Raw genomic sequence first — 57,332 nt, forward strand, 5'->3', positions numbered from 1 at the left:
CGCATGGCGAGCGCGGCGTGCACGCAGCAGTAGTCGAACTCGATACCCTGGCCGATCCGGTTCGGGCCACCACCCAGCACCATGATCTTCTTGTTGTTCGTGGGGTTCGCTTCGCACTCTTCCTCGTAGGTCGAGTACATGTAGGCGGTTTTCGTGGCGAACTCGGCGGCGCACGTGTCGACGCGCTTGTACACCGGCCGCACGTTCAGCTCGATACGACGCTGGCGCACGTCCGCCGGCTTCGCGCCAAGCAGCTTCGCCAGGCGGCGGTCCGAGAAACCGCTCTGCTTCAGATACTTGAGCTCTTCCTTCGACAGGCTTGCCAGCGTACGGCCGGCCAAGGCCTTTTCCTTCAGGATGATCTGTTCGATCTGCGCGAGGAACCACGGGTCGATCGAGGTCTCTTCGAAAATCTCTTCGGCCGTCATGCCGATACGGAACGCGTCGCCCACGTACCAGATGCGGTCCGGACCGGCTTCACCGATCTCGCGGATGATCTCGTCGCGGTTGTCGGTCTTTTCGTCCAGACCGTCCACGCCCACTTCGAGACCGCGCAGCGCCTTCTGGAACGACTCCTGGAAAGTACGGCCGATGGCCATCACTTCGCCGACCGACTTCATCTGCGTGGTCAGGCGCGAATCGGCTTCGCGGAATTTCTCGAAGGCGAAACGCGGGATCTTGGTGACGACGTAGTCGATCGTCGGTTCGAACGATGCCGGGGTCTGGCCGCCGGTGATTTCGTTCTTCAACTCGTCCAGCGTGTAACCGCAAGCGAGCTTGGCCGCGACCTTCGCGATCGGGAAACCGGTCGCCTTCGAAGCCAATGCCGACGAACGCGACACACGCGGGTTCATTTCGATCACGATCATCCGGCCATCTTTCGGATTGATCGAGAACTGCACGTTTGAACCGCCCGTGTCCACGCCGATCTCGCGCAGCACCGCGAGCGATGCGTTACGCAGGATCTGGTATTCCTTGTCGGTGAGCGTCTGCGCCGGCGCAACGGTGATCGAGTCGCCGGTGTGGATACCCATCGGATCCAGGTTTTCGATCGAGCAGACGATGATGCAGTTGTCCTTCTTGTCGCGGACCACTTCCATCTCGTACTCTTTCCAGCCGAGCAGCGATTCTTCGATCAGCAACTCGCGCGTAGGCGACAGATCGAGGCCGCGCTTGCAGATCTCTTCGAATTCGTCGCGGTTGTACGCGATGCCACCGCCCGAACCGCCCAGCGTGAACGACGGACGGATCACCACTGGATAACCGCCGCTGCCGGTTTGCGATGCGATGTCCGCTTGCACCGCCAGCGCTTCTTCCATCGAATGCGCGGTGCCCGACTTGGCCGAACCGAGGCCGATTTTGGTCATCGCGTCTTTGAATTTCTGACGGTCTTCCGCCTTGTCGATCGCTTCCGGCGACGCACCGATCAGCTCGACCTTGTACTTCTCCAGCACGCCATGCGCGTGGAGATCCAGCGCGCAGTTCAGCGCGGTCTGGCCGCCCATCGTCGGCAGGATCGCGTCCGGGCGCTCCTTGGCGATGATGCGTTCAACCACTTCCCACGTGATCGGCTCGATGTAGGTGACGTCGGCCGTGTTCGGGTCGGTCATGATCGTCGCCGGATTGCTGTTGACGAGAATGACCTTGTAGCCTTCCTCACGCAACGCCTTGCATGCCTGCGCGCCCGAGTAGTCGAACTCGCACGCCTGGCCGATGATGATCGGACCCGCGCCGATGATGAGGATGCTTTTAATGTCTGTCCGCTTGGGCATAACGCTCTCGCTAATGTATTCCTGAATTCTTTCCGTCGGCGCGCGCCGTTCAAACGTTGCGCGCGCTGTGTTGTGTGCGGCTCGCCTCGCTTCGCACGTGGCGCGCCAATCGCGTTGCGAGCCGCGCGCCGCCTGGGCGCTTCACAACCTGCTTATGCCGCTGCGGTCTTGCCGGCCTTCTGCGCGTCCATCAACCCAGTGAAGCGGTCGAACAGATACGCGATGTCGTGCGGACCCGGCGACGCTTCCGGGTGACCCTGGAAGCAGAACGCCGGCTTGTCGGTCAATGCAAAGCCTTGCAGCGTGCCGTCGAACAGCGAAATGTGCGTGACCTTGGCGTTGGCCGGCAACGTGTCGGCGTCGACCGCGAAACCGTGGTTCTGCGACGTGATGACCACGCGGCCGTCGTCCAGATCCTTCACCGGATGGTTCGCGCCGTGGTGGCCGGTCTTCATCTTCATGGTCTTTGCGCCGACAGCGAGGCCCATGATCTGGTGGCCGAGGCAAATACCAAAGGTCGGGATACCGCGTTCGATCAGCTCTTTGGTGGCGGCAATCGCGTAATCGCACGGCTCCGGGTCGCCCGGGCCGTTCGACAGAAAGATGCCGTCCGGGTTGAGCGCCAGTGCGTCAGCCGCGGAGGCTTGCGCCGGCAGCACGGTGACGTGGCAGCCGCGCTCGGCCAGCATGCGCAGAATGTTGTACTTCACGCCGTAATCGAACGCGACCACACGGTATTTCGGCGCGTTCTGCTTGCCGTAGCCGGTGCCCAGACGCCATTCGGTCTGGGTCCATTCGTAGGTTTCCTTGGTTGACACGACCTTCGCGAGGTCCATGCCCGACAAACCCGGGAAAGAGCGCGCGAGTTCGATTGCCTTCGCTTCGTCATCCGAACCGGCCAGAATGGCGCCGTTCTGCGCACCCTTGTCGCGCAGCACGCGCGTCAGCATACGGGTGTCGAGACCGGCGATGGCGACCACGCCTTCGTCCTTCAGGTATTGCGGGAGCGTGCGCTCCATGCGGAAGTTCGACGCGAGAACCGGCAGATCACGGATGATCAAGCCGGCGGCATGGACTTTCGTGGCTTCGACGTCTTCGGCATTCACGCCGACGTTACCGATATGCGGATACGTGAGGGTCACGATCTGGCGCGCGTAGCTCGGGTCGGTCAGGATTTCCTGATAGCCGGTGATAGCGGTGTTGAACACGACTTCGCCGATCGTATGCCCGGGGGCGCCGATCGAGTAACCACGAAAGACCGTGCCGTCGGCGAGTGCGAGCAAAGCGGGAGAAAATGACGGCAACACGGGAGACTCCTTGGGGAACACCCTGTTGCCGACCTGTCTATCCGACTGCGAGCCGCAGCGAAACGCATCGACAGGATGCGCGCGCAGACTCGCTCGCGTGCTGCTGGTGACGTCGCAAGGGGCGCGATGGGTCCATTGTGTGGACGGATCGGCTGGGGTGCGGGGCGTCAAAAGCGCGCGGCGGATGAACGGTATGGGAGAGGTAGGCGCTAGGGTGCGGGTTGATAAGCTCAAACCTTGGAATTATAGCGCGAAATTGCCCGTCCCTCCAAATCCGAGATGGGGCGTCAGCGTAGTCAGGCGCGGCCCGAATCCAGTCAAAGCCTTGTTGCGCATGGCTCGGACGCGATTTGGCACAATTTACGCCCACCCGAATCGGGATAGAGCCGGCGAATCCGATGGCCCTTTTTGCGAGCCATGCGCGACAAGCTTAAACCTGCTGTTCGGCTCGCACGTGCGCCGGCTGAGGCCGCGCTCGCCCCGGCAGTACGTACCAGATCGCACTCAAAACCTGAAGCGCCACCAGGATGCCCCACGCGGTCAGGTGCGCGGCCGCCGGATAGTGGCCGCCACTGGCCGGCCAGCGCGACAGCACCGCTCCGACACCGACCTGAAAGCCGAAAATCAGCAGAAAAATGATCAGCGTCAGGGTGGTATTCACCCGGCCGATCATCTGCGCCGGGAAATGGCGCGCCATGACCGCATAACTGAGAATTCCGGTCCCGCCGAAAATCCCGTACGCCGCCCACAGCAGGCTCGCCGGCAGCGGCGCGTTGAACATGATCAATAGCTGGGTAACGACGAACAGCGCCATACCGATACCGCAAAACGCATACAGCGAGACCCCGCGCCGCTCGAGGCTACGCGCCGCCGCGCCGAAGCCCACGCAGCCGGCCATCATTGCAAAGCCGAGAATCGACACCAGCGCGGCGGCCTCACGCGGCGCGAAGCCCTGCACGTCGCGCAACCAGGCGCCGACCCATAGCGATTGCATCGCGTAAAACACACCCTGCGTAAGGACCGAAAATGAGCCGATTTTCCAGAATGCCGCGCTCTTCAGAAGGTGCAGCGTCCCTTTGAACTGGGCCCCGATACTCGCTTGATGGTGAGTTTCACTGCTGTCCGGCGTGAGCGTCCACTGCGCCACCGCCACCAGTACCGTGAGCAGCCCCAAACCGATACAGACCGTGCGCCAACCGGCAAAACCCAGCACCCACGTGAGCGGCGAACCGACCATCACCCCGCCGAAACCGCCGATCGCCATCACCAAACCGTTCATCAACGGCAACCGTGCCGACGCGAAATGCTGCGCCAACGCCTTGAACGCGGCGCCAAGACACACCGACACACCCACGCCAATCAGCAGGCGTCCAACCATCATCATGCCGACGCTGTGCGCGGCGCCAAACACCCAGATTCCCAGCGCGGCAAACAGCAGGGTGACCGCCGTCACCCGACGCGCGCCGAAGTGGTCCAGCAATACGCCGGCCGGAATCTGTGCGCCCGCGAAGCCGAGGAAATACAGACTGGTCAGCAGACCCAGATCCGTGGCCGACAAGCCGAGATCGTGCGTGATGAAGGGGGCAAAACCGAGATTGACGCCGCGAAATACATAAGAAACGAAGTAACCGGCGGAAAACAGGAGAAATACGCGCAGCTGAGTCGACGACATAAGTTTTGAAATAAGCGGCCGGGTTTGGCCCAAGCACGAAAGATAAATGAAACGCGCGAACTTCGCCTCGACTGGTCTGCAGAATGAAAAACGCCGTCACCACAGGTGACGGCGTCGGAATAACACGGTGCGTGATCGGAGCGCAATTCACGCGTTGCCCCCGCAACGCATGTGGTCACTACCGTGGTGGCCGCTTTTGGTCTACTTACCCTTCTTCGCGTTGGCCGCGGTCTTTGGGCGGCTATCTGCCGCGGCCTTCGACGCCTTGCTGGACGTGGAAGCCGACACCTTCGTCACCTTGCCCTTGCTGGCGCTGGACGTTGTCGGCTTGCTGACTTTACCTACCGGCTCAGACACCTTCACCACGGCGGCGCGGCCACGACCCTTCTTCTTATCGTAGCGCGATTCGCTTCTCGTGTCTGCGACGCGGGTGCCGATCTTCTCGACTCCGCCGCCCTGCACGTCAGTCGCGATGCGCTCCGGACCTGGTTCGCTCGGCATGGCCTTACCGACCGGCACGTGCAGCACGATCACCTGACCACGCGAAACCTGATCGCGATGCGTGCGATTCCACGCCTTCAACTGGCCGATCGAGACGCCGTAACGCACGGCGATGGCGGCCATCGATTGGTTGCGGCGCACGCGAATCAACATCTTGCGGGTGTCGGGAACGTCGGGCTCCATGGCCAGCACCGCACTTTCGGCGACGTCGGCGCTGATGTCTTCGTCGTCGTCCGAACCGCGCGGCACCACGATCGTCGAGCCCGGCTTCAGGCGCATACCGGCCGGAATCTTGTTCACTTCCATCAGCGTGTCGGCGTCGACACCGATCTTTTGCGCGATCGCCGCCGGCGCGGCACGCTCGGTGACCGTGTAGGTGGTCCACGACGACAACGAACCGGAATAGGCCTTCAGATTGCGCTCAAACGCGCTCGCGTTGTCGAACGGCAGCAGAATCTGCGGCTGGGTGGCGCCGAGAATCACCGGCTTTCTGAATGACGGGTTCAACGAGCGGAATTCGTCTGGAGAGAGATTCGCGAGCTTCGCCGCCATGTCCACGTCGATGTCGTGCGAGGTCGTGACCGTGACGAAATACGGGTGGTTCGGGATCGACGGCAGCGTGAGCCCGTACATCTGCGGGTTCATGACGATGTTCTTCACCGCCTGAAGCTTGGGCACGTAGTTGCGCGTCTCGTTCGGCATGCGCAGGCTGAGGTAGTCGGTGGGCAGGCCCGCCGCTTCGTTGCGCGCGATCGCGCGCTGCACGTTGCCCTCACCCCAGTTGTACGCAGCGAGCGCCAGTTGCCAGTCGCCGAACATGTCATGCAGACGCGACAGATAATCGAGCGCGGCGCTGGTGGAGGCCAGCACGTCGCGGCGCTCGTCCTGCCACATATTCTGCTTGAGGTTGTAGGTGCGGCCCGTGCCCGGCATGAACTGCCACATGCCGGCCGCCTTCGCCACCGACAACGCCTGCGGGCTGTACGCGGATTCGATGAACGGCAACAAGGCAAGCTCGGTTGGCATGTGACGCGCCTCGAGCTCTTCGACGATGTGGTACAGATACTTCTGCGAGCGCTCGGTCATGCGCTGCACGTAGTCCGGGCGCTGCGCATACCAGTTGACCTGCATGTCGACGAGGTCGGTTTGCAGATCCGGCATTTGAAAACCACGGCGAATACGACTCCAAAGATCGGCGTCCGGGCTTGTCAGTTGATCGACTGAACCCTGGTCGACATTGATCGTTTCTTTGGCGGTGGCTGTCTTGCGAAGGGCGTCAGCAACGGCTTGCTGACTGGCGGGATTAGTTGCGGAGGTAAGGCTATTCGTTGTCGGTCCCTGACTCGCGCAAGCGGCGAGTGTCAGGACCAATAACGCACTAAAGATAAATCGCATGAACGTCTCGGCTTCCACAAGGGCTGGAATTTGCAGCCGATAGTACGAAACGGCAACGTTTACGTCAATCGGAAATTGACGAAAAAAATCAAGGAAATCTAAGGCTTGGCGAATTTTTCCGATTCTTCGCGTGAGGAATACCCTGATCGCGGCCGGGTCAACGGAAGCGGTTTTTCCATTCGCGCATCAGCGTAAATGCCGTTAAACGATCGGGCACTTTTTCATGCAACTGCTCTTGCAAGCTTGCTTGAACCGCTGGATTATCCACGCGCAAAAACGGATTCACGGCGCGTTCGTGGGCAATCGTGGTCGGCAAGGTCGGCACGTGACGCGCGCGCAAGTCGCTCGCCTTGTCACGCCAGGCTTGCAGCTCGGCGTTGCCCGGCTCGCAGGCGAGCGCAAAGCGGATGTTCGACAACGTGTACTCGTGGGCGCAATGCACTTCGGTCGAGCCAGGGAGCGCGGCCAGCGAATCCAGCGACGCCAGCATCTGCGTGGGCGTGCCTTCGAACAGGCGGCCGCAGCCGCACGCGAACAACGTATCGCCGCAAAACACGTGCGGCGTGCCGTGTGGGTCGGCTGGCTGAAAATAGGCGATATGACCGCTCGTATGGCCGGGCACGTCGAGTACATCGAACTCGAGTGCGGGCTCGGCAATCGTCACACGATCGCCGTTTCCGAGACGGTGCGTGAGGTGCTGGATCGCTTCACCGGCGGGGCCGTAGACGGGCACGGCCTGGCCGTTCAGCAGATCGGCCACCCCACCGACATGGTCTTGATGATGGTGCGTGAGTAAAATAGCGCTCAGCCGCCAACCCCGTTTCGCGAGATATGCGCGCACGGGGGCGGCCTCACCCGGATCGACGACCACCGCATAATGCCCGTCGGAAACGACCCAGATGTAATTGTCTTCAAACGCCGGGACCGGTACGTACTCGAGCGCATTCATAGGCGACGCATTCCCTGATATGACTGACCGAGCGATTATAGACTGGCCTGCCTGGACCGATTCGCCACCCGGCCGCTACGTACTCGAGTGGGAACAGACCCAGCTCGATCGCGTCGTGTCCGACGTGTTCGGCTACCATGCGCTGCAACTCGGCCTGCCGCAGCTAGACGCCTTGCGCGAGAACCGCATGCCGTGCCGCGGACTCGTGCTCGACGCGGCAAGCGGCGCGAGTGCGCCCTACACGTTGCCGCGCGGCTTGGGACGTGCCGGAAATGGCGCTGGAACCGGCGCAGGAAATGGTTTGAGAAGCGGCGCCGCGCAGGATCTGCCCGCGGGACTGGCGGCGCCGCTCGGGCGCAGCGCGGTCTGGTGCGATCTGCTCGACCTGCCGTTCGAAGCACAAAGCGTCGATCTGATCGTGATGCCGCACACGCTGGAATTCACGAGCGACCCTCACCGGCTGCTGCGCGAAGCCGAACGTGTGCTGATGCCCGAAGGCCAACTGATCATTCTCGGCTTCAATTCGCTGTCGCTGTGGGGCGCGCGCCAATCGGTCGGCAAGATGACCGGCCGGCCGTTCGTGCCCGCGGCAGTCGATCTGATCGCCTTCACGCGCCTGAAAGACTGGATCAAGCTGCTGGGCTTCGACCTTGAACGCGGGCGCTTCGGCTGCTATCGTCCGCCGCTCGCCAGCGATCAATGGCTGTCCCGCTATGGATTCATGGAAGCCGCCGGCGACCGCTGGTGGCCAATTTTTGGCGCCACCTACATGATCAAGGCGATCAAGCGCGTGCGCGGCATGCGCCTCGTCGGCCCGCTGAAAGTGAAGAAACCGGTCCTTGCCGCGGGCCTCGCGCCCGCCACCCCGAACACACGCAACCACACTCAATGACTTCCGACATCATCGATATTTATACCGACGGCGCCTGCAAGGGCAACCCCGGCCCCGGCGGCTGGGGCGCACTGCTGCGCTTTGGCGACCAGGAAAAGGAACTGTTCGGCGGTGAACCCAACACCACCAACAACCGCATGGAACTGATGGGGGTGATCGCCGCGCTCGAGGCGCTCAAGCGTCCCTGCAAAGCCGTCGTGCATACCGACTCGCAGTATGTGCAGAAAGGCATCAGCGAATGGATTCACGGCTGGAAGAAAAAAGGCTGGATCACCGCTGCAAAGCAACCGGTGAAGAACGCCGATCTGTGGAAGCGGCTCGACGCACTCGTCGCACAGCACGAGATCGAATGGCGCTGGGTGCGCGGTCACAACGGCCATCCGGAAAACGAGCGCGCGGATCAACTGGCTAATCGCGGCGTCGCGTCGCTCGCGCAAGTGTGAGGCGCGCCGTCATGCCCGCGGCGACACCGGCGCGCGCGCCCTTCTTCTTTTGCTGATTTTTTAGAGCAGGCTAATCCGACATGCGTCAACTCATCCTCGACACCGAAACCACCGGCCTCAATGCACGAACCGGCGACCGGATTCTTGAACTCGGTTGCGTCGAAATGGTGAACCGCCGGCTCACTGGCAACAACCTGCATTTCTATATCAACCCGGAACGCGACAGCGATCCGGGCGCATTGGCCGTTCACGGGTTGACCACCGAGTTCCTGAGCGACAAGCCGAAATTCGCCGAGATTGCCGATCAGATTCGCGACTTCATTCAGGACGCGGATCTGATCATTCACAACGCGCCCTTCGACATCGGCTTTCTCGACGCCGAATTTGCGCTGCTCGGTTTGCCGCCGGTGAAAACCTACTGCGGCGAGATCATCGACACATTGGCGCGCGCCAAGCAGATGTTCCCGGGCAAACGCAATTCGCTCGACGCGCTGTGCGACCGCTTCGGCATCAGCAACGCGCACCGTACCCTGCACGGCGCACTGCTCGACTCGGAACTGCTCGCCGAGGTGTATCTGGCGATGACCCGTGGCCAGGAAAGCCTCGTCATCGATATGCTCGGCGATTCGCACGGCAGCGGCGACGCGCACGCCCCGCGCATCGCAATCGATTCGCTGAATCTGGTGGTGCTTGCGGCGAGCGACGACGAAATCGCCGAACATCAGGCAGTGCTCGACGGTCTCGACAAAGCGGTCAAAGGCACGAGCGTGTGGCGGCTTGATCCGTCACCGGCCGCGGATGAGCAAACCGCTTAAAAAACACTAGACGAGCAGAAAAATCCCTGACATAATTCGGCTCTCTTCGGGTGGTTAGCTCAGCGGTAGAGCACTGCCTTCACACGGCAGGGGTCACAGGTTCAATCCCTGTACCACCCACCAGATTCGCTGGGTTCCGAAGAACCGCAAAAGAAAGCCCTCGAACTTGAGTCGAGGGCTTTTTTGTTTTTGCCTCGGCTTTGTATGCTTGCATGCGCGCGGCAGATCGATCGCTCAGGTGTACGCACGTTTATACGCACCACGTACCCTCTCGCGCGCAAGCGCCCGCTTCGTTTCGAAGTCAACACCGAACTTTCGTACGATTGCGGCCGCCAAATACTGCTGATATAGTCAGTTTTCGGGCACACGCCCCGTCTACTTTTTCCACCTCTTTCGACTACAGGGAGGCGTCACATGTTCGCAGTGCATATCGCCGTCCCTGGGATGGCCTCACGGCCATTTTCGCGACCTTAACTCCGTCGCGTCGTCGCTCACGCGGTTCTGCCTGAACAGGCCGTCCGCAAAAATCCCAGACAGTCCGTAGTCCCATAGCCGGCGTCGTTACCGACATTTTCCGGCGCGCTCGACTGTCTCTTCCTTTCGCTTCTGACTGGAACCTCGGTCCGCTCCCGCGTCACCGAGTCGTGGCAAATGACCAGAAAAAAACTCGACCTTCGTGGACACGCCTTCAGGAATGTCCTCGGCTTTACCTTCCGTCACTGGGCCAAACAGCCTTGGCGCATTTGCGCGATTACCGCGCTGGTGCTGCTCTCGGCATTGGCCGACGTACTTACGCCGATGTTCGCCGGACGGCTCGTCGACGCAATCGCGTCCGGTTCTGCCGGCGACGCGCTCGCGTGGCGCGCGGCGATCACGGCCTTTTGCGTACTGAGCGCACTTGGGCTCGGCGCCGAACTGCTTCGCCAGGGCGTGTTCTTCAATCTCATCAGGCTGACGCTGAAGATGATGAGCGAAATCGCGTCGAACGCATTTCATCGCGTGCAACGCTTTTCAACCGACTGGCACGCCAACAGCTTCGCCGGATCCACGGTGCGCAAGATCACGCGCGGCATGTGGGCGCTCGATCTGCTCAACGACACGCTGCTGGTCGCGCTGTTGCCGTCGGTGGTCATGCTGGTCGGCTCAACGGTGCTGCTCGGCTGGCGCTGGCCGATGATGGGCGCGGTCGTGGGTGTCGGGTCCGTGCTGTATATCGCGGTCACCGTGATCGTGTCGCTCGGATTCGTCGCGCCCGCCGCGCGTCTCGCTAACGCATGGGACACCCGTATGGGCGGCGCCCTCGCCGACGCAGTCAGCTGCAACGGCGTGGTGAAAGCGTTCGGCGCCGAAGAGCGCGAAGAAGCCCTGCTCGACCGCGTGATCGTCAAGTGGCGTCACCGCACGCGCCGTACATGGATTCGCGGCACGATCAACGGCGGCTTGCAAGGCGGCATGCTGGTGGCGATCCAGGCCGCCATTCTCGGCGCCGCGCTGTTGTTGTGGATGCGCGGCGAAGCGAGTGTCGGCGACATCACGTTCGCGTTGACAATGTTCTTCATGTTGCAAGGCTATCTGCGCGACGTGGGCATGCACATCCGTAACCTGCAGCGCTCGGTCAACGACATGGAAGAACTGGTGCAACTGGAGAGCCAGCCGCTGGGCATCGAAGATCGGCCCGGCGCGGGTCCGATCGCGATCGGCAAAGGCGAAATCCGCTTCGAGCACGTCACCTTCCACTACGGTGCGAAAGCCACGCCGCTCTACGAGAATTTCTCGGTACGCATCGCGCCGGGGGAACGCGTTGGGCTGGTCGGGCACTCGGGCTCCGGGAAGACGACCTTCATCAAGCTGATCCAGCGGCTGTACGACATTTCGGAAGGCCGGATCACGATCGATGGCCAGGACATTGCCCGGGTGCGGCAGGCGTCGTTGCGCAGCCAGATCGCGATCGTTCAGCAGGAGCCGGTACTGTTTCACCGCTCGCTGGCGGAGAACATCGCCTATGCACGACCCGGCGCGAGCCGCGCCGAGATCGAACGAGCTGCGAGGCTCGCGAGCGCGCACGACTTTATCGCGACGCTGCCTCAAGGTTACGACACGCTGGTGGGTGAACGCGGCATCAAGCTCTCCGGCGGCGAACGTCAGCGCGTGGCGATCGCACGGGCGTTTCTTGCGGACGCGCCGATCCTGATTCTGGACGAAGCGACCTCGAGCCTCGACAGCGAAAGCGAAGTGCTGATCCAGCAAGCCATGGAGCGGCTGATGACGGGCCGCACTACGCTGGTGGTGGCGCACCGCCTTTCCACGGTGCGTGCGCTGGACAGGCTGCTGGTGCTGGACAAGGGCAAGGTGATCGAGGAAGGCAGCCACGATGCCTTGATCAGACTCGAAAACGGCCTTTACAGGCGGCTGTTTGAACGTCAGGCGCTGGAATTGATCAAGGGCCTGGGCGATTCAGAGGTCACGCGCAAGACCGATAACGCAAAGGCGAATCTGCCGGATGATTCGAGCTTGCTAGTCGAGAAGTAAATTGCCGGGAAGTATGCGGAGCGTCATGCGGAAGCCGCCGGTTACCGGCGTTTTCCGCTGGCGTGACGCACGCCTTCACAAAGCACCTCGTCGCGCGACTAAACCACGCCTGCGGGCAGCCCGATACCGCGCGCCATGCCGCTAGCCGCGAACACCATCAACACGAGCAGCACGGTCTGGATCACGCTGAAACGCGCATACGTACGCGCTTTCTTCAAATCGGGCGGAGCGCCATTTCTAATCGCGGCACGCCACCGTATCAAGCCGAGCATCGTCGGGACTTCGAGGATAAGGATCAGCACGAGCAGCGTCATCTTGACGTGAAAGAGCGGCTCATGAAGGTAGTAGTCGGCGCCCTTTTCAAAACCACCGAAGGCGCGCATCAGACCGGTGACAACCAGCACCAATGCAGAAAGACCCCACCGGGCATCGGAGCGAAATACGGAGCGCAAAGCAGCGGGCACGCTGGCTCGTCGTAATGACCAGGTGCGCCGGAGAATCGACGCGAGGGCAAAACCATAAGCGAGCAGATGAACGGCGGCAAGCAACCAGCGAACCAGCATGGTGACTCCTGGAAACGACGCAATACGATCGATGTATGTCTCACCCACCGCTGAAACGCCGGGTTGCATGCGGGTGACACGTCTTATTGTCAGCTACCCCGTACTTTACGACGCCTGCTTCGACCGTGGGGCGTGGCCTACGGTACGAAGCGACAGATTCAGACTTGCCGCAACGAGGTGTCGAGCGCGCGCGCGGCGACCCGGTCGCCCTCGGTCGTCAACGCGGTGCGGAATACGGTTTGCCGATTGTGGCCCGCCGCAGCCGGCGAATCCCACAGCAATTCGATTTTTGGACGCCGGCCAAAGGTGCTGCGAGCCAGCGCAGGCGCGCCGGCCTGTGCCACGGGGCCGGACGATTCACCGGCGACACCAAACGCCACGACAGGAGTGGGTGTCGGCGGTGTGTTCGCGCCGGGAACCGCCGCCCATCGCACGGATAATTCACGCGCGTCGTACTGCCCCACCTTGCGACGCTCGGCCCAAACGACCACCGTGCGCGTAGCCGGATCGAGCGCAACCGCATAGCGGCCGATCGCAAAGCGACGCGCGGCGATATTGGTTCGCCATAGCGCACGCGGCCGGCAAATCCACATCACCGCCGCGTACAGCGCCGGCGCTGCGACCAGCCAGCCGTTGGTGGCCGCCACCGCCTGCACCGCACGACGCCAACCGGCGCTCGTGGCAAACGCGCCGACCGACCAGGCCGCAAACAGGAATCCAAGGAAAGCAAACACACGCAGCGCCTGCCGCAGCCATTGCGGCAGCGGATGGAGCGGACGCTCGGCCACGGCGCGCGCGCCCGGCAGGAAGATCAGCAGGAACAGGAAGACGAGGTTGATGCACGCCCACGGCGAGGACACCATTGCCGACAGCGACGCGCCCAGGTCCATCTGCGACATCGAAAAAAGCCAGCGAGCAAGGAGCACGAGACCGATGGCGCGCAGCGCGAAAATCATTCCGGCGCCGGGCGCCGCGTTCGCACGCGTCTCTTTCGTTCTCGCCAAGGCATCCTCCTGTCGTCGGCGGCGCCGCAGCCAAATTTGCGGCACGGCCATTATAGGGATATTACGGAGACTGGCTCATTCTTGCCGGTCTCAAACCCGCACTTTCTAGCGCACACAGGCAAAAACGCGGCGCATATGCAACAACGCCCCGCGGGCAAGGTGCACGTGGGGCGTTGCTGGGCCACAGCCGGACCGGTAAATCGCTGGGGGCGCCTAGCTGGGGGCGCCTAGCTGGGGGCGCCTAGCTGGGGGCGCCTAGCCGGGCGCACCTGGCCGAAACCTCCCCGGCAAGCCGGCTTGACTGCGTTTACTACGATTACCGCGCGTTAGCTGGCGTTGACTTCGCGCAGCACCGTGCGATGCTTCCGACGCAGCAACTCTTCGTACGCGGCGACGTAGTTCTGCGCCATCACTTTCGACGAGAAGCGCGCTTCGAATGCGGCGCGCACCTTGGCGCGCGGCAGCGTGTGCAGACGCTTCAGCGCGGCGACCGCGCTGATTTCGTCTTCGACGACGAAACCCGACACGCCGTTTTCGATCACTTCCGGCACCGAACCGCGATTGAACGCGATCACCGGCGTGCCGCAAGCCATTGCTTCGATCATCACCAGACCGAAGGGCTCCGGCCAGTCGATCGGGAACACCAGTGCGTGCGCGTTGCCGAGGAATTCACGCTTTTCGGCTTCGCCGATTTCGCCGATGTATTCGACGTGCGGGAGCGCCATCAGCGGCTTGATCACTTCTTCGTAATAGGCACGGTCGGCCTTGTCGATCTTGGCGGCGACCTTGAGCTTCATGCCTGCCTGGCCGGCGATGCGGATCGCACGGTCAAGACCCTTCTCCGGCGAGACGCGGCCAAGGAATGCGAGGTAGCCGGGCTCCACGTCTTTGATCGGCGTGAGCACGTTTTCCGGCAGACCGTGATAAACGGTTTGCAGCCAGTTCGCTTGTTGCAGCGGGATGCGCTGGTTATCCGAAATCGACACCACCGGCACGTCGCTGAACGTGTTGAAAATCGGCTGCAGTTCCGGCAGGTCAAGACGGCCGTGCAGCGTGGTCAGGAACGGCACCGGCTGACGGGCGAACAGCGAGAACGGGTAGTAATCGATGTGAAAATGCAGCACGTCGAATTCGTCCGCACGGCGGCGCACTTCTTCGAGCAGCAACATGTGCGGCGCCATCACGTCGCGGATGGTCGGGTCGAGGCGCAACGCCTGCGGCCAGAAAGCTTCGAGTTTCGCCGAGGTTTGCGAATCGCCGCTTGCGAAAAGCGTGACGTCATGGCCCTGTTCCACCAGCGCTTCGGTCAGGTAGGACACTACGCGTTCCGTACCGCCGTAAAGCTTGGGAGGAACCGCCTCGTGCAAGGGAGCGATTTGAGCGATTCGCATAATGAAGAACTCCTCGTAAAAAATCAGGCAAAAGTGCTGCGTTTGGTAAAAGCGACTCGCTTGCTCGCCAGGGCAGTCTGGCCGGATATGCCGGCGCGGGCCTGATTCTTTCGAGAAATCCTGCGATGGATCGCTTGGGTAATGAGCCCAGATCAACAGTTCGCTGTCTGCGCATGTGCCGGTAAACAACGCATACAGGGCACGTACGTTGACAAACTGTTAGAAATTTCGGTGGGCCAACAGAGCATGCATTATCGGTGCCGGCCGCCTCGCTGCACCACAACATTTCAAAGTCTTTACGTTGTTACAAAGGCGAAACACTTTACAAACCCTTGTTTTATAAGACAGTTCTACAGTAGCAACTGGCTTGCGACGCTGACCCGACGGCGGCGGCGTTGAGCGCCTGTGTCAACTTTGCCGGTAGACATTGAAGGAATGCCGCACCGCAGTTGAATGCAATTTGTAATTATATCTCGAAATTTTCCGCAGCCTGTGTGAACCGCCGCTCCATTGGCGGGTCGAGCAACAGTAGGTCGCGGTCGTCTATCGCGAAATCAGTCGCGCCATCGCCCGGATACACAGGGCGCAATCGCTTTTGCATGTTTACAATGCGAAGCATCGGCTTCGCGGCAAACGCTTTGGCTGTGGCCCATGCCTTGCATGAACAACCTGAAACACACCGACCTCACGATCAATTGGAACATTTAACCATCGCCCAGCGTAATGCCCAGAACGCAAAGCTCGCGAGCTATGCGCACAGGCCGCTTGCGTTTCTTTTCCGCTTTATTCGCCGCCATCCGCTCGCGCACGCGATCGTCCTGTGCAGCGTGTTTGCGGCCGTGGGCTGTGCGCTCGCTTCGCAGTACGCGATCAAGCATCTGATCGACGTGCTCGGCGAAGGCCGCCATCACCCCGGTCCGCTGTGGGGCGCGTTTGCCATCCTGGTCGGCCTGATTGCCGCCGACAACCTGCTGTGGCGGGTCGGCGGCTGGGTTGCCGCGCACACCTTCGTGGCCGTGACCGGCGACTTGCGGCGCGACCTGTTCCAGTACCTGAGCGGCCACTCGCCGACCTACTACTCGGAAAAGCAGCCCGGTATGCTGGCGAGCCGCATCACGGCAACGTCGAACGCGGTCTACACCGCCGAAAACACCACCGCCTGGAACGTGTTGCCCCCGTGTATCGCGGTGCTCGGCGCGATCGTCATGATCATCGCGGTGAATCCGCTGATGGCGGGCGGCCTGATGCTGTGCTCGGCCATCCTGTCGGTCGTGCTTTACAAGCTGGCCGGGCGCGGCTCGGCGCGCCATCATCATTTCGCCACCAAGGCAGCGTCGGTGGACGGTGAGCTGGTCGACGTCATCAGCAACATGGGCCTCGTGCGCGCCTTCGGCATGACGTTTCGCGAGCAGCAGCGTTTCGGCGCGACCGTCAAGGCGGAAATGGAAGCCCGCCAGCAGAGCCTGCTTTATCTGGAAAAGCTGCGCCTGCTGCATGCGGTGATCACCGCCCTGCTCTCCGCCGGTTTGCTGGGCTGGGCGCTGTGGCTGTGGGATCAAGGCAAGGCGACCTCCGGCGACATCGTGCTGGTCAGCTCGCTCGGGTTCACGATCCTGCACGGCACGCGCGACCTGGCTGTGGCGCTGGTCGACGTGACCCAGCATGTCGCGCGGCTCGCGGAAGCCGTGCGCACCCTGCTCGAGCCGCATGGCATGCCGGACCGCGACGGCGCTACCGAACTCGTGCCGCAAGGCGGCCGGGTCGATTTCGAAAGCGTGACGTTTGCCTATCCGCGCCGCCGACCGATTCTCGATCACTTCGATCTGCATATCGAGCCGGGCCAGCGGGTTGGCCTGATCGGCAAGTCGGGCGCGGGCAAATCCACCGTGCTGGCGCTGCTGCAACGCTTCTACGAGACGCAGGGCGGCGCCATCAAGATCGACGGCCAGGACATCGCCACCATCACCCAGGATAGCCTGCGCCATGCAATCGCGCTGGTACCGCAGGATATCTCGCTGTTCCACCGCACGGTGTACGAAAACATCGCTTACGGCCGCCCTGACGCGAGCCGGGATGAAGTGATCGCCGCCGCGCGTGAAGCCCGTTGCAGCGATTTCATCGACGCCATGCCGGAGGGATTCGACACGATCGTCGGCGACCGCGGCGTCAAACTGTCCGGCGGACAACGCCAGCGCATCGCGATTGCGCGCGCGATTCTGAAGAATGCGCCGATCCTTCTGCTCGACGAAGCCACCTCGGCGCTAGACAGTGCATCGGAAGAGGCGATCCAGAAGGCGCTCGACCGGCTGATGGTGGGCCGCACGGTGATCGCGATTGCGCACCGGCTGTCGACGCTGAACAACTTCGACCGGATCATCGTGATGAGTCAGGGCAAGGTCATCGACGACGGCAGTCCGGAAGAGTTGCGTCTGCGACCCGGCCTGTATCGCGATCTGCTCTCGAAGCAGTATGGCAAGGGCGCGACGCTGCATGTCGGCGGCAAGAAGGTGGACGAGCAGCACGTGGTCTGACCAACGCACGGCCCGCTCCTCCGCCAGGCCGGTAACCCGCAAAAAAGCCGCTCGGAAGCGGCTTTTTTGTTTCCCCCTGCGAATGAACATCCGCGCTGATCCGGCCTGATCGCCACCTATCCGACGCTGGTCTCACGCACAGCCCGCTTACCCGACCCGGCCCGCACCTTCACGGTTCGCGGGCTCTTCGCACCCTGTGCCCTCTGAAGATCGCGCATGAAGTTATCGCGCCACACCGATACGTTGTTCTCGCGCAGTTGCGCCATCATGTCGCGATGACGCGCCTGGCGCTCCGCAAGCGGCATCGCCAGCGCGCTCGCGAGCGCCTCGGCCATGCCGTCGATATCGACCGGATTCACGATCAACGCGCCGCCCAGTTCCTGCGCCGCGCCGGCAAAACGTGACAGCACGAGCACGCCGGGATTCTCCGGGTCCTGCGCCGACACATATTCCTTCGCGACGAGATTCATGCCGTCACGCAGCGGCGTGACGTAGCCTACATGCGCCGTACGAAACAGCGCGGCCAGCACCGAGCGCTCGTACTGCTTATGGATGTACAGGATCGGCGTCCAGTCGAGTTCGGCAAAGCGGCCATTGATGCGCCCTGACTCCCCTTCGAGTTGCAGACGAATGTCCTGATACGCGTGCATGTCGGCGCGCGTGGGCGGTGCAATTTGCAGGAACGACACCTTATTGCGTTGTGCGGTGGAATGTTCGAGCAGCCGCTCGAACGCACGAAAGCGCTCGACCAGCCCCTTCGAATAATCCAGCCGGTCCACGCTCATGATCAGCTTGCGGGAATGCAGCGTGGCCTTCATCGTGCGCACCGGCTTGCCCCGCTCACCCGCTTTCGCCAGTTCGGCGATTTCGTCCGGATAGACGCCGATCGGGTAAGCGGCCGCACGCAGAGTCCGGCCAAACGCATGGACCGTCAGCGGACCGCTGGCCGATACGTCGACCGTGCCGTTCGCCTCGTTGACGATGTAGTCGCAGAACGCCCGCAAATCAGGCGCGGTCTGGAAACCGAGCAAATCGAACGAACAGAGCGCTTCGACCAGCTCGCGATGAGGCGGCACCGCCAGCAACACCTGCGAGGCCGGAAACGGGATATGCAAAAAGAAACCGATGCGATTTTTCACGCCGGCCGCCCGCAATGCCTGGGCGAATGGAATCAGGTGATAGTCGTGAACCCAGATCACGTCGTCTTCACGCAAGAGCGGCACGAGTTGCTGGGCGAGCCACGCATTGACGCGGCAATAACCGCCGAAGTCGTGGCGGTCGTATTGCAGCAGATCGGCGCGATAGTGGAACGCAGGCCACAGTGTGGCGTTCGAGAAGCCGCGGTAGTACTGGTCGTAGTCGCGGCGCATCAACGCGATGGTCGCGAACGTCACCGGCCCGCGCTCTTCCACCTTGATCTGCGGCTGGCCGGAGCTGAGCACGTCGCCGCTCCAGCCGAACCACATGCCGCCGGTTTCCTTCAATGCGTCGTAGACGCCGACTGCGAGGCCGCCCGCCGCCGGGCCACCCTCCGAGATCGGTGCGACCCGGTTCGATACGATGATCAGTCGGCTCATGAAGCGCGATTCCCGATGCAGTAAGTCATAGTCGTTGGGCGATGCGGTGTCACCATCACGCTCCGCGCGCGGCCGCGACAATCGATTCCAGCCAGTCGAGCAGCGCCGTGACCGACCCGGCGCGCGCATGCGCCATCGTGTCGCCCGCGCCCACCTTGATCGACAACCCACCGCGCTCGTTGACGACGGCAAAGCCTTTCTCGTCGGTCAGGTCGTCGCCGGCAAACACGGGGGTGCGGCCGACGAACGGCGGTTCATCCAGGAACGCGCGCATTGCGCGGCCTTTGTCGACATCCTTCGGCTTGATTTCGTAGACCATCTTGCCCGGCTGCAACACATACGCGCCAGGATAATCGGCCACCAGCCGCTCCGTCGCCTCGCGCGCCACCGCCTCGCGCTCAGGTGCGTTACGGTAATGCAGCGCCAGCGCCGCGCCTTTGATCTCGAGCAGCATGCCGGGGTGCTCGTTGACGACCTGGGCGAGCACCTGCTCCATGCGCAACAGCCGCTCGTCGTGAAAACCGATGCGCTGCGTGTCGCCGTTCGCGTCGCGCCGTTCGGCGCCATGCAAACCGGCAATCGGCAGGTCGGGCATGCCGAGAAAACTGTCGATACTGTCAATGCCGCGGCCCGACACGATCGCGACGGCGCCGTTCGTGAGATTGCGCAATTCGGTCAGCAAGCGGATCACGCGCGGTTGCACCAGCACGCCGTCCGGCGTGGGCGCGAGTTCGACGAGCGTGCCGTCGAAGTCGAAGAAAAATGCCGTCTCACCTGGAGACAGGACAGCCGGAAGTGCTTGCATCGGTTAATTTTGCCTTTCGGCCTTCTGCGGCCGGAAAAGTGTGCGCATCTTACCGCGCATCCGTCAATTTTTCGAGAAAGTAAGCTGGGACCTAAGCGTGGCCGGGCGGTACGGCCAATGCGGCTCACGATTGCGTTCAAAAAGAGAACAATCCGGCTTCAACCAGCTTTCACCCGCATGCGTCAAATTGCCTCGCAAAGCACGCGCCTGCAGGCGCTGCACGACGTCGTCGGAGATTTTGCGATACAGTCGCAGCCACGCAGACCATTGCAGTGACGACCATATTTGCACACTATGACGGGCCGCGCGCCGTGCACGAATCACGCTGCGTCCATTCACGCGCCGCTCTTCAATCGAGTAATTGAACCCTGCTTTGTTCCCCATTATCTCGTCCCGCCGCCAGCCGAATCTCGTCACACCCCGCCGGCCCTGGCTTAGGCACCTGGCCACGCTAACCGTGATGGTGGGCGCGCTCGGTGCACTGAGCGGCTGCACGCATCCCGACGAACCGTTCCAGTTGACCAACGTGACCGGCCATTTGCCGGATCTCGATTTCACACTGACCGGCGACGACGGCCGCCCCGTAACCGGCGATTCGTTCAAAGGCCGCACCTCGCTGGTCTACTTTGGCTATACGCATTGTCCGGATGTCTGTCCCGAGACGATGGGCCGCCTGATGCAGGTTCTCGGCAAACTCGGCCCGGACGCGCAAAAGGTGCGCATCCTGTTCATTACCGTCGATCCGGCGCGCGACACGCCCAAAGCCTTGCATGACTACGTGGGCGCCTTCGACTCGCGACACGCCGAGGGCCTGACAGGCACCGCCTGGCAGATCGAATCACTCGCCAAACGTTACCGGGTCGCCTATCAGATGGAAAAGCGCGACCCCAACGGCAACTATGAGGTCACCCATAGCTCGGCCGTCTACGTGTTCGATCAACAGGGCCATGCACGCCTGCTCGCCACCGATCACGATACTCCCGATGCGATCGCACAAGACCTGCGCCGTATCACTGATGACCGTTCCTGACCTTTCCTGAGTTCATTCATGTCGATCAAGTTCAAAACGTTCGCCGCACTGAGCTGCACCCTCGCCCTCTCATGCGGTTTCACGTCGGCCGCGTTTGCCGCTGGCGCTAACGCGATCAGCGTCAAGGACGCGTGGGTGCGCTGGCTGCCGAACAACCTCCCTGCCGCCGGCTATGCGACGCTGGTGAACGCGAGCGATAAGCCGGTCGACCTCGTCGATATTTCCAGCAACGACTACGGCGACGCGATGCTGCATCAAACCGTGTCGAACGGCTCGACGCAGAAGATGGTGATGGTCGACAAGCTGACGGTGCCCGCGCACGGCCAGGTGGCAATTGCGCCGGGCGGCTATCACGTGATGCTCGAAGACGCGAAGCACAAGATCGCGCCGGGCGACACCGTGCATCTGACGCTGAAGTTCTCCGACGGCGAAACGCTCGATACGCCGTTCGCCGTCAAGTCACCCGCCCAGACCAAGTAACACGCCGCGATGAATCTGCTCTACTGGCTCGACCCCTGGGAGTTTTCGCCGACTGTCGTGATCGCCTTGCTGGTACCGGCGATCCTTTTCGTGCGCGGCGCGCACAAGGCGAAGCTGTCGATTCGCCGGCGCATTTCCTTCTGGTTCGGGCTGGTCGCGTTGTATGTCGCGCTGCATACGCGGCTCGATTATTTCTTCGAGCATGAGTTCTTCATGCATCGCTTGCAGCATCTGGTGCTGCATCACCTCGGGCCGTTCTTTATCGCGCTCTCGTATCCGGGCGCCGCGTTGCGCGCGGGCATTCCATTCAGATGGCGGCAGCGCTTCGTGCGGCCCGCGCTGGAGGCTCCGTTAGTACGCAAGCTGCTCGACGTGGTGATGCATCCGGTGGTTGCGGTCACGTTGTTCGTCGGGCTGATCTATTTCTGGCTGATGTCGCCGATCCATTTCGTGGCGATGCTCGACTGGCGGCTCTATCGCGTGATGAACTGGAGCATGGTGATCGACGGCCTGCTGTTCTGGTGGCTCGTACTCGATCCGCGGCCCGCGCCGCCGGCGCGTTTGTCTCCCGGCAAGCGCGTGCTGGTTGTGATTGCCGCGATTCCGCCGCAGATCATGCTCGGCGCATTTATCTTCTTTACGCCGCGCGAGCTTTATCCGATCTACTCGATCTGCGGGCGCGCCTTTACGTGGCTAAGCCCGATGCGCGATCAGCAGATCGGCGGATTGTTGCTGTGGATTCCCGGCTCGATGATGAGCGTGATCGGCGCGCTGGTGGCGTTGCGTCACTGGATGCGGCTGTCGGCGCGCGGGCGTCTGCGTGGCGAGCGGCGCGTAAAGACGGCGCAAGGCCTGACGCAAGCTGCAACAGCGCCTGCGAGCGGCCGCCGCTGAGATTCCGAATCTGTTGAAGAAGCCGCGGCGCTTGCAGCCGGTCGGCGCGCACGCGCCGGATCAGGTTGTCATTCCTGTTGCCATCTGACTGAGTTAGGCCGAGCGCATCCACACATGCGGGATGCCGTCCTCGTCGTGAATCTCCGACACCGGCGTAAAGTCGAATGCGCCGTAGAAGCCTTGCAGATGAGCCTGCGCATGCAAGCGGATCGGTGTACCGGGCCACTGTGCCCGGATATGCGCGAGCGAGCGTTCGAGCATCGCGTTGCCGAGGCCAATGCCGCGGAATTCCGCGGTGGTCAGAACGCGGCCGATGCGGATATCGGTGTCGTCGGCATCCGGCAGCAACACGCGCAGATAGCCCGCTAGCGGCTTTTTTTTAGTGCTTGATGTATCACCGGGACCGAACGCGAACAGATGCCATGCGGCTGAATCGAGCCCGTCGATGTCGCCATACACGCAGTTCTGCTCGACGACGAACACGGCGCTGCGGGCGGCCAGCATCGCATAGACTTCCGCGTTCGTGAGGTCGTCGAACGTTTTCCAGCGCCATTCGAGTTGCGCCAGTCGCGTGGCGGCGGTGTGCTGCGGTTCAGTCATGGAAATCTTCAAGGGAAGCGCGCCTCGACGGGCGGCGGCAAAAAGAATTATGCCGCGCGTGGCGCTGTTAAGCTATGTCGCCGGCAAACCTCTCTAGCTGCTGACGAAAACCGGCTCGACGGGCTGTGCGAGACATTCGATCAGGTTACCGGGCCCGCACAGATGCAGCGCGCCCACCACCACCAAGATTCGCTCTGGCCGTCCGGCCAATTCCTTCACTCGCGCCGCCCACGCGCGATTGCGCGCATCGAGAATGGCGCTGCGGATGCCGGGCAAGTTGAACATTGGCGACTCGACGGCGATCTGGTGCACGGCCTGCAAATCGCCGTGTAACCAGGCGGTGTACATCCGCTCGAGCGTGCGCTGCGGTTCGTCGAGATCGGACATCAGCATGCCAAGCGCGGCACCGACTGCTTCGAGCGGAATCGACTCGAGCGATGCCACGACCTCCTGTGCGGTCTCGAGATACTCGTACGGCTTGGCTTGCGCCAGTGCCGAGCGCAGCATGCGCGGCTCGACACCTTCGACGACCTGCTGGAACAGCGTCGGCGCGACGATCAGCGTGGCCCATGGACGCAACTCGGCGAGCGGCGCCAACGGCCCTTGCGCGGGCCACACGGCCTGTAGCTGATTCCAGGCGTCGGCGGATAGCAACGGCTGCAGTTGATCGGCACCACCCTGCGGGGGAGCCTTCAGAAACGGCAGAATCGTCGGCGGATCCGATTCGAAGACCAGCGATTCGGCCCAGTCATATGCTTCAGCAATCCATGGCGGCGTTCTGCGACTCGTCGCAGGGAACAGATGCATTGAGCCGAGCAAACGGACGTTGGTGCCGGTGAGTTGTAGGTACATGCAACCTCAAGTGGACGGGCGCAATTCAATCGACTGTGCACAGCGCGTAAATCAGGCGTAGATAGAAGGAGCGGCGTTCGGTATCCGGGATGCGCATGATGTCGATGCGAGGGGGAGTCTGCGAACTATAACGTTGCGCAGAGCGAAGCACACTGCCGGACGCGGTTGCATATCGCCCGGGAGCAGGGCCACCAAGTACGAGATAACGCGACACCGAAAAAAGAAAAGCCCCGACAAGTCGGGGCTTTTCTTTACATCAACTACTGGAGGCGCGAGCCGGAGTCGAACCGGCCTAAACGGCTTTGCAGGCCGCTGCATAACCGCTTTGCTATCGCGCCGCAAGCGGACTGGAACCTAGCTGCAGATTCTCAGATTTGTCTGGTGAGCCACCATAGGGACCGGCCCATCAAACAAAAAGGGAAGCACTGCTTCCCCTAATGATTGGAGCGGGAGACGAGGCTCGAACTCGCGACCTCAACCTTGGCAAGGTTGCGCTCTACCAACTGAGCTACTCCCGCATTGCCCTACTTCACAACGCCTTGCACTTTTACTTCGCCAAACAACGCGCTGCTTCAAAAATTGGAGCGGGAGACGAGGCTCGAACTCGCGACCTCAACCTTGGCAAGGTTGCGCTCTACCAACTGAGCTACTCCCGCATTGTGCTGCTTTTGCCCTACTAACTGCTGCCTTGTTACTGCAACTACACGCTTACTGCCTCCGTTACTACCTGCGACGTTTCGAACTGCGTGCATCGGAGAAACGAGATTATGGAGAAACGACTGAAACGTGTCAACCCCTTTTGCGAATGTCTTTAACTGAAAAGATTTCACTCACGCTAGCGCGACGTTCGAACAAGCGCGCGCCTTCCGCGCGCTGCGTCTCGCTCGATCTCCGCTCAGACACAATCAGGCCACGCCGCCCCGTTCGCGGATCTGCGGCCATGCAAGTTTCATGTAGTAGAGCATCGACCAGATCGTCAGGAACGCAGCCAGATAGATCAGCCACAAACCCCACACGCGCGTGTCGACGAACACACCACCGCCGAACGGCAACGGCCCGTAGAACAGCAGCATCGGAATCGCGACCATCTGGCACACGGTCTTGAACTTGCCGAGCGAATTCACCGCAACGCTCTTCGACGCACCGATCTGCGCCATCCACTCGCGCAGCGCCGAGATGGCGATCTCGCGCCCGACGATCACCAGTGCGATTGCCGAATCGATCCGCGCGAGTTGCACGAGCACCAGCAGCGCAGCCGTCACCATCAGCTTGTCGGCGACCGGATCGAGGAACGCGCCGAACGCCGAAGTCTGGTTCCACTTACGGGCCAGGAAGCCGTCGAACCAGTCGGTGAGCGCCGCCAGAATGAAGATCGTCGCGGCCGCCAGATTGCGGTGTGCCGGGCTCATCATCATGTCAGGCAAATAAAACACACCGACGACGAGCGGAATCAGAACGATCCGCAGCCAAGTCAGGAAAATCGGAAAATTAAACGGCATGGGCAGGCGCAGCGTCTGACAAGGGAGATGCAATTGTGCCGTGTCGCAAGGCCTGCCACAAGCAAAGCGGCGCGCGGAGCCTGGCGCGCGCAACGCCGGGGCACCGCTTATCAGCCGCCTGGCATCTGCTTGCCGGCCGCTTTTGCGTTATTTATCGACCGCTCGCTGCAGAATCCGGGCGCTGCCCGGCGTGCCGCGACCGGTGTAATTAGTGCAATTGCCGGTAGATCTGCTCGGCCAGCGCCTGCGAAATTCCTTCGACGCTCGCCAGATCCTCGACGCTTGCCGCAACCACCCCACGCAGCCCACCGAAACGCGCCAATAACCGCTGACGCCGCTTCGCGCCCACCCCTTCGAGTTCTTCGAGCCGTGAGGTCTGGCGTGTCTTGCCGCGCTTTGCACGCATGCCGGTAATGGCGAAACGGTGCGCCTCGTCGCGGATTTGCGCGACCAGCATGAGCGCGGCGCTTTCCTTGCCGAGTTCGAGCGGAGCGCGGCCATCCGCGAAAATCAGGGTTTCCAGCCCCACCTTGCGCCCCTCGCCCTTCGCGACACCGACCAGCATGCCGGTATCGAGACCCAGTTCGGTGAACACCTGCCGTGCGATTTCGACCTGCCCCTTACCGCCGTCGATCAACACGATGGTCGGCAGGATGCCGCCAGCCGCAGCCGGTTCCGCGGCATCCGCCGCGAGCGACGGGTCAACGGCCGCGTCGGTTTGCAATTCGGCGGCTTCATCCGCCGCGTTCGCGGCCGCTTGCGCCACCATCTTCTCGTAACGGCGCGTCAGCACCTGGCGCATCGCCGCGTAGTCGTCGCCCGGGGTGATGCCGGTGATGTTGTAGCGGCGGTACTCGGACGACTGCATCTTGTGATGGTGATACACCACGCACGACGCCTGCGTCGCCTCGCCCATCGTATGGCTGATGTCGAAGCACTCGATGCGCAGATGCGCGAGATCGTCGCACTCCATGCCGAGCGTATCGGTGAGCGCGCGCGTGCGAGCCTGCTGCGAGCCTTGTTCCGAAAGCAGGCGCGCGAGTGCGAGCCGTGCGTTCTGCTCAGCCATCGCGAGCCACGCGCGCCGTTGACCTTGCGGCTGGCGCAATACCGTCACCTTGTGGCCGGCCTGCTCGATCAGCACGTCGACCAGTTCGCGCGTGGCCGGCGCGTGGCTGACCACGAGCACCGGCGGTACGCGGTTGCCGATGTAGTGCTGCGCGATGAACGCCTCCAGCACTTCAGATTCGATGCCGCCGGCAGTTGCACGGCCTTTGCGCGGCGCTGGAGATCCGGATTCCGACCCGGACTCGGCCGCCTCATCCGTCTCTACGTCGGGCGCAGCGTCTTCGTCTTCCTTGTCATCGGCTTCTTCGGACGGCATCTCCCCAGCAATCGCGAGCGCATCGTCTGCTTCGGACGCAGCGTTTGCCCTGTTGCCGCCCTCGTTCAGCGCCGAGCCGTCGCCCGCCGCGATGTCGGTCAGCAACGCATCGTCGCCGCCTTCTTCGAGTCCACCCTCGCCGATCGTCAGGGCGCTTTCCACATGCGCCGGGAAATACGCCTTGTCGCCCAGATGCCGCCCGCCCCGCACCATCGCCAGATTCACGCACACGCGTCCGCCGAGCGCCACGACCGCGAGGATATCCACATCGCTGTCGCCACCCACTTCAATCGCCTGCTGATGCAGCACCGTCGACAACGAACTCATCTGATTACGCACCGCCGCGGCCTGCTCGAACTTCAGTTCGCTCGCGAACGCATGCATTTTCTGCTCGAGCTCGTTCATCACCTCACCTTGCCGGCCGAGCAGAAAGCGCGACGCATTGGCAACGTCGCGCGCGTAATCCTCTTCGCTGATGGCTCCGACGCAAGGCGCCGTGCAGCGGCCGATCTGATGCAGCAGGCAGGGCCGTGTGCGGTTGTTGAACACGGAATCTTCACACGTGCGCAACTGGAACACGCGCTGCAGGATCTGGATGCTTTCGCGCACCGCCCACGCGCTCGGGAACGGTCCGAAATACTGATTCTTGCGATCCACCGAGCCGCGGTAATACGCCATGCGCGGAAATTTGTGGCCGGTCAGTTTGAGATAGGGATAGGACTTGTCGTCGCGAAACAGGATGTTGTAACGCGGCGCCAGCGCCTTGATCAGATTGTTTTCGAGCAGCAGCGCCTCAGCCTCGGAGCGCGTGACGGTCGTCTCGATGCGCGCAATGCGCGTCACCATCATCGCGATACGCGGGGACAGTTGCGTCTTCGTGAAGTAGCTCGAGACGCGCTTCTTGAGGTCGCGCGCCTTGCCCACATAAAGCACCGCGCCCTGCGTATCGTAATAGCGATACACGCCAGGCAGATGCGGCAATTGGGCGAGCACTTTCTTCGGCTCGAAAACGTCAGTTGCTTCGGGTTCGGTCATGCAGAATCGATTGGCTGGGACAGTGTTGCGAAGCCTCTGCCCGCGTGTTGCGCGTCAAGCGGCCGTTCAGACGCGAAACCGCGGATGAGTGCTTTAGAATCGCCAGTTTAGAGCATTCCGCGCGCGTTCGAACCTTGCTGCATCGAACGCTGCGATGGCGCAGTGCCGAGCCGGCGGCCGAGCTGATCGCATGATCCGCCTGGGTTACCGGCTCGGGTCACCGGCCGGGTCACCCGGCCGATTCGTCCGCCAGCAAGACTTTGCGCCCTCTACACGCCACCCGTGCCACTCCGCGACCCACGCCCCATGTCCTCCACCACGCCGCCGTCCGAACAATCCGTCACCGCACCCACCGCGATCGCTTGCGATATCTTTTGCGCGGTGATCGACAATTTCGGTGACATCGGCGTGTGCTGGCGTCTCGCCCGCCAGTTGGCAAGCGAGCACGGCTGGCTGGTGCGCGTATTCGTTGACGACCTGCACGCGTTCCAGAAACTGTGCCCGTCGCTGGCGCTGGATCGCGCGCGCCAGACGATCGGCGGCATCGTCATCGAACACTGGCAGGAGCCGGCCCATGCAGGCGACACGCTCGAGGTGGCTGACGTCGTGATCGAGGCATTCGCCTGCGAGTTGCCGCCGGCATACGTCGCCGCGATGGCGCGGCGCGAGCGCGCGCCGGTCTGGTTGAACCTCGAATATCTGAGCGCCGAAGACTGGGTTGCGGATTTCCATCTGCGGCCGTCGCCGCACCCGCGCTACCCGCTCACCAAGACCTTCTTTTTCCCCGGACTCGGCCCCGGCACGGGCGGCGTGCTGAAGGAGCGGCATCTCGACGCCGCGCGCATGGCCTTCGAGGCGTCGCAACCGGCGCGCGAGGCGTGGTGGCTGGAAACCACCGGCCGCGCGCCGCCCCCGGCCACCGCCACCGTCATTTCGCTGTTCGCCTACGAAAACCCCGCCGTCGACAGCCTGCTCGAACAATGGCGCGACAGTGCCGAACCGGTTGTTCTGCTGGTGCCGGAAGGCCGCATTTCCGGCGCGCTCGCGCGCTTTTTCGGCCTGCCGTCGTTCACCGCGGGTTCGCACGCCGAGCGCGGCAGCCTCAGTGCCCACGCGCTCGCGTTTACCGCGCAAGCCGGCTACGACCCGTTGCTGTGGGCGAGCGACGTCAATTTCGTGCGCGGCGAAGATTCGTTCGTACGCGCCCAATGGGCCGCCAAACCCTTTGTCTGGCACATCTACCCGCAAGCCGACGACGCCCATCTGCCCAAGCTCGACGCCGCGCTCGCCCACTACGCGCGCACCCTGCCCGGCGATGCCCGGAGCGCCCTTGCGCGCTTCTGGCACGCATGGAACGGCGCCGGCAAGCCTGACTGGGCGGAATTCCAGCGTCACCACGCGGTGTTGAAGCGGCGCGCAGCCGAATGGGCCGGCGAACTGGCCCTGATAGGCGACCTCGCCGGAAATCTGGCCTTGTTCGCAAAAACTCAGTTAAAATAAGCGGTTATCCAACGGCCGACGACACAAGCGCGACCCGATCGCAGCGATCTTGTTGGCAAATTCGTCTGGTAAATTCGAATTCGTCTCGCGAATTGGTCTGGCAGATTCGCCAGGCTAGCTGGCCTGACTAATTCGCGAGGCAAACCCTGCAGGCCGATCCGCTTGCGCCGTATGCCGTTGAGCAACAGTTGAAGCTACTTATTTCGTACAGGACAGTTTTATGAAGACCGCACAGGAACTCCGCACCGGCAACGTAGTCATGATCGGCGCAGACGCGATGGTCGTGCAAAAGGCCGAATACAACAAATCGGGCCGCAACTCCGCCGTCGTCAAGATGAAGTTCAAGAACCTGCTGACCGGCGCAGGCATGGAAAGCGTGTACAAGGCAGACGACAAGTTCGACGTCGTAGTGCTGGAACGCAAGGAAGTCACGTACTCGTACTTCGCTGACCCGATGTACGTGTTCATGGACGCCGATTACAACCAGTTCGAAGTCGAAGGCGAAATGATGGGCGACGCCCTTCACTACCTCGAAGACGGCATGGCTTGCGAAGTCGTGTTCTACAACGACAAAGCCATCTCGGTCGAACTGCCGACCACGCTGGTCCGTGAAATCATCTACACGGAACCGGCAGTCAAGGGCGATACGTCGTCGGGCAAGGTGTTGAAGAACGCCAAGCTCACCACCGGTTTCGAACTGCAAGTGCCGCTTTTCTGCAACATCGGCGACAAGATCGAAATCGACACGCGTACGCACGAGTATCGCAGCCGCGCCTAAGCGCCTGCAGCCTGCGCGGGAGCCAAGTCCCCACGTTCGGCACAGTGAAAAAAATGGCAAAAAAAAGCGCCCGCACTGGGCGCTTTTTCTTTTTTATGCCGCCGTGTATGGTGGAGGAAAACTTTACCGGCACTCTTCTAAAAAATGCCTGTGCGCTCCGTTTATCTTCCGTCTCTGCGTCGAACAAACCATTGATAAACTTAAGTAATTGGCTTTGGCATAATCCATGCTTCCCTCTGACATAGGTCACTAAGGCTTTATTTCTCCAACTCTCTCCAACTCTTGGGATGCGACCTGAATCACGACATCGCTGAAGAAAGATGAAGTTTGAGATAGGACGCCTCTTCGACGGTGAGCGGGATTTCTGACCAGTCGAATGAAGGAAATACCGGTGCCCGCCCATTCGCCGGATTGCATCAGAGCGGACATCCACTGAAAAGCAAAGGACCCAGAAACTAAATGAGTCGAATCGCCCCAACTCTGCTTGCACATCGTGTCCCACGATCTGCACGACGCCCATGCCAGTCGGCCCGGGGCGGTTACGCCGCGGTGGCAGGCACTGCTCGCGCGGTACGGCGTTCGACCGACAACATTGCCGGCCAGCCATCGCGCCCAGTTCGCGCGCCAGAGTACCGGCGCGGCGTCCCGGGTATTCCGTCCATCTAAAAATAGCGCTCGCCATGCCACATGCCCTGATTGTTGAAGACGATCCCAATAGCCTGTCTGGCCTGTCCGCCATCCTCGCCGCCGACGGCTTCTCCGTCGACACCGCGACCACCATCGCCGAGGCCCGGGCCGCGCTGACACGCTTTATTCCCGATGTCGTGCTGGTCGATCTGAATCTGCCGGACGGCAGCGGGCTCGATGTGCTGCAGCACCTGCCCGCGCACCCGCCCGGTGGCGCCTTGCCTGTGATCGTGATGACCGGCAACGCAACAGTCGAAAGCGCGATCGAGGGTTTGCGGCACGGCATCTGGGATTACCTGCTCAAGCCGGTCAATATCCCGCGTCTGCGCAGTCTGCTCGCCCGGATTCCGCGTCCATACGAGCTGACCGAGGAAGTCCAGACCCTGCGCGCGTCGCTGCGTCAACTCGGCCGTTTCGGCTCATTATTGGGCCGCAGCGGCGCGGTCCAGCACGTGTACGACACGATCGAGCATATCGCGCCGACCGAAGCCGCCGTGCTGATTTCCGGCGAAGCCGGCACGGGCAAGCAGATTGCCGCGCGCACGCTGCACGACATGAGCCGGCGCCGCAAAGGGCCGTTTGTCACATTCGATTGCCGGAGCGCAGGCAGCCTTTCGGCGCACCGCTCGCTCGACAGTCTGCTGTTCGGCCATGAGCGCGGCGCGTTCAGCGGCGCGGACCAGCGCGAACCGGGGCTGTTCGAGCAAGCCAGCGGCGGGACGCTGTTTATCGACGAAATCGCCGAACTGCCGCGTGTCCAGCAGGAAGCGCTGCTGCGCGCACTGGATTCGCAGACCTTCATGCGAGTCGGCGGCACCAATCAGGTGGCGACCGATTTCCGGCTGATCGCGTCGACACGCAAAAGCCCGCGCGCGGCGGTTGCTGATGGCAGCTTGCATCAGGACCTCGCGCTGCGTCTGGAAGCGGCGGCTATCACGCTGCCGCCGTTGCGCGAGCGCGGCGACGATCCGGCGCTGATCGCGCAAGCCGTGGTCGATGAGCTGAATCACGAAGCAACTTCGCGTGGTACGGCGGAAGTGGCCAAGCAGATCGGACCGAATTTCCTGCGCGAATGTCTTGCGTACGACTGGCCGGGCAATGTGCGCGAGTTACAGGACCGCGTGCGCCGGGCATATCAGGCCTCGGGGGACGTGCTGGAATCGCTGCGCGCCGATGAAGCGGGCTCGGCAAACGGACGCGATCTCAACGGCAGCCGTGTGCAGGTCACCGTCGGCACCCCGCTCGCGGACGTCGAGGAAATGCTGATCCGTGCGACGCTCGACGCAGTCGGCGGGACGCGCCATCGCGCTGCATCGCTGCTCGGGATCAGTCCGAAGACGCTGTATAACAAGCTGCAACGGATGCGGTTGAACTGACGAGGCCGGGCTGGCCGCGTGGCTAGCCCGGTTTGAATAAAAAAAACGGCGCCTGAAAAAAGCGCCGTTTTTTTGCTCGATGCAAACGCTCGAGACGTTGATCCGTTGATCCGTTGATCCGTTGATCCGCTGGTCCGCTGATTACCGGGTGCGCATCTGGATTTATGCGAACGCGCTGCGCAGCAAGGCCTGCGCTTGCAGATACTGCGGCTCGGCAACCAGCTTGCTCCATTTAAGCGCCTTGCCGCGCGGACGCATGCGCTTAAGCCGCTGCTGTGACTCCTTCGACGGCGTGAAGCGCAGCGCATCCAGCACCTTCTCCGCCTCGTCCGGCTGATTGCAGATCAGCACCATGTCGCAACCGGCCTCCAGCGCCGCGCTCGCGCCTTCCGTAAGCGTGCCGCCCTGGCGCGCGGCTTCCATCGAGAGATCGTCGCTGAACACAGCGCCCTCAAAGCGCAATTTTTTGCGCAAGATGTCCTGCAGCCAGACACGCGAGAAACCCGCCGGCTTCGAGTCGACTTGCGGATAAACCACATGGGCGGGCAACACGGCGCCAAGCGACACACCGAGCCAGTCGTACGGTGCCACGTCGTCGCGCAAAATTGCTTCGAGCGAACGGTCATCGACCGGCATGGCAACGTGCGAGTCCGCATGCGCAAAGCCGTGCCCCGGGAAATGCTTGCCGCAATTGCTCATGCCGGCCAACGCAAGGCCGTGATTCAGGCTCTTCGCCAGCAAGGCCACGACGCGCGGATCGCGATGAAACGAGCGATCGCCGATCACCTGCGACTGGCCGTAATTCAGATCGAGCACCGGCGTAAAACTCATATCGATGCCGCACGCGCGCAATTCAGCCGCAAGGATATAGCCGACCGCGGTGGTCACTTTGGTGGCGTGCAGCACGTCGCTGTCCCACAATGCACCGAGCTTGCCCATCGCCGGCAGCACGGTAAAGCCGTCGGTGCGAAAGCGCTGCACGCGGCCGCCTTCGTGGTCGACCGCAATCAGCAGATCGTCGCGGATCGCGCGAATCGAATCGGTGAGCGCGATCAGTTGCGCGCGGCTTTCGTAATGGCGCGCGAACAGGATCACGCCGCCGGTCATCGGATGCGCAAGGCGGCGTTTATCGTCGTGATTCAGCGTGGTGCCGACCACGTCGAGCATGACCGGTCCGGGAGTGGTTTTCATCGATTTTCGCTAGAAGAAGCCTGAGAGCAAAGAAAGACACGGCCGACGTGCGCCGCGTTCAAGATTTTTTATTCGTCGCTGGCGGGCGCGCGCGGGGCGGTGGGCTCTTGCACCACCGCTCCTGTTTCAGCAATCACGAAGGACACGGCGTAATCGCGTTCGTCGCTGATCGTCACACGTGCCGTGATGCCGCGCGCGTCGAGCCATTCAGCCAGTTCGCCCGATGCCACCACCATCGGTTCGCCGCTCGGCTTGTTGAGCGTTTGCAGCGCGCGCCACGTCATCGGCCAGCGCATGCCGAGGCCGATCGCTTTCGAAAATGCCTCCTTGGCCGAGAATCGCGTAGCGAGAAATGCGAGTCCACGGGCGGCTGAGCGCGCATGGCGAGCGTGATAAACGCGCAGTTCGTCCGGACCGAGCACTTTCTCCGCAAAGCGGCCATTGGTGCGCGTCATCACCGCGGCCACGCGGCTGACCTGAACGATATCCGTACCGATGCCGTAGATCGTCATGGGCGGCGCCGCGGCGTTACGCGCTTGCGCCGAGACGCGCGGCGACCATGATCGCCTTCATCTCGCGCACGGCGTTGTCCCAGCCCGCGAAGATCGCATGCGCGACGATCGCGTGGCCGATATTCAACTCGACGATACCTTCGATCGCGGCGATCTGCTGAACGTTGGTGTAATGCAGGCCGTGACCTGCGTTGACCTTGATGCCGAGCGTGGCGCCGAACTCGACCGCGCGCACCACGCGCTCATACTCGCGCTGCTGCTCGGCAGGATCGTGCGCTTCGGCATAACGGCCGGTGTGCAATTCGATCACCGGCGCCCCGGCTTCATGCGCGGCACGGATTTGCGTTTCGTCCGGATCGATAAAGAGCGACACCCGCGAGTTCGCAGCGGCGAGTTGCTTGCATGCGGCGCGCACGGCTTCGAACTGACCGGCAACGTCGAGACCGCCTTCAGTCGTCAATTCCTGACGCTTTTCCGGCACGAGGCACACGTCGTGCGGCTGCACCTCGCACGCGATGTCGAGCATCTCCTGCGTGACCGCGCACTCCAGATTCATGCGGGTTTTCAACAGCGGACGCAGCTTGCGCACGTCGGCATCGACGATATGGCGACGATCTTCGCGCAGATGCAGCGTGATGACATCGGCACCCGCCTCTTCGGCCATCAACGCGGCGCGGATCGGATCCGGATAAGAGGTGCCGCGCGCGTTGCGCAGCGTGGCGACGTGATCGATGTTCACGCCCAGGTCAATCACATTCGGCGACGTAAGAAAGAAGCTCATAAGTTCTGCAAGTCGATCAGTATCTGGCGCGTCGCGAGCGGCGTGCCGCCAAGGTAGGTGTTGAGCAGAAAGCGCATCAGCGTTTTGCTTTGCGCTACCGTCTGCGCTCGATGGTAATCGTCCTTTTCCATATCGAGCAAGGTCTGTCCGACGATGACCGGCCATTGCGCGGGCAGGTCGTCGGAGGCCTCGCGCACGCCGCGCTCCGGATCGAACACATAGCGGCCGTCGGCCTGCACGGCTCTGCGCGAGACCGTGCGATCGAGCGCCATCGCATAACCGGTTTCCCGCAGCAGCACACGTTCGAACGAACGCAGCACCTGCACGGGCGGTTCATCATGCGCGAGGCGCGTCATGGTGACGACGTAGTGATGGAACAGTTGTGGATGCGGGTCTTCACGCGCGCAGAACTTGACCAGCAATTCGTTGACGTAGAAACCGCAGAGCAGCGCGTCGCCCGCTAAAGGCAACATGCCACCAACCCATTCGGCGCCGGTCAGCGTGCGCACTTCGGATTTGCCGGACCAGGACAACGCGAGCGGCTGGAAGGTCTGCAGCACGCCGCGCAACGCGGAGTGCGGACGCTTCGCGCCCTTCGCGACGAGGGCGAGCCGGCCGTGATCGCGCGACAGCACGTCGATGATCAGACTGGTCTCACGGTACGGATAGCTATGCAGGACGAAAGCGGGTTGCTCGGCGATCCGGTAATCGGAAGCGGAAGTGCGCGGCGCACGGCGTGCGGGCGCTTTGCGCGGCTCGCCTTCGGCGCCCTGGGCAGCGCTTTGAGCACCCTGAGTGTTTCTGGCACCTGAGGAAATTCTGCTGGCACTGCGCGCGGGTTTGGACGGCTCGCGCGCCGGCACTGCCGGCGCCGCATCGTCCGGGTCAGCGTCGGAATTCAGCGTCATCCACGCGTCATTCGTACCCATACGCACGGAGTCCGGCTTCGTTGTCAGCCCAGCCGCTCTTCACCTTGATAAAGGTTTCCAGATACACCGGGCCGTCGAACAGCTTTTCCATATCGAGGCGCGCTTCGGTGCTGATCTGCTTCAGCTTGGCGCCCTTCTGGCCGATGATCATCGCTTTCTGCGTATCGCGCTCCACCAGGATGGTCGCGAAAATACGCCGCAGACGCCCTTCGGTTTCGAACTTGTCGATCAGCACGGTGCTCGTGTACGGCAGTTCGTCGCCGGTCCAACGAAACACTTTTTCGCGCAGGATTTCGGCGGCAAGAAAGCGCTCGCTACGATCGGTGAGGTCGTCTTCGCCGTAGATCGGCGCGCCTTCCGGCAGGAACGGTTTGATCGTCTCCAGCAAACGCTTGATGTCGTCCGGATTCTTCGCCGACAGCGGCACAATTTCGTTGAACTGACGCAGGGCGCTCACCTGTTGCATGAACGGATACAGCGAATCCTTATCCGCCACGCGATCGAGCTTGTTCGCGATCAGCAGTGTGGGCACCGACGGCGGAATCAGGTCGAGCACCTTCTGGTCGTCCGGGCCGAAGCGGCCGGCTTCGATCACGAACAGAATCGCGTCGACCGAACTCAGCGTGGACGTGACCGCGCGGTTGAGCGAACGGTTCAGCGCGCCGCTGTGTTTGGTCTGGAAACCCGGCGTGTCGACGAAGATGTACTGCGCGTCTTCAAACGTGTGAATACCGGTGATGCGATGGCGGGTGGTCTGCGCCTTGCGCGACGTGATACTGACCTTCTGGCCGACCAGCGCGTTCATCAGCGTGGACTTGCCGACGTTCGGGCGGCCGACGATCGCGACCATGCCGCAGCGAAAACCAGTGGGAGTGGGAGCGTTCATATTCGGGCTACGGCAAGTTCAGATCGACGCGCGCGGATTGGCGCGCCGATGGCATTCAATGGCCCGCATCGGCGACGCGGGTTTGCGCCGCGTCGGCTACGCCGGGTTCGTGTTCGATGGGTGCCGGCACGGCGGGCGTGGGCACGGCTGCGCCGGGTGTGGTGTCCCGGCTGCGGTGTTTGTCGGCGATGCGAACGGCGGCTTCCGGTTTGGCTTCTGCAGGCTTTGCGCCTTCGGATCTGGTTTCACCAGATTTGGCGTCCAGCTTGTCGACTGACTTATCTGCCGCCGCTTTGTCAGCAGGTTTGTCACTCACGTGAGCCATTGCCCGGTCCGTTCTTTCCGACCTGTCCGTGCGCTCCGACTTGTCCTGTCCGCTGTATTCCACGTGTGCGGCTCGAATCACGGCCAGCGGCGCGGAGGTCACAACAGCGGGCTCAGCCACCGGCGCAGTACGGCCCTCGCCTCGCCCAGCCCCCCGCTCGTTCTTGCGATCCGGGCTGCGCAAATCGAGCGCGGCCTGTACGCCGGTCACACCGGGCACGATCTCCTGTTCGGCGTTCTTCGCAGCACGAGCGCCTTTCGAACGCTTGGGCTTGGCAACCACGGCAGGCGCCGCGGCCATCACCTCGTCAAGCGCCTTCTTGGCCGCAGCCTGCTCAGCCGCGCGACGGCTCGCACCGGAACCGGACACCTTGACGTCCAGCTTGGGCACCGTGCATTCGACTTCAAATTGTTGATTGTGCGCCGCACCATGCGTTGCAACAACCGTGTATGTGGGCAACGCGATCTTGTGACCCTGCAGATATTCCTGCAGCAGCGTCTTGGCGTCTTTGCCGAGCGTGCGCGGGTCGATGTGATCGAGAATCGGCACGTAAAGACGCTTGATGACCGTTTGCGCGGCATCGAAGCCGCCGTCGAGAAACACCGCGCCCAGCACGGCTTCCAGCGTGTCTGCAAGGATCGACGGGCGGCGGAAGCCGCCGCTGCGCAATTCGCCTTCACCAAGGCGCAGGCCTTCGGAAATATTAAGGGCCTGAGCAATCTCGTAGAGCGACTGCTGCTTGACCAGATTGGCGCGGACGCGCGACAGATCGCCTTCGTCCAGTTTGCCGAAACGTTGGAACAAAAGCGCAGCCACCGCGCAATTCAGGACGGAGTCGCCGAGAAACTCGAGCCGTTCGTTATGCGTGGAACTATGACTGCGGTGCGTTAAAGCCTGGCGCAACAATTCCGCATTGCGAAATTCGTAGCGCAGACGGCTTTCCAACGGAGATAGGGGCATGGGCAGAGTATAACGCGGGCGCCTGTCCCGGCGAAAACGCGGGACGGCCAGCGGAAAAAGCATGGTGAAGCGACGTTACCGCAGATTCTTAAAGTAGCGTGCTAACACGCCGCGACCGATGTGCCCTAAGTGTGGGCCACCTGCGCGGCGTGTCGTGCAATCAAGGCATGCGTGCTCAGTGGAATGGGCCGATGCGTTTCAGATCGCTGAAGTTCATCCAGATAAAAAACGCGCGGCCCACAATATTCTTGTCCGGCGCGAAACCCCAGTAGCGGCTATCCGCGCTGTTATCGCGGTTGTCGCCCATCATGAAGTAATTGCCAGGCGGCACTTTGCAGATCACGCCGCGTGCGTTGTACGTGCAGTTATCGCGATACGGATAATCTTCTGCGCCGACGATGAACGGCGGCACGGCCGGGTTGTTCAGAATCGCGTTCTTGCGGCCGTCGATGTTTTCTTCGAATTGCTTGGCGTAGCCGAGGCGTTCTTCGTCGAGATAGTCAGGCAGCGGCGTTTCCGGTACGGGCTTGCCGTTGATCGTCAGTTGCTTGTCCTGATAAGCGACCGTGTCACCCGGAAGGCCGATCACGCGCTTGATGTAGTCGACGGACTCGTCTTTCGGGTAGCGGAACACCACCACGTCGCCACGCTCGAGCGGGCGGCCTTCAGTGACCTTTGTGTTGGTGATCGGCAGACGCAGACCGTAGTCGAATTTATTGACGAGGATGAAGTCGCCCACCAGCAGCGTCGGCACCATCGAGCCCGACGGAATCTTGAAGGGTTCCACCACGAACGAGCGCACCACGAACACCACCAGAATCACCGGGAAGAAGCTCGCCGAATACTCGAGCCACCACGGCTGACGCAGCTTGTCGTCACGCAGACGAGCACGCGTTTGCGCCGCGTTTTCGTCGGCGAAGCGCTCGCCGACGCGTGCCTGCTGGCGGTCGAACTCAGCGACCACGGCGTCCGCCGCGCGGCGCCGTTGCGGCATGAAAACCAGTTTGTCTGCGACCCATGCGACGCCCGTCAAAATGACGAGCACAAAAAGAATCAGCGCAAAATTCATAGGGTTCCGTTGTTCGTCTTATTTGTCTTCGACACGCAGAATCGCTAGGAAAGCTTCTTGCGGGATCTCGACGGACCCGACCTGCTTCATTCGCTTCTTGCCTGCCTTTTGCTTTTCCAGCAGTTTCTTCTTACGGCTAATATCGCCGCCGTAGCATTTTGCCAGCACGTTCTTACGCAACGCTTTAATGTTCTCGCGGGCGATAATATTCGCACCGATCGTCGCCTGGATCGCCACGTCGTACATTTGACGCGGAATCAGTTCCCGCATTTTCGACGCCACTTCGCGGCCGCGATACTGGCTCTGCGAACGGTGCACGATCACGGACAATGCATCCACCTTGTCGCCGTTGATCAGCATGTCGACCTTCACGACATCCGCCGCGCGGTATTCCTTGAACTCGTAATCCATCGACGCATAACCGCGCGAGATCGACTTGAGACGATCGAAGAAATCGAGCACGACTTCGCCCATCGGGATTTCATAGGTCAACTGCACCTGACGGCCGTGATACTGCATGTTGATCTGCGTGCCGCGCTTTTGCGTGCACAGCGTGATCACCGAGCCGACATAGTCTTGCGGCATGTACAGATTGACGGTGACGATCGGCTCGCGCACTTCCTCGATCTTCGAAGGCTCCGGCATCTTGGCCGGATTTTCGACCATGATGGTCGTGCCGTCGCGCTGCAGGACTTCATACACGACGGTCGGCGCCGTGGTGATCAGATCCATGTCGAACTCGCGCTCGAGCCGCTCCTGCACGATTTCCATGTGCAGCAGACCGAGGAAGCCGCAACGGAAACCGAAACCGAGTGCCTGCGACACTTCCGGCTCGTACATCAGCGAGGCGTCGTTCAGCTTCAGCTTTTCCAGCGAGTCGCGCAGCGCGTCGTACTGGTTCGCTTCGACCGGATAGAGGCCTGCGAACACCTGCGGCTTCACCTCCTTGAAGCCGGGCAGCGGCTCGGGGGCAGGACGATTCACCAGCGTAACGGTGTCGCCCACCTTCGCGGCGGCCAACTCCTTGATACCGGCGATGATGAAGCCCACCTGCCCGGCGGACAGCGATTCGAGATTTTTCGACTTCGGCGTGAACACGCCGACATGCTCAACCGGATATTGCGCACCTGTCGCCATCATGCGGATCTTGTCTTTCGGACGCAGCGTGCCGTTGACGATACGCACCAGCATCACGACGCCCACGTAGTTGTCGAACCAGGAGTCGATGATCAGCGCTTGCAGCGGTGCTTCCGGGTCGCCCTTGGGCGGCGGTACCTTGGCGATCAGCGCTTCGAGCACGTCTTCCACACCGAGGCCGGTCTTCGCGCTGCAATGCGTGGCGTCGGTTGCGTCGATGCCGATCACGTCTTCGATTTCCGCGATCGCGTTCTCGGGATTCGCAGCCGGCAAGTCGATCTTGTTGAGCACCGGAATCACGTCGACGCCAAGCTCGATCGCCGTGTAGCAATTGGCCACGGTTTGCGCTTCCACGCCCTGGCTTGCATCGACGACCAGCAACGCGCCTTCACAGGCGGACAGCGAGCGGCTGACTTCATACGAGAAGTCGACGTGGCCCGGCGTGTCGATCATGTTCAGGTTATAGATCTGCCCGTCACGGGCCTTGTACGTCAGTGCAGCAGTTTGCGCCTTGATGGTGATGCCGCGCTCGCGCTCGAGATCCATCGAGTCGAGCACTTGGGATTCCATCTCGCGGTCGGACAAACCACCGCAAATCTGGATGATGCGATCGGCGAGCGTCGACTTGCCATGGTCGATGTGCGCAATGATCGAGAAGTTACGAATATGATCCATTCAGTGCCGATCAAGCAAAAAAGGCGCGCTCGGACAATAGCGGAGCACGCCTTGTAAGTAGGTGAAAAACCTATCTATTTTAGCCGAAAAGGCTGTCGCCCGGCGCATCTTGCGAGGCTCGGGCGGAAAAGACGGCTCGGGAGAGGCGTGAAACGGGGTGTGAACGACGCATGTTCGCATCTGGTTTGAGCCCTTAATCCGGCTTCAGATGCATGGACTCCAAATACGTGGAAACCAGCCAGATGCAAGGCTCCTAACGCGCGGATCCCGAAGGCGCCGCCGCAAAACGTGCGGCGAGCGCGGTACGAGCCTGCGCCGCATCAAGATGATAGTGACACAGTTCGACGCCGTCGCAGACCAGAACCGGCACCAGTTCGTTATAACGGGCTTCCAGCACCGGATCGGTGTCGATGTCGATCACGACGACCTGCGCGCCGAATTCAACCAGTAAAGGCTCAAGTGCGGCACGCATGTCGTCGCACAGGTGACACCACGCGCGCCCGTATAGCGTGAGCGGCGCCACTCCCGTCATTTCTGAGTGCTGCGCGGGCGAATCGGCACGAACTGCGTGTTCTCGCCACGACGAACCAGCAGCGCGACCATCTTCTGCGAGTCGAGGTGCGAAATCACTTCGTCGAACTGTTTCGCGCTCGTGATATCCGTATCGCCCACGCGCAAGACGATATCGCCTTTTTGCAGTCCGACGCGCACCGCCGGGCCATCTACCGCGTCGATCTGCACGCCGTTGCGCAGCTTCAGCGCCTTCATCTGGTCAGCCGGGATATCGCTGACAGCAAGACCCAACACGTTCGTGGCGCGCTGCTTCGGCGCCGGCGGCTTTTTATCATCCGCCTTGATGGTCTTGTCCGGCTGCATCTCAGCAATCGTGACCGGCAAATCGCGCGTCTGACCCTTGCGCCAAATCGTAATGGTCGACTTGGTGCCCGGCTTGGTATCGCCAACCATGCGCGGCAGATCCGTTGCCGTGTCGACCGAATGGCCGTTGAACTTGAGGATGATATCGCCAGGCTGCACGCCGGCCTTGTCCGCCGGACCGCCCGGCTCGACGCTGCTGACCAGCGCGCCCTGCGCCTTCGGCAGACCGAGCGAGTCGGCCACGTCTTTCGTCACCTCGCCGATCGCCACAGCGATCCGGCCGCGCACGACCTTACCCGAAGTTTTCAACTGATCGGCCACGCGCATCGCCTCGTCGATCGGAATCGCGAAGGAAATACCCATGAAGCCGCCGGTACGGCTATAAATCTGCGAATTGATGCCGATCACTTCGCCCTGCATATTGATCAGCGGACCGCCTGAATTACCCGGGTTGACGGCTACGTCGGTCTGGATGAACGGCAGATAGTCGCCCGTGTCGCGCCCTTTGGCGCTGACGATACCGGCCGTCACGGTGTTCTCGAGGCCGAACGGCGAACCGATCGCGACCACCCATTCGCCCACCCGGACCTTGTTCGAATCGCCGATCGTGATGGTCGGCAAATTAGCGGCGCTGATCTTCACGACGGCAACATCGGTCCGATCGTCCACGCCAATCAATTTGGCCTTGAACTCGCGCTTGTCGGTGAGCGTGACGTAAATCGTATCCGCGTCGTCCACGACGTGCGCGTTGGTCATCACGTAGCCGTCAGCCGACAGAATGAAGCCCGAGCCAACACCGCTGTTCTGTTCGGCATCGCTGTTATCCGGCGAGTCCTGGCTGCCGCCGCTCCCGCTCCCGCCGTTATCGCCACCGCGCGGCGAACCCGGCGATTGAGGCGACTGCGGCAACGGAATACCGAAGAAGCGACGGAAAAACTCCGACATATCGCCGTCGTCCATGCCGGGCGGCAATCCGCCACGGGCACCGCTGTTCGACACGCGCGTGGTGGTGCGAATGTTGACGACAGCTGGGCCGACCTTGTCGACGAGGTCAGTGAAGTCGGGCAGATTGGCTGCTGCAGGAGCCGCCGACGCCGTGTGCGGCATGAGCGGCAAACACGCCACTACCACCGCGGCCGCGAGGAATTTGCGCACCGAGAAAGTCGTCATATCGTAGCAAGCCGAGGGATTCGTGTGATTCGGAAGATTACTTCGGAGCTTTATATTCTATGGCAGACGCAAATTGCTGCAATGTGGTCTGGGGCACTTCACCAAGCAGGGTAATCCAGAAGTCGCCGCGCCGCTTGACTAGCACGTGCGTGGCGCCACTGCTGCCCGCCCCTTCCTTGCGAGTATTGTTCTCGACCGGCTCGACGAACACCGAAATGGCCGCGAGGCCGTCGGAGAACACGGCCTGATCGACCGGAATGGTTGGTTGCCCCGCGTCGCGTGCCGCCATGGGGCGACGCAACTCGCGAATCTTGTGGAAGCCCGGCACGGTCGGCGTGATCAGCCAGCCTTGCGCGGCCATATCGACCGGCTCCACCGGCGGCCGCACTACCGTCCAGCCCGCCAGATTACGAATGCCGTTGACAATGGGAGTCTTGTCGACCGGTACGCCGATACGAATCTGCGAAAACGACAATTGCTCGAGCACCTGACCGTTCGGGTCAAGCGTCTGCGCGCGCAGAAGAAGGCCGGTCTTCTTGTCGGCCCACAGCTTGTAAGCAAAACGGTATGCGTCTTTCGGGTCGAGCTCGATCACCTGGCTGTCGATACCCGCGACGCGGTCGTCGCCAAGCAGCTTCGGCTCGTACACGGACAGCACCTGCTCGCCGCTTACGGCCAGCAGTGCGGGAAACGAATCCTTGTTCTGGCGCTTCTCGACCACACACAGATGCCGCTCCGGCACGAACGTGTAGAGATCTTCGTTATGGCGAAGCATTTTGCGCGGCTTGCCGTCGAGGCTTTCGAGTTGCTCGAATTCGCCGTCAGCACGGGTCGCGTAGTGCGAAATCCGCGACGTTTGAACAAAATTGCCGCGCTGATAGACGAACGCGCCCTCGTAGTTCTGCTGCTGGGCGGCCTGATGGATTCGATCGAGCAACTCCGCTGCCGTGCGACGGGCAACGAGTGGATCGTCGGTTTGGGCAAAGACCCGCGGTGTAGCGGACAACAATACGGCTGCGCAGAACAGAAATGCCGGCAGCCGCCCCCAGATAGTCGTTTTAATCAACCGCGGAGTCTGCATCAAACTATTGGCCTTGCGTAGAAACTGCGGCAGCGCGAATCAGCGGCATCGAGCCCGGCATGACCGGCTGCTGCGCGAATTGCTGATGCGCTTCCAGATACTGATCGAGACTTGCGTCACGAATGATGTTGGCGTCTTGCGCGACCGGCTGGACCGTCGCGACAGGCACCGATGCCATGGCCACGCGTTGCAGCGAATCGCCATGTGACTGGAGCGACGCGACCTGCGCGACGCCTGGACCGCCCGGCACGCCTTGCAGTTGCGGCACAACGATCCACGTCAGCGTGGCGGCGGCAGCGGCAACCGCAAAGGCCGGCACAACACGGCGGCGCAGCGCCAGCAAACGACGCGCAACCGGCATGGCAGCCGGCGCGAGCAGGTGCGGCTCGTCGTCGAAACGCGCGGCAAAACCGCTCAGGAACGCGCTGCTAGCCGCCGGGCTGACCGCCAGATCGTCGGAGCGCAATGCGTCGCCGATCAGGTGATAGCACGACCAGGCGGCACGATCCTCGCCACCCAGTTCGGAAACAAACGTGTTCAGATGCTCTTCGCCGAACAGCTCACCGTCGACAAAAGCGGACAGACGCTCGCCGCGCGAGCTGGCTTGCGATTGCATCGAGACCGACCCCATGATGCTCCCCATCTTACGAATACCCCGTAGTGACACCACTAATCCAGATATTGCACCCGCGCCCCGTCCGGCGAGCCAGTGTTTACCAGCGCTTGCCTTCAGGTGTGTCAAGCAACGGACGCAATTTTGCCGCAATGGCTTCGCGAGCACGGAAAATTCGTGATCTGACTGTGCCAATTGGGCAACCCATCATCTCAGCGATTTCCTCGTAACTCAAACCTTCAATTTCACGAAGAGTAATGGCGGTGCGCAACTCTTCCGGTAAAACCGCCATCGCAGCATTGACCGTCTCAGCGATCTGCTTGCTCATCAACATCGACTCGGGCGTGTTGATATCCCTTAGTTGGTCGGCGTCCGAGAAAGTTTCAGCTTCTTCAGCATCTGCTTCGGTCGAAGTCGGCGCGCGCCGCCCCTGGGTCGCAAGGTAGTTCTTAGCCGTATTGACGGCAATCCGGTACAACCACGTATAAAAAGCCGATTCCCCACGAAACTGCGGCAACGCCCGGTACGCCTTGATAAAGGCGTCCTGGGCGACGTCTTCCACTTCGGCCGGGTCGCGCACGAGGCGCGAGATCAGCCGGAGAATCTTACGGTGGTATTTGGAGACCAGAAGCTCGAACGCGGCCTTGTCGCCCTTCTGGACGCGCTCGACCAGCACCTGATCAATTTCTTTTTCGCTCACCTGATAAATCCGTTAACTATAGGGCGCATGGCGGGGGACCATTGTAGCGTCCCCATCATCGCGGCACGTTACTCCGGTAACAGCGGTTACAGTCGTTACAGTCACGCACCGGCGCCATGCCGGCCCAGCACGGCGAGCTCCCGGAAAACGGGCGCTGGAAGCGCGTCGGCGGCAAGAAGTAACGTGCGGGAGCGCCCGTGGTCCGGCGCCAGCGCCAGAACGAGCAGGCGCCCGCTCCATTGCGAACAGCCGGCAATGCGGCCCTGCGTCAGCAAACCACCTGCCCGGTCCCAGGCAGACAGACCGTCCGGGCCGATTTTCAGCGCGACGGGTTGCGCATGCTCATGTTTTACCGCGCAGAGCATCAGCAGCGCCCACACGGCAAACGTCAGCGGAACCGCCTGCCACGCGCCCAGATGCGCGGCGAAACAGCGATAGGCAGCCAGCGTCGCGATCAGGATGAACACCCCCGAAGCGGCGCGCATGGCGGCGGAAGGCCGCAACGCAATGCGTTGCGACGCTCCGCCGAACGTTGCCGATCCGGGGGGAACCGCCGGGCAAGCCGGCGTTTTCGACTGACGTATCACCAAACGATCAGGCGATCAGGCGCGCTTGAAGACGAGCGTGCCGTTCGTGCCGCCGAACCCGAACGAGTTCTTCAGCGCGACGTCGATCTTCATCTCCCGCGCGGTGTTCGCGCAGTAGTCGAGATCGCAGGCCGGATCCTGATTGAAGATGTTGATCGTCGGCGGCGACACCTGATGATGCACGGCCAGCACGGTGAACACAGACTCCAGACCGCCGGCGCCGCCCAACAAGTGACCGGTCATCGACTTGGTCGAATTCACGACCATGTCTTTGGCGTGGTCGCCGAAAGCGCGCTTGATGCCGGTGGTTTCAGCCAGGTCGCCAAGCGGCGTGGACGTGCCGTGCGCGTTCAGATAATTCACCTGATCGGCGTTGATGCCCGCGTTCTTCATCGCGGCCAGCATACAGCGGCGCGCGCCGTCGCCGTCTTCCAGCGGCGCGGTCATGTGATAGGCGTCGCCGCTCATCCCATAGCCGCTGACTTCGGCGTAAATCTTCGCGCCGCGTGCCTTCGCGTGTTCGTACTCTTCGAGCACCATCACGCCGGCGCCCTCACCCAGCACGAAACCGTCGCGGTCTTTGTCCCACGGACGGCTCGCCGTTGCCGGATCGTCGTTGCGTTGCGACAGCGCACGCGCCGCCGCAAAGCCGCCGATACCGAGCGGCGACACGGTGGACTCTGCACCGCCGGCGATCATCACGTCGGCGTCGCCGTATTCGATCAGGCGCGAAGCCTCGCCGATACAGTGCAGACCCGTGGTGCATGCGGTGACGATCGCCAGATTCGGACCCTTGATGCCGAACTTGATCGACAGATGGCCCGAGATCATGTTGATGATCGACGCCGGCACGAAGAACGGCGAAATACGGCGCGGGCCGCGGTTCAGCAGTTCGGTTTGCGTCACTTCGATCATCGGCAGGCCGCCGATGCCCGAACCGACCACCACGCCGATGCGCTCCGAATTCTCGTCGGTGACTTCGAGGCCGCTGTCCTGCATCGCCTGGATGCCGGCCGCGACGCCGTAATGGATGAACGTATCCATATGGCGCGCTTCCTTACCGGGAATGTAGTCCTCGATATTGAAGCCCTTCACCTCGCCGGCGAAACGAGTCGAAAAGTTCGACGCATCGAACTTCGTGATATTGGCAATACCCGACTTGCCGGCGACCAGATTGGCCCAGCCGTCGGCAACATTATTGCCAACAGGCGAAATCAGCCCCAGGCCTGTAACAACAACACGACGGCGGCTCACGGTAACCCCTTTTTCATAGATGACAAAAGCAAAAGCCACAGCGGCCACAGGAACTTGCCCTGCGTGCCCTGTGGCTGTTTATCTCGGCAATCGCGCGGAAAAATGCGCTGTCAACATCGCTTGCTCCTGCATGGCAACCGGCGCGGCAAAAAGCGCCAGCCCTGCTGGCGCCGGAAACCGGCACGGCAGAGCGTCATACGCCGCCAACGCAGAAACGCAGGCGCGAATGACTTTAGGCCTTGACGTTCGCGCGAGCGTAGTCGATCGCTTGTTGAACGGTGGTGATCTTCTCGGCTTCTTCATCCGGAATTTCCATGCCGAATTCGTCTTCGAGGGCCATCACGAGTTCAACGGTGTCGAGCGAGTCGGCGCCGAGGTCGTTCACGAACGAAGCTTCGTTCTTGATCTCAGCTTCTGCAACGCCCAGTTGTTCTGCGACGATCTTCTTGACGCGCTGTTCGATATTGTCCATTACCCCTCCAAGGGAAAAGAAGTTCAAAAATACAGGTGCGCGCATTTTATCAGGTTTGACCCGGCAAAAAAGCGGCGCATCGGGTTCCTGTCAAGGCATGCGCCTTACGCTTTTGCAAACGCATCAAGGCGCGGATAGTAACCGAATTTGGTTACGACATGTACATTCCGCCGTTCACATGCAGTGTCGTGCCGGTGATATACCCCGCTTGCGGCGATGCAAGGAACGCCACGGCATGCGCGATATCGTCCGGACTGCCAAGGCGGCCGAGCGGAATCTGCGTTTTCAGCGCGGTTTGCTGATCTTCCGGCAGGGTCTTGGTCATGTCGGTATCGATGAAGCCCGGCGCAACGCAATTCACCGTGATGCCACGGCTGCCGATCTCACGCGCCAACGCACGCGTCATGCCCGCAACGCCCGCTTTCGCGGCGGCATAATTGACCTGCCCCGGGTTGCCGGCCGAGCCGACCACCGAGGTAATGTTGATGATACGGCCGCCCTTCGCCTTCATCATCGGGCGCAGCACCGCGCGCGACAGACGAAAAACGGACTTGAGATTGGTGTCGATCACCGCATCCCAGTCGTCGTCCTTCATGCGCATGGCGAGCTGATCCTGCGTGATCCCGGCATTGTTCACCAGCACGTGCAGCGCGCCGAACTCCTTCACGGTGCCGTCGATCAGCGCTTCGGCTGCGGCAGCGTCGTTCACGTTGAGCACCGCGCCGCGGCCGCTCACACCGGCTGCGTTAAAGGCTTCGCTGATCGCCGTCGCGCCGCTTTCGCTGGTTGCCGTGCCGATCACTGTCGCGCCCTGGCGCGCCAGTTCCATCGCGATCGCACGGCCAATGCCGCGCGACGCGCCCGTCACGATTGCGATTTGCTTGTCGAGAGTCTTTTCCATCTGTCAGTCCGGATGCCTTTTCGGAGGGCTGGTTGGTTCTTGAGGCCGAGCCTGCGCCGTATGAAGCGGCGTTCAGGCCGCCGTCACGAGCTTGAGCGTTTCTTCGAGCGAAGCCGGGTCGAACACCGAAGCGCCGACCAGATTGCCGTCGATGCGCTTCGTCAAGCCTGCGAGGACCTTGCCGGGACCGCATTCGATCACGTGCGTGACGCCTTGCGCCGCCATTGCCTGCACGCTTTCGACCCAACGCACCGGGCCTGCTGCCTGGCGCACCAGCGCGTCCTTGACCTTGGCCGGCTCGTTGACCACCGCGACGTCGACGTTGTTGATCACCGGAATCGACGGCACTTGTACGTCGACGCTAGCCAGATACTCGCGCAATTGATCCGACGCCGGCTTGAGCAGCGACGAGTGAAATGGTGCCGAAACCGGCAGCGGCAGCGCGCGCTTTGCGCCCTTTGCCTTCGCGACTTCGCAAGCCTTTTCGACTGCGGCCTTGTGACCCGCGATCACGACTTGCGCCGGCGCATTGAAGTTCACCGCTTCGACAACGCCGGCGACCGACGCTTCGGCACAAACCGCGCGCACCGTATCGTCATCGAGGCCGAGAATCGCGGCCATGCCGCCCACGCCGACCGGCACCGCCGTTTGCATGGCTTGCGCACGAAAACGCACGAGCGGCACGGCATCGCGGAACGCGATCGCGCCCGCCGCGACCAGCGCCGTGTATTCGCCGAGGCTATGACCGGCGACGATGGCCGGCTTCGGGCCGCCCGCCTGCTGCCACGCGCGATAAATCGCATACGCGGCGGTCAGCATGACAGGCTGGGTATTGGTGGTGAGGTTCAGATCTTCGGCGGGGCCTTCGGCAATCAGCTTGCCGAGGTCCTGATTGAGCGCATCGGATGCTTCCTGAACCGTCTCACGCACGATTGCGTGATCGGCGAATGCGTTGAGCATGCCGACCGACTGCGAACCTTGCCCAGGAAAAACGAACGCAAATTTCATATCGTCCCCAAAATCGATGTTGTCAGATGTGGGTGGCACGCCCGGTTGATCGCGGGCGCGCTCAAGCGTAATGGAGCGCCGCGAAGAGCGCTCGCCATAACGTCGCCGCTATCAGTAGCGGATAACTGACGCGCCCCACGTGAAGCCGCCGCCGACGCCTTCGATCAGCACGTTCTGGCCGCGCTTGATGCGGCCGTCGCGCACCGCGACGTCGAATGCGAGCGGAATGGACGCAGCCGACGTATTGCCGTGTTCGCCCACCGTGACGACCATGCGCTCCTGCGGCAAGCCAAGCTTGCGACAGGTGCTTTGCATGATGCGGATATTGGCCTGGTGCGGAATCAGCCAGTCGATCTGTTCGGCCGACAGATTCGCTTTTGCGAGTGCTTCGACCGCGACCTTTTCGAGCACATTGACCGCGAGCTTGAACACCGCCTGCCCATCCATATGCAGGAACGCGCTGCCCTCGATCACACCGCCGTTCACATTGCCCGGCGTGCACAGAATGTTCGAGTGACTGCCATCGGCGTGCAAAGCGCTCGCCAATACGCCCGGCTCTTCGGACGCCTGCAGGATCACCGCGCCGGCGCCGTCGCCGAACAGCACGCAGGTGGTGCGGTCCTTGAAATCGAGAATGCGCGAGAAGGTTTCCGCGCCGATCACGAGCGCCGTGCGATGCTGACCGCTGCGAATAAAGCTGTCCGCCGTCGCAACCGCATAAGCAAAGCCGGAACAGACGGCCTGCACGTCGAATGCCGCGCCGTGATTCTTGATACCGAGCTTGTTCTGCAACAGACACGCCGTGCTCGGAAACACAAAGTCGGGCGTGGAGGTTGCAACGATGATCAGATCGATGGATTGCGGATCGATATCAGCCGCTTCGATCGCACGCTGCGAGGCGATCAGCGCAAGATCGCTGGTGGTGACATTGGGTTCAGCGAAATGACGCGCGTGGATGCCCGTGCGGGCAACGATCCATTCGTCGCTGGTTTCAACGCCCTCTCTGGCGAGACGTTCGGCCAGATCCTGGTTGGTGACGCGTCCGGGCGGCAGGTAGCTGCCGGTCCCCAGCACGCGGGAGTAAATTGTTGATTGAGCCATTATGCCTTCGAGGATTGCGCAGCGTAGGGCTCGGCCGGCTGGCCTGCGATCGGGCTTGCGTGGCCCGCACCGCTTGCGTCGCGCGCCGCCTGTTCGAGAGAACCTGCATTCTCTTCCATTGCTCGCGCAAGGCGCTCCAGCACGCCGTTTTTGACGGCATCATACCCGCGTTTGATAGCCCACTCAAACCCGTAGGCATCCGCCGAGCCGTGGCTCTTGATCACCAGCCCACGCAGGCCCAGCAACGCGGCACCATTGTATTGCCGATGATCGACCCGTTTCTTGAAACGCATCAATACCGGCATTGCGAGCACCGCCATGACCTTGGTGAGCCACGAGCGGCCGAACTCTTCCTTGATGATGTTGGTCAGCATCTGGGCGAGACCTTCCGACGTCTTCAGCGCGACATTGCCGACAAACCCGTCACAGACGATTACGTCAACCGTGCCTTTGAAGATGTCGTTGCCTTCGACGTTGCCGTGGAAGTTAAGTGTACTCGCGCGCAGCAGTTCGCCGGCACGTTTGATGGTTTCGTTGCCCTTGATGACTTCTTCGCCGATGTTGAGCAGCCCGATGGTGGGCCGCTCCTTACTCTCGAGCGCGGACACGAGCGCGTGCCCCATCTCCGCGAACTGCAGCAGATGCTGCGGCTCGCAGTCGACGTTAGCGCCCAGATCGAGCATCATCGTATATCCATCGGGATTCGGCAGCGCGAACGCGATGGCCGGGCGTTCGATGCCCGACAGCGTTTTCAGCACATAGCGGGAGACCGCCATCAGCGCGCCGGTATTGCCGGCGGAAATACAGGCTTGCGCCTCGTTTTCCTTGACGCGATTCAGCGCCACGCGCATGGATGAGTCTTTTTTCTTGCGCAGCGCGACTTCGACCGGATCGTCCATGGCGACGATCTCGGAAGCAGGTACGACGGTCAGCGCCGGCAGGTCCTGAGCCTTCAACTTTTTCAGCTGCGCACGAATCGCACCCTCAATGCCGACGAGCAACAGCTCAGCATCAGGATGCGAACGAACGAAGTTGACGGCAGCGGGAACGGTCACGGACGGGCCGTGGTCGCCTCCCATGCAATCTATCGTGAGCTTTACTGTCATGGAGTGCGACGAATTTCAGGCTCCCTGCATGGGACCGCAGTGAGCGCCAAAGCGCCAATTGCAATCGACACAAAAAAGCGGCAGATGAATGCCGCCTTTTTGCCGAGCCGGGAAAATGTCAAGCGAGCTGATCGCCACGCGAAACGCCAAGGGCGCAACGCAGTGAGACGATTAGTCGTTCTTCGTCTTGACGACTTTCTTACCGCGATAGTAGCCGTTCGGGCTGATGTGGTGACGCAGATGCACTTCACCCGTGCTCGGCTCGACGGCCAGCGGCGCTGTCGTCAGGAAATCGTGCGAACGGTGCATGCCGCGCTTCGACGGCGACTTCTTATTTTGTTGAACTGCCATGACTAACTCCTAAAAATTTTCCGAATTCTAACACAGCCCGACCCGGTGTCCGCCATCGACCGAATGGCCAATGCGCCCGCTTCGCGCTCCCATGCAACTGTTCAGTGCTTCTTGTCGCCCGGCTCACCGCGCTTGAGACTTTCGAGCGCAGCAAACGGATTGGGCCGTTCGGGTTCACCACCCTCAGCAGCTTCGTCCGCCGCAGCCTCGTCGCCGTCGCCTTCTGTACCGGCCACACCAGAGACGAGGCTCTCGTGCACTTCGGGACACACCTCGTGCTTGGGCACGAGCGGCAAGGAAAGCAGCAACTCTTCTTCGATCAAGTCGATGAGATCGAACTGGCGCGAGCCTACGATCACTTCGACTTCATCCTCGTCGAGCGGAAACTCTTCGGCTTCCGCCTCAGTGTTGACGATCCGGTAAGTTGCGTCGACGTTGAACGACTGTAAATACGGTGTCATGCACCGCTGACATTCGAGCCATGCAGCGCCGTGAATCGCCAGCCTCAAATAAGGCTGCGGACCCTCGGTGCCGTCGTCCTGCAATTCCGGCTGCGTCGCCCCTTCGGCTTGCCAGGTGAACGCGGTATCGCGGTCTGGCGCTTCTGCCGGGACTTCGTTTAACATGCGCGGCAGTTGCGAGACGCGCACGACACCCGCGGCCTGGCGCCCACTCCGCGCAAATTCGAACAGATCGATATCGTGCGGGTCGGACAGACCAGCAGGGTTGCCAGGATGTTGAGTCATGTGCGCTCCTGCGTCGGCAAGGATTTCGCCGGGGGGTAAATCGGTTTGCAAAGCGTCGGTTTGCGAAGCAGCCCACGGAACTCATGCGCTGCCGCATGCTAACCACACGGGCCTACTCAGGCGATGCCTGCGCGACCGCTTGTGCAATAGCATACCGATGAAAAGCCCGAAATCATATCCGTTTTGTCTTTTCGAGTCAAACACTTAAGCCCGTACACGTGCGATGCCCGCACAAGCCCGTACGACCCGCCTCTCTAGCCGTTGGTTGCACATGTCAGATTCCCTCAATCGCCCGCCACGCCTGATCCTGGCGTCGAGTTCACCTTATCGTCGCGAGCTCCTCCAGCGGCTGCGCATTCCGTTCGACGTCGTCGTGCCGGCAATCGACGAAACGCCGCTCGCCGGCGAATCGCCCGAGGTAACCGCCTTGCGCCTCGCCGAAGCAAAAGCCCGGGCGGTGGCCAAGGGACTTGGCGCCGGTGAAACCGCGCTCGTGATCGGCTCGGATCAGGTGGCCACTTACGACGGCCTGCAGATCGGCAAGCCCAGCACGCACGACAAGGCACTTATCCAATTGCAGGCCATGCGGGGCCGCGAGGTGTTATTTCATAGCGCACTCTGCCTGCTCGACAGCCGCTCGGGGGTGGCGCAAGCCGCCGACGTCATTACTCGCGTGCAGTTTCGCGATCTGCCGGACGCCGCGCTCGACGCCTATCTGCGCGCCGAAACCCCATACGACGTCGCGGGCAGCGCCAAATCCGAAGGCCTCGGCATCGCCCTGCTCGAAGCCATCCATTCGGACGACCCAACCGCGCTGGTCGGACTTCCGTTGATCGCACTGTCGCGCATGCTGCTCGCAGTGGGTTATCCACTTCTGGGGGCATCATGAGCGGCACGTTATATCTGATCCCGAACACGCTCGGTGAAGGCGACGCCGACGCCCTCGACGCTGTCCTGCCCGCGCCGGTGCGGGCGCGCGCCGCGTCGTTGCACTATTACATCGGCGAAAACGCGAAAACCACGCGCGCCTTCCTGAAGAAAGTCGGCACTGAAAAGCCGATTCAGGAAATCGAGATTCGCGAATTGAACGTCAATACGCCGGCCGGTGAGATCGACAAGCTGCTCGCGCCTTTGCTGGCGGGCACGGACGCCGGCCTGGTATCCGAAGCCGGCTGCCCGGCGGTCGCCGACCCGGGCGCCCTGCTGGTGCGTCGCGCGCATGAGCGCGGCGTCAAGGTCGTGCCATTTGTCGGGCCGAGCTCGATTCTACTCGCGTTGATGGCCTCCGGCCTGAACGGTCAGAGTTTTGCGTTCCACGGCTATCTGCCGGTCGACGCCACCGAACGGGCCAAGCGCCTGCGCGAGCTGGAGCAACAGTCGCGCAAAGCCAAACAAACGCAGATTTTTATCGAAACGCCTTACCGGAACAAGCCGCTGCTCGACACCTTGCTGGCAACGTGCGCGCCTTCCACGCTCGTTTGCGTTGCGGTCGATCTGACGCTGGAGACGGAAACCATCGTGAGCCGCAGCGCGGCCGACTGGAAGAAGAAACCGGCTATCGATCTGAACAAGCGGCCGGCCATTTTCCTGATTCTCGCCGTCTGATCGCCGCCTGATCGCTGCCGCATCTCAAGCGGATCAGCCTGCCGAGCCTTTGCCGGCGGCACAAAACAAAAAGCCCCGTGCGATCGAAAAAAATCGACCGCACGGGGCTTTTCTCACCGATCACCGCAGACTCATCTTCCCGCCCAGCGCCATTGCATGAACGGCGCCACTGCCGACCGCCGCGCCGAACTTGCGCGCCACGCGGTCCGTGATGCTTTCCTTGACCGTGTAGTCGACGATATCCGGCGCCTTGAAAAGGTCGCGAGCGACATAATCCGCATCGCCGAAACCATCGGCCAGACCCAGCTCGACACTCTTCTGGCCAGTCCAGAAGAGTCCGGAGAACATGTCCGGAGTCTCATGCAGGCGCTTGCCGCGACCCTGACGCACGGCGTCAATGAATTGGGCATGGATCTGATCGAGCATGTCCTGCGCATGTTCGTCCATCTTCGGCGTTTCCGGCGAGAACGGATCGAAAAAGCCCTTGTTCTCACCCGAAGTGTGCAGCCGACGCTGGATCCCCAGCTTATCCATCAGACCGGTGAAACCGAAGCTGTCCATCAGCACGCCGATCGAACCGACGATACTCGCCTTGTCCACGTAAATCTTGTCTGCTGCCGCCGCCGCGTAATAGCCACCCGATGCGCACATGTCGCCGACCACGACATACAAAGGGATCGACGGATACTTGGCGCGCAGCCGGCGAATCTCGTTGTAGATAATGCCCGCCTGCACCGGACTGCCGCCCGGGCTGTTACAACGCAGGATCACGCCGGCCGTACCCGCGTCGTCGAATGCGCTTTCAAGCGCGGTGTTGATATCTTCCGCGTTCGCATTCGTATCAGCGGAGATTTCGCCGTCAAGCGTCACCATTGCCGTATGCCGGCCGGTGGTCGAAACTTTGTCGCCAGAGAAGCTGAACACACCCCATACCGCTACAAGCAGAACGACGAGGAACACAAAGCGGAAGAAAATCCTCCAGCGGCGTGCCGCACGCTGCTCGTTGATGGCCGCAAGCGCGATGCGCTCGAGCGCGGCGCGCTCCCAGCCCGGCTCATCGGCAGGCGTGCGGGGGCGGCCTGTCAGGGACGGTTCCTTCGGTTCGGGAGTCAAATTGTCAGACATGCGGTGCAGTGGAAAGATCGAAGAGGAGAAAAGTCAGGGCGTGACCGGGCGTAGTTCTCCGTCCGGCAGCCAGAATACGGCGCGGCCTTCAGGTGTGTCCCGTTCGTCGACCTGGACGGGACGCAAACGGCCGCCGCGGCACGGGCCGCCGACACATTTGCCCGTATCGGGCGCATAAATCGCGCCATGTGTAGCGCACATCAAGTATAAACCGGACGATTCGAAGAACTGCCCTTCAGCCCAGTCGAGTTCCATCGGCACGTGCGCACAACGGTTCAGATAGCCGTATGCCCGGCCATCGTAGCGAACAAAAAATACCACGACGTCGCCGCCGCCGAACCTCGCCGCGCGCCGCACACCCGCGCCGCCGTCGACCAGCTCGTCGGACGCGCAAATGCGAACCGCCTCGGTCGCCGCCGCGGTCACACTCGTGCTCATGCGTTCTCTCGCAGCCAGCCAGACAGCGCGCTGACGCTGGAAGCGACGAATTTCGGCGACAACGCAGTCAGCGAGCCCGCAGGATGCGCACCGTATGTGACACCAATACCCGCCACGCCCGCGTTGATCGCCATCTGTAGATCGTGCGTCGTGTCACCCACCATTACCGTGCGCACCGGATCCTGCCCCAGTTCGCGCGTAAGCTCGTGCAGCATGGCCGGATGGGGTTTCGAGAAGGTTTCGTCCGCGCAACGGGTGCCATCGAACAGGCTCGTCAGCCGTGATTGATCAAGCGCACGGTTCAGCCCGACGCGGCTCTTGCCGGTCGCCACCGCCAGTAAATAACCCTGATCGCGCAATTCCTGCAGCATCTCGCGCACACCGGCGAACAGCTCGGTGGTCTGATCTTTCACCAGATAGTGGAAGCGGTAGCGCTCCGCCAGACGCGGGTAATCGGTCGGATCGAGCGTGGGCGCGGCGATTTGCAGCGCGTCGCGCAAGCCAAGGCCGATCACGTAGCTGGCAGCCTCATCGGCGGGAACCGGCAGACCGAGGTCGCGGCATGCCGACTGGATACTGCGCGTGATGTGCGCGGTCGAATCCATCAGCGTTCCGTCCCAGTCGAAGACGATCAGATCAAATTGCTCTCTAGCCATGCGGTGTCGTCTCCGGGTTTGACCCATTTCGTGATTCACGTAATTCATTAAGCTGCGCGACGAAGCTACGGCATTCGGCCGGCAGCGGCGCCTCGAACTGCACGGATTCGCCGGTTGCCGGGTGCGTCAGCTTAAGACGGTATGCGTGCAGGAACATGCGCTTCAGGCCCGGCTTGGCGTTGGCCCGGGCCAGCGCCTTGTTCAGCGCGAAGTCGCCGTACTTGGCGTCACCGACGATCGGCAGTTCCAGATGTTGCAGATGGACCCGAATCTGATGCGTGCGGCCGGTCTTCAGTTCGGCCTCAAGCAGTGCGTACTCCGGCCAACGGTCGATCAGGTTGAAAACCGTGTGCGACGCAAGGCCGTCGGCCTGGACGCGTACGCGCCTTTCACCGTCCGCGGTCAGATACTTGTGCAGCGGCTCCTTGACCGCGCGGCGGCGGCCCCAGTCGCTCGCCCATTCACCGTGAACGCACGCATAGTAGCGCTTATCCATCTTGTTCTCGCGAATCTGCTCATGCAGATTAACCAGCGCCGAGCGCTTCTTGGCGAGCATCAGGATGCCGGAGGTCTCGCGGTCGAGCCGGTGCACCAGTTCGAGGAACTTTGCCTGTGGCCGTGCTTCGCGCATCTGCTCGATCACACCGAACGCGACGCCGCTGCCACCGTGGACCGCCACGCCAGCCGGTTTGTCGATGACGAGCATATGCTCATCTTCAAAAATAATTTTGAAATCGGCGCTCGGCACCGGTGCCTGAGCGATCGCCTCGTTCGCCTGAGCGACACGAATGGGCGGTACGCGCACTAGATCGCCCA

The 57,332-nt window shown here is 61.9% G+C and carries 53 protein-coding genes and 4 tRNA genes (2 of these 57 cut by a window edge); 14 read left to right on the forward strand and 43 right to left on the reverse strand.

Going from position 1 to position 57,332, the window contains the following annotated elements:
• The 5 genes from carB to gloB all read right to left on the reverse strand — a co-directional run.
• Positions 1-1,772 carry the 5' portion of a carbamoyl-phosphate synthase large subunit gene (carB, locus tag AC57B6_RS01010; RefSeq protein ID WP_496420565.1) on the reverse strand. Its footprint begins 1,483 nt before the window's first position, so only the first 1,772 of its 3,255 coding nucleotides appear in the window; its start codon is at positions 1,770-1,772; the stop codon falls past the left edge of the window.
• A gap of 152 nt (positions 1,773-1,924) precedes the next feature.
• A complete protein-coding gene (gene carA / locus AC57B6_RS01015) occupies positions 1,925-3,079 on the reverse strand; it encodes a glutamine-hydrolyzing carbamoyl-phosphate synthase small subunit (protein WP_028199166.1) in 1,155 nt (384 codons plus the stop codon).
• Between the two features lie 430 nt (positions 3,080-3,509).
• Entirely contained in the window at positions 3,510-4,751 is a 1,242-nt protein-coding gene (locus AC57B6_RS01020) for an MFS transporter (RefSeq protein ID WP_281663163.1), read from the reverse strand.
• Positions 4,752-4,952: 201 nt separating this feature from the next.
• A complete protein-coding gene (locus tag AC57B6_RS01025) occupies positions 4,953-6,647 on the reverse strand; it encodes a transglycosylase SLT domain-containing protein (RefSeq protein WP_028199168.1) in 1,695 nt (564 codons plus the stop codon).
• 157 nt (positions 6,648-6,804) lie between these two features.
• Positions 6,805-7,596, reverse strand: coding sequence for a hydroxyacylglutathione hydrolase (gene gloB, locus AC57B6_RS01030; RefSeq protein WP_030101325.1), 792 nt, complete (start codon positions 7,594-7,596; stop codon positions 6,805-6,807).
• Between the two features lie 19 nt (positions 7,597-7,615).
• Between gloB and AC57B6_RS01035 the strand changes: the two genes are divergently transcribed.
• The 5 genes from AC57B6_RS01035 (at position 7,616) to AC57B6_RS01055 (ending at position 12,275) form a co-directional block, all read left to right on the forward strand.
• Entirely contained in the window at positions 7,616-8,488 is an 873-nt protein-coding gene (locus AC57B6_RS01035; protein ID WP_030101324.1) for a class I SAM-dependent methyltransferase, read from the forward strand.
• Positions 8,485-8,931 (forward strand): ribonuclease HI, encoded by a 447-nt coding sequence (gene rnhA, locus AC57B6_RS01040; protein ID WP_028199171.1) that lies wholly within the window; start codon positions 8,485-8,487, stop codon positions 8,929-8,931. Before AC57B6_RS01035 ends, rnhA begins: the two co-directional genes overlap by 4 nt.
• Before the next feature lie 80 nt (positions 8,932-9,011).
• Positions 9,012-9,746, forward strand: coding sequence for a DNA polymerase III subunit epsilon (gene dnaQ, locus AC57B6_RS01045; RefSeq protein WP_028199172.1), 735 nt, complete (start codon positions 9,012-9,014; stop codon positions 9,744-9,746).
• A 48-nt stretch (positions 9,747-9,794) separates the two neighbouring features.
• Positions 9,795-9,869, forward strand: a tRNA-Val gene (locus tag AC57B6_RS01050).
• Positions 9,870-10,397: 528 nt separating this feature from the next.
• The gene (locus AC57B6_RS01055; protein ID WP_030101323.1) at positions 10,398-12,275 is read left to right on the forward strand and encodes an ABC transporter ATP-binding protein; all 1,878 of its coding nucleotides are present in this window, start codon (positions 10,398-10,400) and stop codon (positions 12,273-12,275) included.
• Between the two features lie 98 nt (positions 12,276-12,373).
• On the opposite strand, the gene AC57B6_RS01060 is transcribed toward AC57B6_RS01055, so the two are convergent.
• From AC57B6_RS01060 to AC57B6_RS01070, 3 genes are all read right to left on the reverse strand, one after another.
• Entirely contained in the window at positions 12,374-12,838 is a 465-nt protein-coding gene (locus AC57B6_RS01060) for a DUF2214 family protein (protein WP_028199174.1), read from the reverse strand.
• Between the two features lie 158 nt (positions 12,839-12,996).
• Positions 12,997-13,842 (reverse strand): hypothetical protein, encoded by an 846-nt coding sequence (locus AC57B6_RS01065; protein ID WP_028199175.1) that lies wholly within the window; start codon positions 13,840-13,842, stop codon positions 12,997-12,999.
• Positions 13,843-14,168: 326 nt separating this feature from the next.
• Positions 14,169-15,233, reverse strand: coding sequence for a glycosyltransferase family 4 protein (locus AC57B6_RS01070; protein WP_028199176.1), 1,065 nt, complete (start codon positions 15,231-15,233; stop codon positions 14,169-14,171).
• A 695-nt stretch (positions 15,234-15,928) separates the two neighbouring features.
• On the opposite strand from AC57B6_RS01070, the gene AC57B6_RS01075 reads away from it, so the two are divergent.
• Positions 15,929-17,764 carry an ABC transporter ATP-binding protein gene (locus AC57B6_RS01075; protein WP_279225481.1) on the forward strand — a complete coding sequence of 612 codons (1,836 nt, stop codon included), beginning with the start codon at positions 15,929-15,931 and terminating at the stop codon, positions 17,762-17,764.
• A 116-nt stretch (positions 17,765-17,880) separates the two neighbouring features.
• Here the strand turns inward: AC57B6_RS01075 and otsA are convergent, their stop codons facing one another.
• Positions 17,881-19,341 carry an alpha,alpha-trehalose-phosphate synthase (UDP-forming) gene (gene otsA / locus AC57B6_RS01080; protein ID WP_028199178.1) on the reverse strand — a complete coding sequence of 487 codons (1,461 nt, stop codon included), beginning with the start codon at positions 19,339-19,341 and terminating at the stop codon, positions 17,881-17,883.
• A gap of 55 nt (positions 19,342-19,396) precedes the next feature.
• Positions 19,397-20,146 (reverse strand): trehalose-phosphatase, encoded by a 750-nt coding sequence (gene otsB / locus AC57B6_RS01085; RefSeq protein WP_216749923.1) that lies wholly within the window; start codon positions 20,144-20,146, stop codon positions 19,397-19,399.
• A 460-nt stretch (positions 20,147-20,606) separates the two neighbouring features.
• On the opposite strand from otsB, the gene AC57B6_RS01090 reads away from it, so the two are divergent.
• The 3 genes from AC57B6_RS01090 to AC57B6_RS01100 are packed head-to-tail and all read left to right on the forward strand — an operon-like array spanning position 20,607 to position 22,550.
• Positions 20,607-21,176 carry an SCO family protein gene (locus AC57B6_RS01090; protein ID WP_496420591.1) on the forward strand — a complete coding sequence of 190 codons (570 nt, stop codon included), beginning with the start codon at positions 20,607-20,609 and terminating at the stop codon, positions 21,174-21,176.
• Between the two features lie 18 nt (positions 21,177-21,194).
• Positions 21,195-21,656: a copper chaperone PCu(A)C gene (locus tag AC57B6_RS01095; RefSeq protein WP_028199181.1), complete on the forward strand. Its 462-nt coding sequence runs from the start codon at positions 21,195-21,197 to the stop codon at positions 21,654-21,656.
• Between the two features lie 9 nt (positions 21,657-21,665).
• Complete coding sequence (locus tag AC57B6_RS01100; protein ID WP_030101318.1) at positions 21,666-22,550, forward strand: cytochrome c oxidase assembly protein; 885 nt, start codon at positions 21,666-21,668, stop codon at positions 22,548-22,550.
• Positions 22,551-22,643: 93 nt separating this feature from the next.
• On the opposite strand, the gene AC57B6_RS01105 is transcribed toward AC57B6_RS01100, so the two are convergent.
• From AC57B6_RS01105 to uvrC, 7 genes are all read right to left on the reverse strand, one after another.
• On the reverse strand, positions 22,644-23,150 hold the full coding sequence (locus AC57B6_RS01105) for a GNAT family N-acetyltransferase (RefSeq protein WP_496420566.1): 507 nt from the start codon (positions 23,148-23,150) through the stop codon (positions 22,644-22,646).
• A gap of 93 nt (positions 23,151-23,243) precedes the next feature.
• Entirely contained in the window at positions 23,244-24,002 is a 759-nt protein-coding gene (locus AC57B6_RS01110) for a TraB/GumN family protein (RefSeq protein ID WP_496420567.1), read from the reverse strand.
• A gap of 264 nt (positions 24,003-24,266) precedes the next feature.
• Positions 24,267-24,340 (reverse strand) — tRNA-Cys (locus tag AC57B6_RS01115).
• A gap of 104 nt (positions 24,341-24,444) precedes the next feature.
• A tRNA-Gly gene (locus AC57B6_RS01120) sits at positions 24,445-24,520 on the reverse strand.
• Between the two features lie 62 nt (positions 24,521-24,582).
• Positions 24,583-24,658, reverse strand: a tRNA-Gly gene (locus AC57B6_RS01125).
• A 249-nt stretch (positions 24,659-24,907) separates the two neighbouring features.
• Positions 24,908-25,501, reverse strand: a complete 594-nt coding sequence (gene pgsA / locus AC57B6_RS01130; RefSeq protein ID WP_144192490.1) for a CDP-diacylglycerol--glycerol-3-phosphate 3-phosphatidyltransferase — start codon at positions 25,499-25,501, stop codon at positions 24,908-24,910.
• A 208-nt stretch (positions 25,502-25,709) separates the two neighbouring features.
• Entirely contained in the window at positions 25,710-27,920 is a 2,211-nt protein-coding gene (gene uvrC, locus AC57B6_RS01135) for an excinuclease ABC subunit UvrC (RefSeq protein WP_496420568.1), read from the reverse strand.
• A gap of 306 nt (positions 27,921-28,226) precedes the next feature.
• Here uvrC and earP point away from each other — a divergent pair, with 306 nt between their 5' ends.
• From earP to AC57B6_RS01150, 3 genes are all read left to right on the forward strand, one after another.
• Complete coding sequence (earP, locus tag AC57B6_RS01140) at positions 28,227-29,420, forward strand: elongation factor P maturation arginine rhamnosyltransferase EarP (RefSeq protein WP_496420569.1); 1,194 nt, start codon at positions 28,227-28,229, stop codon at positions 29,418-29,420.
• 220 nt (positions 29,421-29,640) lie between these two features.
• A complete protein-coding gene (gene efp / locus AC57B6_RS01145; RefSeq protein WP_028199188.1) occupies positions 29,641-30,198 on the forward strand; it encodes an elongation factor P in 558 nt (185 codons plus the stop codon).
• A 680-nt stretch (positions 30,199-30,878) separates the two neighbouring features.
• Complete coding sequence (locus AC57B6_RS01150; protein WP_252888281.1) at positions 30,879-32,261, forward strand: sigma-54-dependent transcriptional regulator; 1,383 nt, start codon at positions 30,879-30,881, stop codon at positions 32,259-32,261.
• Positions 32,262-32,423: 162 nt separating this feature from the next.
• On the opposite strand, the gene nagZ is transcribed toward AC57B6_RS01150, so the two are convergent.
• The 22 genes from nagZ to AC57B6_RS01260 form a co-directional block, all read right to left on the reverse strand.
• Positions 32,424-33,452 (reverse strand): beta-N-acetylhexosaminidase, encoded by a 1,029-nt coding sequence (gene nagZ / locus AC57B6_RS01155; RefSeq protein ID WP_028199190.1) that lies wholly within the window; start codon positions 33,450-33,452, stop codon positions 32,424-32,426.
• A 68-nt stretch (positions 33,453-33,520) separates the two neighbouring features.
• The gene (gene acpS, locus AC57B6_RS01160) at positions 33,521-33,964 is read right to left on the reverse strand and encodes a holo-ACP synthase (protein ID WP_035519931.1); all 444 of its coding nucleotides are present in this window, start codon (positions 33,962-33,964) and stop codon (positions 33,521-33,523) included.
• A gap of 16 nt (positions 33,965-33,980) precedes the next feature.
• A complete protein-coding gene (pdxJ, locus tag AC57B6_RS01165) occupies positions 33,981-34,745 on the reverse strand; it encodes a pyridoxine 5'-phosphate synthase (protein WP_153134886.1) in 765 nt (254 codons plus the stop codon).
• The gene (gene recO / locus AC57B6_RS01170; RefSeq protein ID WP_444512991.1) at positions 34,742-35,674 is read right to left on the reverse strand and encodes a DNA repair protein RecO; all 933 of its coding nucleotides are present in this window, start codon (positions 35,672-35,674) and stop codon (positions 34,742-34,744) included. Before recO ends, pdxJ begins: the two co-directional genes overlap by 4 nt.
• Positions 35,661-36,560 (reverse strand): GTPase Era, encoded by a 900-nt coding sequence (gene era / locus AC57B6_RS01175; protein WP_028199194.1) that lies wholly within the window; start codon positions 36,558-36,560, stop codon positions 35,661-35,663. Before era ends, recO begins: the two co-directional genes overlap by 14 nt.
• Positions 36,561-36,615: 55 nt before the next feature.
• Entirely contained in the window at positions 36,616-37,845 is a 1,230-nt protein-coding gene (rnc, locus tag AC57B6_RS01180; RefSeq protein ID WP_030101309.1) for a ribonuclease III, read from the reverse strand.
• A gap of 175 nt (positions 37,846-38,020) precedes the next feature.
• Positions 38,021-38,914, reverse strand: a complete 894-nt coding sequence (gene lepB, locus AC57B6_RS01185) for a signal peptidase I (protein ID WP_046568191.1) — start codon at positions 38,912-38,914, stop codon at positions 38,021-38,023.
• Between the two features lie 18 nt (positions 38,915-38,932).
• Positions 38,933-40,726 (reverse strand): translation elongation factor 4, encoded by a 1,794-nt coding sequence (lepA, locus tag AC57B6_RS01190; RefSeq protein ID WP_028199197.1) that lies wholly within the window; start codon positions 40,724-40,726, stop codon positions 38,933-38,935.
• Positions 40,727-40,979: 253 nt separating this feature from the next.
• Positions 40,980-41,258, reverse strand: a complete 279-nt coding sequence (locus AC57B6_RS01195) for a glutaredoxin family protein (RefSeq protein WP_496420570.1) — start codon at positions 41,256-41,258, stop codon at positions 40,980-40,982.
• Positions 41,255-42,772, reverse strand: coding sequence for a DegQ family serine endoprotease (locus tag AC57B6_RS01200; RefSeq protein ID WP_028199199.1), 1,518 nt, complete (start codon positions 42,770-42,772; stop codon positions 41,255-41,257). Before AC57B6_RS01200 ends, AC57B6_RS01195 begins: the two co-directional genes overlap by 4 nt.
• Positions 42,773-42,809: 37 nt before the next feature.
• On the reverse strand, positions 42,810-43,853 hold the full coding sequence (locus tag AC57B6_RS01205; protein WP_030101306.1) for a MucB/RseB C-terminal domain-containing protein: 1,044 nt from the start codon (positions 43,851-43,853) through the stop codon (positions 42,810-42,812).
• Positions 43,854-43,857: 4 nt separating this feature from the next.
• Positions 43,858-44,484, reverse strand: coding sequence for a sigma-E factor negative regulatory protein (locus AC57B6_RS01210; RefSeq protein ID WP_028199201.1), 627 nt, complete (start codon positions 44,482-44,484; stop codon positions 43,858-43,860).
• 82 nt (positions 44,485-44,566) lie between these two features.
• Positions 44,567-45,166 carry an RNA polymerase sigma factor RpoE gene (rpoE, locus tag AC57B6_RS01215; RefSeq protein ID WP_006051939.1) on the reverse strand — a complete coding sequence of 200 codons (600 nt, stop codon included), beginning with the start codon at positions 45,164-45,166 and terminating at the stop codon, positions 44,567-44,569.
• Between the two features lie 101 nt (positions 45,167-45,267).
• Positions 45,268-45,669, reverse strand: coding sequence for a protein YgfX (locus tag AC57B6_RS01220; protein WP_496420592.1), 402 nt, complete (start codon positions 45,667-45,669; stop codon positions 45,268-45,270).
• A 99-nt stretch (positions 45,670-45,768) separates the two neighbouring features.
• A complete protein-coding gene (gene fabF, locus AC57B6_RS01225) occupies positions 45,769-47,007 on the reverse strand; it encodes a beta-ketoacyl-ACP synthase II (RefSeq protein ID WP_028199203.1) in 1,239 nt (412 codons plus the stop codon).
• 232 nt (positions 47,008-47,239) lie between these two features.
• Positions 47,240-47,479: an acyl carrier protein gene (acpP, locus tag AC57B6_RS01230; RefSeq protein WP_004197638.1), complete on the reverse strand. Its 240-nt coding sequence runs from the start codon at positions 47,477-47,479 to the stop codon at positions 47,240-47,242.
• A 151-nt stretch (positions 47,480-47,630) separates the two neighbouring features.
• Positions 47,631-48,380 (reverse strand): 3-oxoacyl-ACP reductase FabG, encoded by a 750-nt coding sequence (gene fabG, locus AC57B6_RS01235; RefSeq protein WP_106351598.1) that lies wholly within the window; start codon positions 48,378-48,380, stop codon positions 47,631-47,633.
• 72 nt (positions 48,381-48,452) lie between these two features.
• Positions 48,453-49,388 carry an ACP S-malonyltransferase gene (fabD, locus tag AC57B6_RS01240; protein ID WP_183796567.1) on the reverse strand — a complete coding sequence of 312 codons (936 nt, stop codon included), beginning with the start codon at positions 49,386-49,388 and terminating at the stop codon, positions 48,453-48,455.
• Positions 49,389-49,499: 111 nt separating this feature from the next.
• Positions 49,500-50,489 carry a beta-ketoacyl-ACP synthase III gene (locus tag AC57B6_RS01245; RefSeq protein ID WP_030101303.1) on the reverse strand — a complete coding sequence of 330 codons (990 nt, stop codon included), beginning with the start codon at positions 50,487-50,489 and terminating at the stop codon, positions 49,500-49,502.
• Entirely contained in the window at positions 50,489-51,595 is a 1,107-nt protein-coding gene (gene plsX / locus AC57B6_RS01250) for a phosphate acyltransferase PlsX (protein WP_028199207.1), read from the reverse strand. Before plsX ends, AC57B6_RS01245 begins: the two co-directional genes overlap by 1 nt.
• A 171-nt stretch (positions 51,596-51,766) precedes the next feature.
• Positions 51,767-51,946, reverse strand: coding sequence for a 50S ribosomal protein L32 (rpmF, locus tag AC57B6_RS01255; protein WP_018421288.1), 180 nt, complete (start codon positions 51,944-51,946; stop codon positions 51,767-51,769).
• Between the two features lie 101 nt (positions 51,947-52,047).
• Entirely contained in the window at positions 52,048-52,692 is a 645-nt protein-coding gene (locus AC57B6_RS01260) for a DUF177 domain-containing protein (protein WP_028199208.1), read from the reverse strand.
• A 271-nt stretch (positions 52,693-52,963) separates the two neighbouring features.
• On the opposite strand from AC57B6_RS01260, the gene AC57B6_RS01265 reads away from it, so the two are divergent.
• Together AC57B6_RS01265 and AC57B6_RS01270 are read left to right on the forward strand one after the other, a co-directional pair.
• On the forward strand, positions 52,964-53,581 hold the full coding sequence (locus AC57B6_RS01265; protein WP_491563141.1) for a Maf family nucleotide pyrophosphatase: 618 nt from the start codon (positions 52,964-52,966) through the stop codon (positions 53,579-53,581).
• Complete coding sequence (locus AC57B6_RS01270; protein ID WP_046568176.1) at positions 53,578-54,297, forward strand: SAM-dependent methyltransferase; 720 nt, start codon at positions 53,578-53,580, stop codon at positions 54,295-54,297. Before AC57B6_RS01265 ends, AC57B6_RS01270 begins: the two co-directional genes overlap by 4 nt.
• A 120-nt stretch (positions 54,298-54,417) precedes the next feature.
• On the opposite strand, the gene AC57B6_RS01275 is transcribed toward AC57B6_RS01270, so the two are convergent.
• The 4 genes in view from AC57B6_RS01275 to AC57B6_RS01290 are tightly spaced (at most 33 nt apart) and all read right to left on the reverse strand, a layout consistent with a single transcriptional unit that may run on beyond the window.
• The gene (locus tag AC57B6_RS01275; protein WP_028199211.1) at positions 54,418-55,422 is read right to left on the reverse strand and encodes a S49 family peptidase; all 1,005 of its coding nucleotides are present in this window, start codon (positions 55,420-55,422) and stop codon (positions 54,418-54,420) included.
• A 33-nt stretch (positions 55,423-55,455) separates the two neighbouring features.
• A complete protein-coding gene (locus AC57B6_RS01280) occupies positions 55,456-55,860 on the reverse strand; it encodes a Rieske (2Fe-2S) protein (protein WP_028199212.1) in 405 nt (134 codons plus the stop codon).
• Complete coding sequence (locus AC57B6_RS01285) at positions 55,857-56,516, reverse strand: HAD-IIIA family hydrolase (protein WP_444512986.1); 660 nt, start codon at positions 56,514-56,516, stop codon at positions 55,857-55,859. Before AC57B6_RS01285 ends, AC57B6_RS01280 begins: the two co-directional genes overlap by 4 nt.
• On the reverse strand, positions 56,509-57,332 hold the 3' portion of the coding sequence (locus AC57B6_RS01290) for an RluA family pseudouridine synthase (RefSeq protein ID WP_046568173.1). The gene runs 211 nt beyond the window's last position; 824 of the gene's 1,035 nt are visible here — the last part of the coding sequence; its start codon lies off the right edge, out of view; it ends in the stop codon at positions 56,509-56,511. The genes AC57B6_RS01285 and AC57B6_RS01290 overlap by 8 nt, the downstream gene beginning before the upstream one ends.

The sequence above is a fragment of the Paraburkholderia sp. BGA-UO-ETr-F12 genome, assembly GCF_059567945.1.

Coding starts and splice junctions, on each gene's coding strand:
- AC57B6_RS01020 (WP_281663163.1), bottom strand. CDS start 4,751: ATGTCGTCGACTCAGCTGCGCGTATTTCTCCTGTTTTCCGCCGGTTAC.
- AC57B6_RS01025 (WP_028199168.1), bottom strand. CDS start 6,647: ATGCGATTTATCTTTAGTGCGTTATTGGTCCTGACACTCGCCGCTTGC.
- gloB (WP_030101325.1), bottom strand. CDS start 7,596: ATGAATGCGCTCGAGTACGTACCGGTCCCGGCGTTTGAAGACAATTAC.
- AC57B6_RS01035 (WP_030101324.1), top strand. CDS start 7,616: ATGACTGACCGAGCGATTATAGACTGGCCTGCCTGGACCGATTCGCCA.
- rnhA (WP_028199171.1), top strand. CDS start 8,485: ATGACTTCCGACATCATCGATATTTATACCGACGGCGCCTGCAAGGGC.
- dnaQ (WP_028199172.1), top strand. CDS start 9,012: ATGCGTCAACTCATCCTCGACACCGAAACCACCGGCCTCAATGCACGA.
- AC57B6_RS01055 (WP_030101323.1), top strand. CDS start 10,398: ATGACCAGAAAAAAACTCGACCTTCGTGGACACGCCTTCAGGAATGTC.
- AC57B6_RS01060 (WP_028199174.1), bottom strand. CDS start 12,838: ATGCTGGTTCGCTGGTTGCTTGCCGCCGTTCATCTGCTCGCTTATGGT.
- AC57B6_RS01070 (WP_028199176.1), bottom strand. CDS start 15,233: ATGCGAATCGCTCAAATCGCTCCCTTGCACGAGGCGGTTCCTCCCAAG.
- otsA (WP_028199178.1), bottom strand. CDS start 19,341: ATGAGCCGACTGATCATCGTATCGAACCGGGTCGCACCGATCTCGGAG.
- otsB (WP_216749923.1), bottom strand. CDS start 20,146: ATGCAAGCACTTCCGGCTGTCCTGTCTCCAGGTGAGACGGCATTTTTC.
- AC57B6_RS01090 (WP_496420591.1), top strand. CDS start 20,607: ATGGTGGGCGCGCTCGGTGCACTGAGCGGCTGCACGCATCCCGACGAA.
- AC57B6_RS01095 (WP_028199181.1), top strand. CDS start 21,195: ATGTCGATCAAGTTCAAAACGTTCGCCGCACTGAGCTGCACCCTCGCC.
- AC57B6_RS01100 (WP_030101318.1), top strand. CDS start 21,666: ATGAATCTGCTCTACTGGCTCGACCCCTGGGAGTTTTCGCCGACTGTC.
- AC57B6_RS01105 (WP_496420566.1), bottom strand. CDS start 23,150: ATGACTGAACCGCAGCACACCGCCGCCACGCGACTGGCGCAACTCGAA.
- AC57B6_RS01110 (WP_496420567.1), bottom strand. CDS start 24,002: ATGTACCTACAACTCACCGGCACCAACGTCCGTTTGCTCGGCTCAATG.
- pgsA (WP_144192490.1), bottom strand. CDS start 25,501: ATGCCGTTTAATTTTCCGATTTTCCTGACTTGGCTGCGGATCGTTCTG.
- uvrC (WP_496420568.1), bottom strand. CDS start 27,920: ATGACCGAACCCGAAGCAACTGACGTTTTCGAGCCGAAGAAAGTGCTC.
- earP (WP_496420569.1), top strand. CDS start 28,227: ATGTCCTCCACCACGCCGCCGTCCGAACAATCCGTCACCGCACCCACC.
- efp (WP_028199188.1), top strand. CDS start 29,641: ATGAAGACCGCACAGGAACTCCGCACCGGCAACGTAGTCATGATCGGC.
- AC57B6_RS01150 (WP_252888281.1), top strand. CDS start 30,879: ATGCCACATGCCCTGATTGTTGAAGACGATCCCAATAGCCTGTCTGGC.
- nagZ (WP_028199190.1), bottom strand. CDS start 33,452: ATGAAAACCACTCCCGGACCGGTCATGCTCGACGTGGTCGGCACCACG.
- acpS (WP_035519931.1), bottom strand. CDS start 33,964: ATGACGATCTACGGCATCGGTACGGATATCGTTCAGGTCAGCCGCGTG.
- pdxJ (WP_153134886.1), bottom strand. CDS start 34,745: ATGAGCTTCTTTCTTACGTCGCCGAATGTGATTGACCTGGGCGTGAAC.
- recO (WP_444512991.1), bottom strand. CDS start 35,674: ATGGGTACGAATGACGCGTGGATGACGCTGAATTCCGACGCTGACCCG.
- era (WP_028199194.1), bottom strand. CDS start 36,560: ATGAACGCTCCCACTCCCACTGGTTTTCGCTGCGGCATGGTCGCGATC.
- rnc (WP_030101309.1), bottom strand. CDS start 37,845: ATGCCCCTATCTCCGTTGGAAAGCCGTCTGCGCTACGAATTTCGCAAT.
- lepB (WP_046568191.1), bottom strand. CDS start 38,914: ATGAATTTTGCGCTGATTCTTTTTGTGCTCGTCATTTTGACGGGCGTC.
- lepA (WP_028199197.1), bottom strand. CDS start 40,726: ATGGATCATATTCGTAACTTCTCGATCATTGCGCACATCGACCATGGC.
- AC57B6_RS01195 (WP_496420570.1), bottom strand. CDS start 41,258: ATGACGGGAGTGGCGCCGCTCACGCTATACGGGCGCGCGTGGTGTCAC.
- AC57B6_RS01200 (WP_028199199.1), bottom strand. CDS start 42,772: ATGACGACTTTCTCGGTGCGCAAATTCCTCGCGGCCGCGGTGGTAGTG.
- AC57B6_RS01205 (WP_030101306.1), bottom strand. CDS start 43,853: ATGCAGACTCCGCGGTTGATTAAAACGACTATCTGGGGGCGGCTGCCG.
- AC57B6_RS01210 (WP_028199201.1), bottom strand. CDS start 44,484: ATGGGGTCGGTCTCGATGCAATCGCAAGCCAGCTCGCGCGGCGAGCGT.
- acpP (WP_004197638.1), bottom strand. CDS start 47,479: ATGGACAATATCGAACAGCGCGTCAAGAAGATCGTCGCAGAACAACTG.
- fabG (WP_106351598.1), bottom strand. CDS start 48,380: ATGGAAAAGACTCTCGACAAGCAAATCGCAATCGTGACGGGCGCGTCG.
- fabD (WP_183796567.1), bottom strand. CDS start 49,388: ATGAAATTTGCGTTCGTTTTTCCTGGGCAAGGTTCGCAGTCGGTCGGC.
- AC57B6_RS01245 (WP_030101303.1), bottom strand. CDS start 50,489: ATGGCTCAATCAACAATTTACTCCCGCGTGCTGGGGACCGGCAGCTAC.
- plsX (WP_028199207.1), bottom strand. CDS start 51,595: ATGACAGTAAAGCTCACGATAGATTGCATGGGAGGCGACCACGGCCCG.
- rpmF (WP_018421288.1), bottom strand. CDS start 51,946: ATGGCAGTTCAACAAAATAAGAAGTCGCCGTCGAAGCGCGGCATGCAC.
- AC57B6_RS01260 (WP_028199208.1), bottom strand. CDS start 52,692: ATGACTCAACATCCTGGCAACCCTGCTGGTCTGTCCGACCCGCACGAT.
- AC57B6_RS01265 (WP_491563141.1), top strand. CDS start 52,964: ATGTCAGATTCCCTCAATCGCCCGCCACGCCTGATCCTGGCGTCGAGT.
- AC57B6_RS01270 (WP_046568176.1), top strand. CDS start 53,578: ATGAGCGGCACGTTATATCTGATCCCGAACACGCTCGGTGAAGGCGAC.
- AC57B6_RS01275 (WP_028199211.1), bottom strand. CDS start 55,422: ATGTCTGACAATTTGACTCCCGAACCGAAGGAACCGTCCCTGACAGGC.
- AC57B6_RS01280 (WP_028199212.1), bottom strand. CDS start 55,860: ATGAGCACGAGTGTGACCGCGGCGGCGACCGAGGCGGTTCGCATTTGC.
- AC57B6_RS01285 (WP_444512986.1), bottom strand. CDS start 56,516: ATGGCTAGAGAGCAATTTGATCTGATCGTCTTCGACTGGGACGGAACG.